This is a genomic window from Armatimonadota bacterium (assembly GCA_016125185.1).
GTDB lineage: Bacteria > Armatimonadota > Fimbriimonadia > Fimbriimonadales > Fimbriimonadaceae > Fimbriimonas.
This window is the reverse complement of the sequence record WGMG01000007.1, coordinates 57672-115342: the sequence shown is the minus strand read 5'-3', so window position 1 is coordinate 115342 and position 57671 is coordinate 57672. Positions and strand designations below refer to the sequence as shown.

52 protein-coding genes and 1 tRNA gene (1 of these 53 only partly in view) are annotated in these 57671 nt (G+C 57.4%); 25 read left to right on the top strand and 28 right to left on the bottom strand.

All coding sequences use genetic code 11. The features are described 5' to 3' along the window. Positions 1-40: 40 nt before the first annotated feature. Complete coding sequence (locus GC165_18065; GenBank protein ID MBI1334777.1) at positions 41-574, top strand: polyketide cyclase; 534 nt, start codon at positions 41-43, stop codon at positions 572-574. 18 nt (positions 575-592) lie between these two features. Beyond that, positions 593-1126 (top strand): DUF1697 domain-containing protein, encoded by a 534-nt coding sequence (locus tag GC165_18060; GenBank protein MBI1334776.1) that lies wholly within the window; start codon positions 593-595, stop codon positions 1124-1126. 338 nt (positions 1127-1464) lie between these two features. Here the strand turns inward: GC165_18060 and GC165_18055 are convergent, their stop codons facing one another. Next, positions 1465-2736, bottom strand: a complete 1272-nt coding sequence (locus tag GC165_18055; protein ID MBI1334775.1) for an aminotransferase class V-fold PLP-dependent enzyme — start codon at positions 2734-2736, stop codon at positions 1465-1467. A gap of 111 nt (positions 2737-2847) precedes the next feature. Here GC165_18055 and GC165_18050 point away from each other — a divergent pair, with 111 nt between their 5' ends. Then, on the top strand, positions 2848-3729 hold the full coding sequence (locus GC165_18050; GenBank protein ID MBI1334774.1) for a hypothetical protein: 882 nt from the start codon (positions 2848-2850) through the stop codon (positions 3727-3729). A gap of 11 nt (positions 3730-3740) precedes the next feature. Here the strand turns inward: GC165_18050 and GC165_18045 are convergent, their stop codons facing one another. Beyond that, positions 3741-6323 (bottom strand): peptidase, encoded by a 2583-nt coding sequence (locus GC165_18045; protein ID MBI1334773.1) that lies wholly within the window; start codon positions 6321-6323, stop codon positions 3741-3743. Between the two features lie 42 nt (positions 6324-6365). On the opposite strand from GC165_18045, the gene GC165_18040 reads away from it, so the two are divergent. Continuing rightward, on the top strand, positions 6366-6656 hold the full coding sequence (locus GC165_18040; protein ID MBI1334772.1) for a hypothetical protein: 291 nt from the start codon (positions 6366-6368) through the stop codon (positions 6654-6656). Here GC165_18040 and GC165_18035 read toward each other — a convergent pair. The 8 genes from GC165_18035 to GC165_18000 all read right to left on the bottom strand — a co-directional run bounded on the left by GC165_18035 (position 6653) and on the right by GC165_18000 (position 12893). Next, positions 6653-7123, bottom strand: coding sequence for a GNAT family N-acetyltransferase (locus tag GC165_18035; GenBank protein ID MBI1334771.1), 471 nt, complete (start codon positions 7121-7123; stop codon positions 6653-6655). The genes GC165_18040 and GC165_18035 overlap by 4 nt on opposite strands. A gap of 1 nt (position 7124) precedes the next feature. Next, positions 7125-7424, bottom strand: coding sequence for a hypothetical protein (locus GC165_18030; protein ID MBI1334770.1), 300 nt, complete (start codon positions 7422-7424; stop codon positions 7125-7127). Further along, on the bottom strand, positions 7425-7922 hold the full coding sequence (locus tag GC165_18025) for a phage tail protein (GenBank protein MBI1334769.1): 498 nt from the start codon (positions 7920-7922) through the stop codon (positions 7425-7427). A gap of 7 nt (positions 7923-7929) precedes the next feature. Next, positions 7930-8442, bottom strand: a complete 513-nt coding sequence (locus GC165_18020) for a phage tail protein (protein MBI1334768.1) — start codon at positions 8440-8442, stop codon at positions 7930-7932. Positions 8443-8459: 17 nt separating this feature from the next. Beyond that, the gene (locus GC165_18015; GenBank protein ID MBI1334767.1) at positions 8460-8966 is read right to left on the bottom strand and encodes a phage tail protein; all 507 of its coding nucleotides are present in this window, start codon (positions 8964-8966) and stop codon (positions 8460-8462) included. A gap of 156 nt (positions 8967-9122) precedes the next feature. Then, complete coding sequence (locus GC165_18010; protein MBI1334766.1) at positions 9123-10148, bottom strand: GHMP kinase; 1026 nt, start codon at positions 10146-10148, stop codon at positions 9123-9125. A 1-nt stretch (position 10149) separates the two neighbouring features. Beyond that, positions 10150-11496, bottom strand: coding sequence for a hypothetical protein (locus GC165_18005; GenBank protein MBI1334765.1), 1347 nt, complete (start codon positions 11494-11496; stop codon positions 10150-10152). Continuing rightward, complete coding sequence (locus GC165_18000) at positions 11496-12893, bottom strand: hypothetical protein (protein MBI1334764.1); 1398 nt, start codon at positions 12891-12893, stop codon at positions 11496-11498. The genes GC165_18005 and GC165_18000 overlap by 1 nt, the downstream gene beginning before the upstream one ends. 263 nt (positions 12894-13156) lie before the next feature. On the opposite strand from GC165_18000, the gene GC165_17995 reads away from it, so the two are divergent. Together GC165_17995 and nadB are read left to right on the top strand one after the other, a co-directional pair. Next, positions 13157-15397, top strand: coding sequence for a cellulase family glycosylhydrolase (locus tag GC165_17995; protein MBI1334763.1), 2241 nt, complete (start codon positions 13157-13159; stop codon positions 15395-15397). A gap of 10 nt (positions 15398-15407) precedes the next feature. Further along, positions 15408-16940: an L-aspartate oxidase gene (gene nadB, locus GC165_17990; GenBank protein MBI1334762.1), complete on the top strand. Its 1533-nt coding sequence runs from the start codon at positions 15408-15410 to the stop codon at positions 16938-16940. Here nadB and GC165_17985 read toward each other — a convergent pair. The 7 genes from GC165_17985 to xylB all read right to left on the bottom strand — a co-directional run bounded on the left by GC165_17985 (position 16900) and on the right by xylB (position 29554). Further along, positions 16900-18690, bottom strand: coding sequence for a hypothetical protein (locus GC165_17985; GenBank protein MBI1334761.1), 1791 nt, complete (start codon positions 18688-18690; stop codon positions 16900-16902). The genes nadB and GC165_17985 overlap by 41 nt on opposite strands. Continuing rightward, on the bottom strand, positions 18653-20746 hold the full coding sequence (locus tag GC165_17980) for a hypothetical protein (GenBank protein ID MBI1334760.1): 2094 nt from the start codon (positions 20744-20746) through the stop codon (positions 18653-18655). Before GC165_17980 ends, GC165_17985 begins: the two co-directional genes overlap by 38 nt. A 71-nt stretch (positions 20747-20817) precedes the next feature. After that, a complete protein-coding gene (locus GC165_17975; protein MBI1334759.1) occupies positions 20818-23628 on the bottom strand; it encodes a hypothetical protein in 2811 nt (936 codons plus the stop codon). 66 nt (positions 23629-23694) lie between these two features. Next, positions 23695-25641 carry a hypothetical protein gene (locus GC165_17970; GenBank protein MBI1334758.1) on the bottom strand — a complete coding sequence of 649 codons (1947 nt, stop codon included), beginning with the start codon at positions 25639-25641 and terminating at the stop codon, positions 23695-23697. A 203-nt stretch (positions 25642-25844) separates the two neighbouring features. Further along, positions 25845-26399: a dephospho-CoA kinase gene (gene coaE / locus GC165_17965; GenBank protein ID MBI1334757.1), complete on the bottom strand. Its 555-nt coding sequence runs from the start codon at positions 26397-26399 to the stop codon at positions 25845-25847. Between the two features lie 39 nt (positions 26400-26438). After that, complete coding sequence (gene rpsA, locus GC165_17960; protein MBI1334756.1) at positions 26439-28043, bottom strand: 30S ribosomal protein S1; 1605 nt, start codon at positions 28041-28043, stop codon at positions 26439-26441. A 71-nt stretch (positions 28044-28114) separates the two neighbouring features. Beyond that, positions 28115-29554 carry a xylulokinase gene (gene xylB / locus GC165_17955; protein ID MBI1334755.1) on the bottom strand — a complete coding sequence of 480 codons (1440 nt, stop codon included), beginning with the start codon at positions 29552-29554 and terminating at the stop codon, positions 28115-28117. Between xylB and GC165_17950 the strand changes: the two genes are divergently transcribed. From GC165_17950 to GC165_17930, 5 genes are read left to right on the top strand one after another with little or no spacing between them, the layout of a single operon-like run. Further along, the gene (locus tag GC165_17950) at positions 29390-30538 is read left to right on the top strand and encodes a hypothetical protein (protein ID MBI1334754.1); all 1149 of its coding nucleotides are present in this window, start codon (positions 29390-29392) and stop codon (positions 30536-30538) included. The genes xylB and GC165_17950 overlap by 165 nt on opposite strands. A gap of 16 nt (positions 30539-30554) precedes the next feature. Then, a complete protein-coding gene (locus tag GC165_17945) occupies positions 30555-30908 on the top strand; it encodes a hypothetical protein (GenBank protein ID MBI1334753.1) in 354 nt (117 codons plus the stop codon). Then, complete coding sequence (locus GC165_17940) at positions 30893-31756, top strand: hypothetical protein (protein MBI1334752.1); 864 nt, start codon at positions 30893-30895, stop codon at positions 31754-31756. Before GC165_17945 ends, GC165_17940 begins: the two co-directional genes overlap by 16 nt. Then, complete coding sequence (locus GC165_17935; GenBank protein ID MBI1334751.1) at positions 31756-32874, top strand: ATP-grasp domain-containing protein; 1119 nt, start codon at positions 31756-31758, stop codon at positions 32872-32874. The genes GC165_17940 and GC165_17935 overlap by 1 nt, the downstream gene beginning before the upstream one ends. Continuing rightward, positions 32571-33986: a phosphopentomutase gene (locus GC165_17930; GenBank protein ID MBI1334750.1), complete on the top strand. Its 1416-nt coding sequence runs from the start codon at positions 32571-32573 to the stop codon at positions 33984-33986. Before GC165_17935 ends, GC165_17930 begins: the two co-directional genes overlap by 304 nt. On the opposite strand, the gene GC165_17925 is transcribed toward GC165_17930, so the two are convergent. Beyond that, on the bottom strand, positions 33983-34759 hold the full coding sequence (locus tag GC165_17925; GenBank protein MBI1334749.1) for a hypothetical protein: 777 nt from the start codon (positions 34757-34759) through the stop codon (positions 33983-33985). The two genes, GC165_17930 and GC165_17925, sit on opposite strands and share 4 nt — an antisense overlap. A 145-nt stretch (positions 34760-34904) precedes the next feature. Here GC165_17925 and GC165_17920 point away from each other — a divergent pair, with 145 nt between their 5' ends. Next, the gene (locus GC165_17920; protein ID MBI1334748.1) at positions 34905-36074 is read left to right on the top strand and encodes a hypothetical protein; all 1170 of its coding nucleotides are present in this window, start codon (positions 34905-34907) and stop codon (positions 36072-36074) included. Here GC165_17920 and GC165_17915 read toward each other — a convergent pair. Further along, positions 36020-37537, bottom strand: a complete 1518-nt coding sequence (locus tag GC165_17915) for a hypothetical protein (GenBank protein MBI1334747.1) — start codon at positions 37535-37537, stop codon at positions 36020-36022. The two genes, GC165_17920 and GC165_17915, sit on opposite strands and share 55 nt — an antisense overlap. Next, positions 37534-38811, bottom strand: coding sequence for a hypothetical protein (locus tag GC165_17910; GenBank protein ID MBI1334746.1), 1278 nt, complete (start codon positions 38809-38811; stop codon positions 37534-37536). Before GC165_17910 ends, GC165_17915 begins: the two co-directional genes overlap by 4 nt. 77 nt (positions 38812-38888) lie before the next feature. Between GC165_17910 and GC165_17905 the strand changes: the two genes are divergently transcribed. The 8 genes from GC165_17905 to GC165_17870 are packed head-to-tail and all read left to right on the top strand — an operon-like array spanning position 38889 to position 45713. After that, positions 38889-39833, top strand: a complete 945-nt coding sequence (locus tag GC165_17905; protein MBI1334745.1) for an NAD-dependent epimerase/dehydratase family protein — start codon at positions 38889-38891, stop codon at positions 39831-39833. 3 nt (positions 39834-39836) lie between these two features. Continuing rightward, positions 39837-40616 (top strand): NAD-dependent epimerase/dehydratase family protein, encoded by a 780-nt coding sequence (locus GC165_17900; GenBank protein MBI1334744.1) that lies wholly within the window; start codon positions 39837-39839, stop codon positions 40614-40616. Next, entirely contained in the window at positions 40613-41836 is a 1224-nt protein-coding gene (locus tag GC165_17895; GenBank protein MBI1334743.1) for a glycosyltransferase, read from the top strand. Before GC165_17900 ends, GC165_17895 begins: the two co-directional genes overlap by 4 nt. A 54-nt stretch (positions 41837-41890) precedes the next feature. Beyond that, on the top strand, positions 41891-42826 hold the full coding sequence (locus GC165_17890) for an NAD-dependent epimerase/dehydratase family protein (GenBank protein MBI1334742.1): 936 nt from the start codon (positions 41891-41893) through the stop codon (positions 42824-42826). Continuing rightward, entirely contained in the window at positions 42827-43819 is a 993-nt protein-coding gene (locus GC165_17885; GenBank protein MBI1334741.1) for a kinase, read from the top strand. A 2-nt stretch (positions 43820-43821) separates the two neighbouring features. Further along, positions 43822-44541: an NTP transferase domain-containing protein gene (locus GC165_17880; GenBank protein ID MBI1334740.1), complete on the top strand. Its 720-nt coding sequence runs from the start codon at positions 43822-43824 to the stop codon at positions 44539-44541. Continuing rightward, positions 44542-45084, top strand: coding sequence for an HAD-IIIA family hydrolase (locus tag GC165_17875; GenBank protein MBI1334739.1), 543 nt, complete (start codon positions 44542-44544; stop codon positions 45082-45084). A gap of 8 nt (positions 45085-45092) precedes the next feature. After that, positions 45093-45713: an SIS domain-containing protein gene (locus tag GC165_17870; protein ID MBI1334738.1), complete on the top strand. Its 621-nt coding sequence runs from the start codon at positions 45093-45095 to the stop codon at positions 45711-45713. Here GC165_17870 and GC165_17865 read toward each other — a convergent pair. The 4 genes from GC165_17865 to GC165_17850 are packed head-to-tail and all read right to left on the bottom strand — an operon-like array spanning position 45710 to position 48895. Beyond that, positions 45710-46387: a hypothetical protein gene (locus tag GC165_17865; protein ID MBI1334737.1), complete on the bottom strand. Its 678-nt coding sequence runs from the start codon at positions 46385-46387 to the stop codon at positions 45710-45712. The genes GC165_17870 and GC165_17865 overlap by 4 nt on opposite strands. Beyond that, a complete protein-coding gene (locus GC165_17860; protein MBI1334736.1) occupies positions 46384-47394 on the bottom strand; it encodes an ATP-grasp domain-containing protein in 1011 nt (336 codons plus the stop codon). Before GC165_17860 ends, GC165_17865 begins: the two co-directional genes overlap by 4 nt. Then, a complete protein-coding gene (locus GC165_17855) occupies positions 47391-48281 on the bottom strand; it encodes an NAD-dependent epimerase/dehydratase family protein (protein MBI1334735.1) in 891 nt (296 codons plus the stop codon). The genes GC165_17860 and GC165_17855 overlap by 4 nt, the downstream gene beginning before the upstream one ends. Next, positions 48278-48895, bottom strand: a complete 618-nt coding sequence (locus GC165_17850) for a hypothetical protein (protein ID MBI1334734.1) — start codon at positions 48893-48895, stop codon at positions 48278-48280. Before GC165_17850 ends, GC165_17855 begins: the two co-directional genes overlap by 4 nt. Positions 48896-49028: 133 nt before the next feature. On the opposite strand from GC165_17850, the gene GC165_17845 reads away from it, so the two are divergent. The 4 genes from GC165_17845 (at position 49029) to lhgO (ending at position 54160) form a co-directional block, all read left to right on the top strand. Then, a complete protein-coding gene (locus tag GC165_17845; GenBank protein ID MBI1334733.1) occupies positions 49029-50207 on the top strand; it encodes an aminotransferase class I/II-fold pyridoxal phosphate-dependent enzyme in 1179 nt (392 codons plus the stop codon). An 8-nt stretch (positions 50208-50215) separates the two neighbouring features. Then, positions 50216-51307 (top strand): UDP-N-acetylglucosamine 2-epimerase (non-hydrolyzing), encoded by a 1092-nt coding sequence (locus tag GC165_17840; protein ID MBI1334732.1) that lies wholly within the window; start codon positions 50216-50218, stop codon positions 51305-51307. Between the two features lie 142 nt (positions 51308-51449). Continuing rightward, positions 51450-52955, top strand: coding sequence for an NAD-dependent epimerase/dehydratase family protein (locus GC165_17835; GenBank protein ID MBI1334731.1), 1506 nt, complete (start codon positions 51450-51452; stop codon positions 52953-52955). Beyond that, on the top strand, positions 52955-54160 hold the full coding sequence (gene lhgO, locus GC165_17830; GenBank protein MBI1334730.1) for an L-2-hydroxyglutarate oxidase: 1206 nt from the start codon (positions 52955-52957) through the stop codon (positions 54158-54160). Before GC165_17835 ends, lhgO begins: the two co-directional genes overlap by 1 nt. Here lhgO and GC165_17825 read toward each other — a convergent pair. The 4 genes from GC165_17825 to GC165_17810 all read right to left on the bottom strand — a co-directional run bounded on the left by GC165_17825 (position 54146) and on the right by GC165_17810 (position 57418). Then, positions 54146-54760 carry an HAD-IA family hydrolase gene (locus GC165_17825; GenBank protein ID MBI1334729.1) on the bottom strand — a complete coding sequence of 205 codons (615 nt, stop codon included), beginning with the start codon at positions 54758-54760 and terminating at the stop codon, positions 54146-54148. The genes lhgO and GC165_17825 overlap by 15 nt on opposite strands. Before the next feature lie 13 nt (positions 54761-54773). Next, positions 54774-54850: transfer RNA gene (locus GC165_17820), tRNA-Pro, on the bottom strand. A gap of 56 nt (positions 54851-54906) precedes the next feature. Further along, entirely contained in the window at positions 54907-56589 is a 1683-nt protein-coding gene (locus GC165_17815) for a hypothetical protein (protein ID MBI1334728.1), read from the bottom strand. An 88-nt stretch (positions 56590-56677) separates the two neighbouring features. Then, positions 56678-57418: a hypothetical protein gene (locus GC165_17810; GenBank protein ID MBI1334727.1), complete on the bottom strand. Its 741-nt coding sequence runs from the start codon at positions 57416-57418 to the stop codon at positions 56678-56680. Between the two features lie 7 nt (positions 57419-57425). On the opposite strand from GC165_17810, the gene GC165_17805 reads away from it, so the two are divergent. After that, a protein-coding gene (locus GC165_17805; GenBank protein MBI1334726.1) for an MFS transporter crosses the window boundary here: on the top strand, positions 57426-57671 show its 5' end (the start). The gene runs 921 nt beyond the window's last position; the window shows 246 of its 1167 coding nt (coding positions 1-246); its start codon is at positions 57426-57428; the stop codon falls past the right edge of the window.

The following is a 57671-nucleotide window of genomic DNA, read 5'->3' as shown; positions in this document are numbered from 1 at the left end:
TCACGGGCGATTTAGGGTCGGTAGGTGCAATGGAGTCAAGATGATTTCAACACCGATCGAGACGACAGCCAGCAACGACTACCACTTCGTGACCCGCTGGCGCTTTGAAGCCACGCGCGAAGAGATTTATGAGATTCTGGGCGACCCGCTGGGCTTGCCGCGCTGGTGGTCAGAGGTTTACCTGAAGGTCGAAGAGGTTCAGCCAGGCGATGAGGACGGGTTGGGGCGGGTGATCGCGCTCCACACCAAGGGCTGGCTTCCTTACACCTTGAAGTGGCAGTTCCGAGTCACGCATGCAGCGCGTCCAAGTGGCTTTTCGTTGGTGGCCACGGGTGATTTTGTGGGCACCGGCGAGTGGACGTTCATTCAAGACGGTGACGAAGTGGAGGTCGTTTATGACTGGCGGATCCGGGCAGAAAAACCGTTCATCCGGCGGTTGTCTTGGTTGTTGAAGCCGGTATTTTCGGCCAATCACCACTGGGCGATGAACAAGGGCGAGGCGGCCTTGCGACGAGAGTTGGTGCGCATTCGTGACATGAAGCGCCATGCGGATAGCATCTTCGTCGGACGCTGAACGAGATATGCTGGGCGGGTGACGTATTTCGCGTTTCTTCGCGCCATCAACGTTTCGGGAACCCGGAAGATCGGGATGGCCGACCTTCGGCAGTGGATGACGGACCTGGGGTACGGCGAAGCCAAGACACTGTTGCAGACGGGGAATCTCGTTTTTGATGGCGGGAGTCGGTCGCCGCGTGAGACCGAGGTCTTTCTGCGCGACGAGTGTGAGAAGCGGCTTGGGTTGAGCACGGAGTTCTTCGTCCGGACAGCGGACGAGTTGTCGGCGATCATCGCGGGGAATCCGTTCCGACGCGAGGCGGCGGATGATCCGAGCCACTTGCTGGTTTTGTTTGGCGGCGGGACGGCGACGCCCGAGCAGGAGGATTCACTGCGGGCGCGGATCAAGGGACGTGAGTACTTTCAGAGTTCGGGTTGCGATTACTATTTCGTGTATCCAGACGGGATTGGGGAGTCGAAATTGACGATCAAGATCATCGAGCGGGAGCTTGGGGTATCAGTGACGGGTCGGAATTGGAATACGGTTTTGAAGCTGGGCGCGATGATTTGAGGGTAGCTGGTTAGCTTCACTATGCTCGGCTACACCCGTAAATCCCAGCTTCGCCCTCCTCCGTCCTCGTCCATAGGACTTCGGCGGACAAGCAGGCGTCTTTAGCAGTGCCACGACTTTACTTGGTGGGCAAGATGCCCACCTTCCAAGTTCGTTGACCTCATTTGTTCGCATTGTGACGCGGATTTTCCCCTCCCGTCTCCTGACAAGTCAGGAGACACCCATCCACGTTGAAACTGCCTTTGTGGCAGTTCCAACTGCGGACCCTCCAGATTTCCTACGGATAATCTGGAGAGGGACCTTTTGGCTGGTCAATATCAGGGAATACCACGCAGTGACTACGCGATTCCTTTTGTGGCGGCCAGGACCATTGCGTCGGCGAAGCGGTCGATTTCTTCGATGGTCGAGTACACGTTGGGGGATACGCGGATTCCGTCGATGAAGTCGTTGACGATCGCGGTGACGAAGATGCCGTGTTTGGTGAGGAGCCATCCGGCGAGGTCGCCGGTTTTCACACCTTGGATTCCGACGGTGGTCAGCGCGCAGGACTGTTTGGGGTCGAGGTTGGTGTAGAAGTGGACGTTTTTGAAGTCCTGAAGGCGGTCGGTCCAGCGATGTCGCAAGTAGCGAAGGCGGGCTTCTTTGCGCTTCATCCCAATCATTTCGTGGAATGTGAGGGCCTCGCCGATGGCGTTATGGTTTGCCGCGGGGTGGGTGCCGATTTCTTCGAACTTGCGAATGTCGCTATCCTGGGTTTTGCCGGCGGCCATCAGCGGCCACACGTCGGGGATGCGGTTCTTGCGCACGTATAGGAAGCCGGTCCCGATGGGTGCCATTAGCCATTTGTGAAGCGACGTGCCGTAGAAGTCGCAATCGAGGTCCTTGTTGTCGAATTCGAACTGCACGAATGCGTGAGCGCCGTCTACAACGACGGGGATTCCGTGCGACTTGGCGAGTTTGACGATCTCGCGGATCGGGAAGATTTGGCCGTTCATGAAGGAGACTTGGGAGATCACCATCATGCGGGTTTTGTCGGTGATGCCGTTTCGGATGGGGGCAATGAGGTCCTCGGCGGTTTTGGCGGGAGTTGGGACCTTGACCTGCACCATTTTGACGCCGTCGCGACGCTCGCGCTGTTGGATGGTGGTGATCATGCGCGGGTAGTCGATGATGGTTGTTAGCACCTCGTCGCCGGCCTGGAGTCCCAGGCCGAGGATGAGGATTTCGAGCGACTCGCTAGCGTTGCGAGTGATGGCCATCTCTTCGGGATCGCAGGCGAACACACGGGCGAGACGCTGACGAACAGATTCGATTTCCGGCTCCAGCACACGCCACATGTAGTTGCTGGGGGCCTGGTTCGAGAACTCCAACTGACGGCGGAGGGTTTCTTGCACGATGCGAGGCGAAGGCGAACAACCACCGTTATTGAAGTTGGCGGTGTTGCGGTCGAGGGTGAACGCCTCCTGGATTTGAGCCCAGAAATCCTCGTCTTGGGCATCGGTGTTGCTCCCGTACTTGGCGACCACATTGGCGACGAGATCGAGGGTGTGATCTTTGAAGGCGGCGGCGGCAAATGCGCCCACGAAGAGGTCGCGACGAGAGAGCGGCATACCCGCCAGTATAAAGGGAATGTGAAGAAACGGGAAGGGTGGTAGAAATCCCTAACTATGAAACTTTGGACCGCCATTCGTCCGTACAAGTAGTCCGGCCCTTTGGATTCCATGACTCGCCCCGACCTCGTTTCTCTGCTGAGGCATCTCGTCGATAAGGTTTGCCAGCCCTACATCGACTTGCCGAACACTCAAGCCGTCCTCTCGATCGGTTCGGTTTCGTACGAAATCGTCGACGAGTATTCGGACGTAGACATTGCCATCTACTACGACAAGCTTCCCAGCAACCGCCAGCTTGCGGAGGCGATGCGGAAAAATGGTGCGGACCAATTGAACTGGTGCCTGGGCGATCGGAACGAAGGGAGCCTGATTGAGTCGTACGACGTCTTTGGGGTTGAGTGCCAGTTTGCGCACACGACCATCGACGCCATGGACAAGCACATGAATTCAGTGCTGGTGGACCTCGATGTCACAAGCCCGTTTCAGAAAGCTCTTTCTGGGGTCCTGGCGGGACGGGCGATCCATGGTCAGTACCTGATCGACCATTTTAAGGCTCGAGCGTCGAAATATCCCGACGCTTTGCAGGTGGCGATGGTCGATAAGTATTTCACGATTCAGCCGTGGTGGGCGATCGAGGCGCGGCTGGCGGTGCGGGACGCCGAGTTGTGGCGAGCCCAGGCGCTGGTGGAGGGTGCCCAGAATCTGATTGGAACGCTTGCGGGAGTGAATCGGTTGTACTTCTCGACCTTCCAATTCAAACGAATGAGCGACTTTCTTTCGCAGATGCAAGAGAAGCCAGCGAACCTTGCGGACCGGCTGACGTTGGTCTTCGAAGGCGGCCAAGGGGCCGCCGCCGAGCTTCGCGATTTGACAGCTGAAACGCTTGCGATCGTCGAGCGGGTTGTACCGACGGCGAACACGGCATCCGTTCGGCGCGCGCTTGCTCGGAAAGAGAAGCGATGGAGCGCAGATGAACTGTCCAAACACCTATGAGAATTGACCCACTATCCGGTTGGAGCGGCGCGAAAGATGCCGTTCATCAGGAGCTTGAACGTGCCATGCGACTGCGCCCGGAACAGGATTTCTGGCCCGAAGAGGACTACTCGACCTTCGCCAACCGGAACATCGGCAATGCCGACGGAGCGGTAGAGGTGCTCTTGCCCCCACGCCCAGCCCGAACGAAGCGGCTCCTGGAAATCGTAGGTGCCGACCGCTTTGGCGTTGCCTTCAACTTTGAAGGATGGCGAGTGGTCGAAGAAGACGTCGACATGCTCCTCCAGGCCGCGCGTGAGTTCGCCGGGCTCAAGCTTCATGGTGAGGATGGAGCCGGGGATGTAGAAGTCGGTGTTGGCGAGGGACTTGCCGCTTTTGTCGACGAGAGCGGACTTCACGGGTAGCTTCAAGCGGTCGGCGAGGTTGAGACCCGAGTCGCCGATACAGAGAATGTGACCGCCTTTTTCGACGAATTCCTTTAGCCGATTTTCGGTCGTCTCGGAGAAGCCTCCCATTCGCATTCGGTATCGGAAGGGGATCGTGTCATCGTCGGCTAGGCGGTCGTTATTGCCGCCGCCACGTCCGCCGTCGCGGGGGACGGCTCCGTCGGGGAGGATCAGCACGTCGAATTGGTCGCGAAGGCTTCCGAAGTCGAGGTCCGGTGGGTAAACCACTGTGAAGTCGAAGCCAAACTTCTCCAGCACATAACGGGTCCAACCGGATTCGATGGAGCCGCCATAGCGATCCCAAAGGCCAACTCTCGGCTTACGCTTCACTTGGAAATCGCCCTCAGACGGGTAGGTAGAGACCTTCAAGTTGGGAATACCTTTCAGCAGATCGTTGAGTTGGTTCGATGTTCCGTCGACTCGGATTCTTGTGCTGGACTCCTTGACGGTCAGACCAGCCTTCCAGGCGCGGTTGGCGACGGTGAACGCGTCGTTTTGAGTGAGATCGACCTGAATTTGGGTTGTACCGGTGGTGACGGAAGCGTCGTTACCGAGGTGCCCAAGTTCGACCTTTTCGGTGTCGAACCTGGCGGGAACCGGAACTCGGTCAAACTTGACGCCCATCTGGAAGGCGAGGGTGTAGCCCGCGTTGTCGTAGGGCGGAATGGGAGGGCCGCCAGGATATTGGAAGTCGTTCGGGTGGTCTTGCGGCTCAAACATATCGAGGATATGGGGCCGAAACGCCTGGTCGCATCGAATGACGAAAGAGCCTTTGGCCCACGGCCCGGCGAAATCCTTCAGGCGGTCGACTTCAATGCCGCACTGCATCAGCTTCTCGACGAACTTGGTGGCGGTGGCAAAGTCACGTTGACCGCTGGGAATGACGTAGTAGCGGGCGTCGCGAAGTTCTGGCTTGGTAAGGGCTTCTTGGCCGTACTTGGCGATGCGCGACGGGTAGCGGGACCAAGTGTCTTTCGAGCCGCGGTCGATGGAGTTTCGTCCGGCTTTGTAGAAGTCGAACAGGACACGTTCGCGGTAGCGGGAGGCGTAGTCGAGGATGGCGTAATTGCCGGAGATTTCGTACTCCAGCGAATCGCGGAAGTGCCACATCTTGCCGCCCTCGACAGGGAGGGGAACGTCGGTGCTGGGAATCTGGAATTTCTCGACGAAGGGCAGGGGTGCGGGATTGGGACTGCCCCAGGTTTCGGTGAGGATTCCGACCATATTGTGGAAATAGGTGGTGGTGCGGAGGCCGCCGTTCCACCATGTGGAGTACAGCGTGGAGTTGCGCATGGCGGTGCCGGGCTTGCCTTCGGCGATGAGTCGCTGGTGGAGATGAGTGCCTACGAGGTCGGTCGCGATTTCGACCATCGGGTCCATGTTGTAGTTGAACGGATTTCGGAACGGCGGGCAGAACATGATGGTGCCGGACGGCGCGCTCTGGTGGTGGTTGTAGACGATTTGGGGATACCACTCGGAGTAGAGGACGCGGTTCATGTTGCGCGTTTCGGCGATGTTGTTGGCGTAGAAATCGCGATTGTTGTCGTGGCCGCAGTACTTCTCGTAAAGCTCGGGAAGGCCAGCCAGGCTTCGGGTCTTGGGGTCCGACTTTCGCATGTACCAGTTGGAGACGAGGTCTTGGCCGTCGGGGTTGGCGTGGACCAGGAGGATGACGCAGTCCTTCAGAATCCGCTTGGTTTCGGGATCGTTTTGGCTGGTCAGGCGATAGGCCATCTCGATGAGGTGCTGGGTTTCGAGGGTCTCGGTGGCGTGGAGTCCGCCGTCAATCCAGACCACGGCCTTCTGGTTTTTGGCGAAGTCGCGGGCTTCGTCGTCGTTTTTGAAGTCGCGTGCGCGGGCGAGGCGCTCATTACCTTTGCGAATGTCTTCCAGGTGGCGTCGGTTGCTCGGGTCGGTGATGATGCACATGAGCTGGTCGCGGCCTTCTTCGGTCTTGCCGATGGAGACGACGGAGAGGCGGTCGGATTTCTTGGCGAGGAGCTTCCAGTAGTTGGTAAGTTGCGAGTAGTTGGCGAGGTAGTAGTCCTCGCAGACGTCGTGGCCCAGGAAGTCCTTTGGGGTTGGGATCGTGTCGGCCCAAGCCGTTGAGAAGCAAGCAAGGAGTAAGAGTCCGCACACCCGTCGCATGTCGGAACTTTACCCCCACTCTACGAAAGTACACTGCCGAGTATGAAGCAGTGGGTTGTTCATGCCTGGGACGGGACGGACGAGGGCGCGTTGGCGCGGCGGTTGGCGATCCGCGACAATCACCTGGCTGGGGCGCGCGGCTTGAAGGCGACGGGAAACTTCGTGCTCGGCGGCGCGATGCTCGACGACGACGGGAACATGATCGGAAGCACGATGATCGTGCAGTTCGAGACGGTCGAGGAACGGGATGCGTGGATCGCACGAGAGCCGTACATTCAGGACGGCGTTTGGGTGGATTGGAAAATCTATCCGTTCCGAGTTGCGGACGTTTAGGGCGTCCAGCGCATGCGCTGGTAGATGTCCTTTTCGTCGTAGGTGACGAAGCCGAGGCGCTCGTAGAGGTGGAGAGCGGGGTTGAACTTCTCGACGGTGAGCGTCAGCGGCTTTTGACTGTTTTGGGCTAGGTCTTGGAGTCTTTTCATGCGGTCGGTGCCGATACCTTGACTGCGGAACTCGGGTATGAGAGCGATGTCGATGAGGTGGAGCGTTTCGTCGTCGATGGTGGCTTGGTAGCCAATGGGCTTACCTTCGAATTCGAAGATTTCATAAACGGCATCGGGGTAGACGCGACCGTAGTGGGTTCTCATCGCCACGTACTGTTGGGCCAGTAAGGTCTCTAGAGGCTCACCTTGTAGGCCGGCCATCTTGAATTCGGGAGCGCGGATCGTGAAGAACAGACCTCGTAGAAAGGCTTCGTCCTCGGCCGTGGCCGGTCGGGCTTGGATATCCGATGGACTCATACTAGTTAAAGATCGACTGGTATTGCCGAATATCGCCCGACTCGGCGATGGGGACAATGAAGATCGTGAGATCGCCCAGCGAATCGTGGCGGAGGAGATAGGTGCCTTGGTCGAGTGCGAGTGCCTTCGGCCCCTCGAATAGGAGCGAAAACGGCTCGGTTCGGCCCGGGTGCGGATTGCCCGTTTTGGTCGCTTCGGTGAGGGTAAGCGACGAATGGTTACCTTCGCGGTCGATATAGGGCACATAAAACTCCGAGCCCACTAGGGGCTCGAAGTCGTTGATGGTCAGCGGTTTTTCCACTTAGTTGCGGCTTGGGAAGATCCCCTGCAGCGCAATGCAGTAGTTCATCGCGAGGGTCGGCATCATATTGTTATGAGGCTGACTTCCGCCGACGGGCGATAGCACAGGGGCCGAAGAACTCGGTCCCGCCGAGTTGTAGAGCAACTCGGTGCCCGTGTTGGCGTAGACATTCCCGCTCGGCGTTGTCGAACTAGCGGCTTGGTCACTCGCACCGATGGTATGAGTGTGGTTCGGTAGTTCGGTAAGGGTCAAGGTGTGGTTCACCTCGCCTCCTACCTGGCCCTGGGCAAAGTTTGCACTGAACGAGATAAGGCATCGATCCTTCGCATTTGGCAGCGAGAACGTGGTCGTACCGTTACCGCCATAGGTGGTGCCGAGCAATGAGAACAATGCTTGGTTCTGATTGATGGGTAAGATTTGCCCTTCGCACGCCGCCCACCCTTTTGGTGGGAAGTTGAATCCGAAGAGTCGAATTTCTCCAATAAATGGTTCTGCCATGATTTTGTTAACTCCTCGATGGGAAAATGCCGACAAGGGCAATGATGTAATTGATGGTGAGATAAGGCTGCATGTTGTTATGCGGCTGACCTCCGCCATCGGCAATGACTGAGCTCATTTCCATGGTCGCGTTTGGAGTGGGGCCGTAGGCGTTGGCGTTTTCCTTCGATGGATAGTTACCAACGGGTGTAGGCGCGGCACCAGCCGAAGCCGAGAAGGCCGCCATCGGGTGGTTGTGCATCGGCATCGTGGCCACCTGTAGAAGAACGTTATTCTCGCCGCCGACCTGGCCTAGAGAATAGTTCGACAGGCCGGGGCCCTGACCGGAACTGATGGCGACGTTGCCTTGCAGGTTGGGCAACGCGAACGTTGATGTACCATTGCCTCCGTAGGTTGTTCCTAGCAGCGAGAAAAGGGCGGTGTTCTGAGCGATGGGAAGGATTTGCCCCTGGCAAAGCGCCCATCCGACGGGAGCGAAATTGAAGCCGACGGGCCTGATTTCACCGATAAATGGATCCATAGTTTTGACTCCTGAGCCTAGTTGCGGCTTGGGTAGATGCCCTCCAGAGCAATGACGAAATTGAGCGTCAAGTACGGCTGCATGTTGTCGTGGGGCTGGTTGCCGCCAGTCTGGCTGACCGAAGTCGCCAGCATTGTGGAATCGGTGGTAGCCGAGTAGCCACGTCCCAATCGCCGAGAGCCGGGCCTCGAGAGGAAAGCTCCGGACGGATTAGCAAGAGGCGCTGCGTCATCCGATACGTGCAGCATATGGGCGTGCTGGGGGATTTGAGTCGTTATCAAGGTAACGCTTTCCGTGCCAAATACCGCTCCGATCGGATTGGTTCCCATATGAATCGGCACTCGACCACGCAAGTCGGGCAAACCAAAGGTGCTTTGTCCGTCTCCGCCATAGGTAGTGCCGATGAGTGAAAACAACGCGTCATTTTGACTAATTGCCATGAGTTGACCGTTACAAAAAGCCCATCCGAGAGGGGCGAAATTGTACGGCACAAGTTTGATTTCTCCAAGAAATGGTTCGGCCATAACTTCTCCGATGAAGGAATTTTTTCAAGAGCGGGCATCGTATGGCGCAGCGAACAAAACCCCAAAAGCAGTTCCTGGCTAAGCCCTCTCTTTGCCATTATAGAACTCCACCATTCGCAATTCAATAGGATGATGATTAATCTTTAATAAAATAGTTTACTGAGCAACGGCAACCCAACGTCGAAGTCCGGTTTGATTGAGTCTGGTTGGGAGGACGCGAACCTCGGGATTTTGGGTTAGGATGGTGGCGACCATTTGTCGTTGAATGACGGGATCGGCAGTCGAGAGAATGGTCACGGTTCCGCCATCGCCACCGGCTCCGTTGACTTTGGCCCCAATGGCTTCAAATTCCGTTGCAATTTCGATGAGTTCGGAGGCGGTTTGGCCGACGAGGTCGGGATGAAGTTCTCGCTGAGTTGAAAGATTGGCATTCATGGCTCTGCCAAAGGCGGTGATATCCTCTGCGTAAAGGGCATTTTTCCCTTCGTCGGCAATCTCGCGAAGCCGTTGCAGGCGGGCGTCCTGAGTTCCCTGCTCGCAGGCTCGGATGACCTGCTCGTGGGTTTGGCTTGAATCGTGGCCACGTCCCAGGAAGAAGGTGACGAGTCGCGATTCGAGCTCCCAAAGAAGGCGATCGGACGGACAAACCGGCGACACATTTGAAACCGGATAGCCGATGACCTCGATGAAGTTCAGACCGCCGAAGCTGGAGGCAATTTGGTCTTGGACGCCGGACTGACGTTTGAGGGTGGTGACTTCGACATCGTGAGCTTTGCGCGCAATCTCGAATGGGCTCATCTGGCCTGGGGTCAGGAGGTCTAGAGCACCGATGAGAGCGACCAATACGGCGGCCGACGTGCCCATGCTGGCACCGGGTGGAATCTCGCTGAACACCGAAATCTCAAGGGCGACCTCAGCAGGCAACGGCATCGAACCGACGGCGGCTTCGATCATGGAATATCCCTTTCCTTCACCGAGAACGAATTTTTCGCCGAAGTTCTCGGCGAAGATCGTGATCGGCTCTTGGTCGCCCTCGTCGTGGACGCGAATGATGCACTCCACCCCTGGGTCGACGGCAATATTGGTGACGGCACCCTTTTCGGCGAACCACGTGTCGGTCCAGCCGCCCAGATCGCAGATGCGAACCGGCGCATAGGAGCGAATGATCTTTTGGACGGCCATGTCAGTGGGTCGGCGTCGCCTTCAATGCGACCAGAACCCGGTTGACAAGGACGTCTTCGGGTTTGCCGATGTCCTTCAGATATTGGCTGAGGAACTTGATTTGGCTAGCTTGGGGTACTGGGCGGATCGTGCGCTTACGGGTCTGGAGGTCCTTCTCAAGGAGCAGGAGCGACATCTTGAACGAGTTGACGGCCAAGTCGCGGAATAGCGATTGGGCTTGAGCGATCTTCGGCTCTCGCTGGATGAGCGGCGTGTTGGCGAGGAAGAAGGAGTATTGGATTTCCCACGGTTCACCGACAACGATCGGACTTCGGTTCTGCTCGGCCAACTTGCGCGTGAGCATGAAGAGTTCGTGGCCCATGTACGGGCCATCTTCTTCGAGGTACTTGCAGAAGTAATCGGCGCGGATGGTCTCGCGCATGGGCCCGCTCTTGGTGAGGCTCGGGTCGCGGGTCCAGCCCAGCCAGTACCAGGGCAGGCGAATCTGCTTCATCTGGTCATGGAGCGTGGTGTCCATCCGCTTCGCCTGGGCGATGTCTTCGGGGACGCCAAGGGTTTTGTAGTCGGACTCGTGGTAGACGCGGCCAAACTCGGCGACCTGCCAGAACGGATTTCCTGTCGGAAAGTCCCTGACTTGGTGTCCGGTTCGCATTTCGTGCTGGAGCACGAGGAGAGAGCGATATTTGTCGAGGGCAAGGGTCGTGAACGGATCCCTTGTTTTGGCGATGGACACGACTTTTTGATCGAGAGCCCTGAGGGTGTCTTCGCTTGGGTTGGCGATGTAGGCTCTCGCCTCGTCGCGAATTTCATCTGTGTCGAAGACGGGAACGTCGGGGAACCAGTCGGCGATGCTGGCATGATCGAGCCCGTGGGCCTGGTCTTCGCTCAGGCGGTCCATTTGAATTCCTATGGGCAGGCTAGGCAGGTCGATCGCGAGTATCGCAGCTTGCATGGCCTGGGCGGCGGCGAGGGTTTTGATGGGTTTGAAAAGCGCGGGATACCTTTTTGAGAGTTCGATGAGGAACTGTTCGTCCCGTCGCTGAGGATTGCTGCCGGGCAAGAGGACCGCGCCCGGCTGAAGTGGCCGTCGCTCGAGACCGTCGGATTTGGAATCCAGGCGACCAGATAGGACGGCCAGGACGCTTGCCGCCGTCGTGCCGGTTTGGTGCCGAGCGATGCGGCGACTGATGTCCGCTTTGGAGAATCCGGTCAGTTCGATCCCGTCGGGCGAGTGACACGACGCGCAACTTTGCCCCTTGGAGTCTTTGATTAGCCAAGCATCCAACTGGTCGGGAGATAGTTGTGGCCGCAACATCGTTGCGGCCACCCAAGCGATCAGGATTGGCACTAGCGCGCGAGTCCGACGGCGTAGAGCGTCGCGTTGGCGATCGCATAAACGCGGCCATCGGGTCCTATGGCCGTTGGCGTGTAGGCTTCACCGATTCCGTCCGTTAGGCGGATCGACTGCGACAACGTATTCGTGTGCAGATCCCAACGATAGAGCACGCCGTCCTCGGAGCTGACGAGGATACTGGCCCGGGGAACATCGACCGCAGCCGAGTTCACGCACCATTCGCGAACGGCGTTCGGATGGTCGCTGAGGAACTCTTGGTCGGGCGTCGGCCCCAACTGCGAAATGACAACCTTCATCGTCGGCATGTTGGCCACCACGTCGGTTTCGAGATCGTTGGGATCGACGATCGCGACCTTATTGGCACCATCGCCTCCGCCGGCCACGTAGTTGTTGTACTTGCACATGAGGAGGTAGGAAGAATGGCCCGTGTACCCATTCACGATGTAACTCGGCACGACGGTCGGCGTATCATCCCAGCCAAAGGCACCAGGAATCTTGGTCTGCTGGAGATCTCCAGAATAGTGGAGCAAGATGCCTCGAAGGTGGTTCGAGCCAAATGGATTTTCGAGGACGCCCTGATAGACGTCACCGTCCGGCCCGATCAACGGCGATGCCGTTCCTTCGCCGTCGATAGCGGCGTCGTTTCCGTTTCGGGGATCGAGAAGTCGAACCCGAGCCTGAGGCTGAAGAGTCACGGGGCTGAGCTTGACCAGCGTTCCCCGCGAGAAGCTACCCGCGTAGGTCGTCACGTAGAGAGCGCTCCCCCGCGAATCGATAGCGGGCGCACAGTTCTGCTTGATCTGATTGACGGCGCTGTCGTTGCTGAGCGTCGCCGCCGAGACCCAAGAGCCCACGCCAGCGGGCGTAACCTTAGCCAGGCCGCTTGTGAGGTTGGCGGGGTTGGCGCCGTACACGATGAATCCGAAGTAGATGCTGCCGTCTGGGCCGGCGGTGAGCGGCGTACAAATCTTGACGTTGGATTGGAACGCCGACGGATTGTTATTGTAGACGGAGTTGCCGTAGAAGGCGTAGACCACGGGCGACGCCGTTGTGCTGGCGGTCGCTCGGAAAGCGATTCGCCCTCCGCCCATCGGGTAGGCGACCATCGGATCGGCCCGAGTTCCGCGCGTATAGACGAGAGTCGGGCTGCAACTCGGAATCCATCCTTGCGACGGAACCGAGTAGTCGGTGGATTCGGTCCACGCAGCGGCTCCGGTCAGGCCCCGGAATGCCCGGATTGTGAAGCCATCGGTGAGGTTCTGCTTCACCGACGTGATGACGACGTTTCCAGACGTGACGCACGTTTCGCCGTAGTGAGTTAAAAGGTCGTTGCCGTTGTACCTCGGATTCAGATCGACCGGAGTCGTCCACTTGAATCCGTCGAGATTCATTGACGAAACGGTGGACATCCCCGTATGAGCGGAGTCACCCCCGTGTCCCGCCCAATTTTGACCACCTCTTGCGATAAGTTGCCCTGAAGTACCATAGAGCGCCAGCGACAATGCAGCACTAAGTAACATAACCCGATTCTAGAGGGTTTGGTCGAAAAAAGCAATTTGGTTCTTACACAGTTTTAGGCGACTTGCGAGTTTTTTACCGATCGCTAGGAAATCCGGTTTTGACCCGGGAACCTTGGGTCTATAGTTAGATTGTCATGGTCATTGTGGGACTGTTTGGACTGTGGGCGACGGCGATGTCGCCGATCATCACGCCTTACCAGAGCCGCGAGGCGCTATCGGCCAAGGCGATCCACGCATCGGATAGAAAAACCTCTGAATTCGAACCGGTGGTGATGGACCTCGACCTCCACGGAACCTACGACAACCCCTTCGATCCCACCGATGTTTCGGTGAAAGTCAAGGCGACCGACGCCGAGGGCAAGTCAATGTCTGTCTCAGGCTACTTCGACATGGACTGCGAGCGCCGCGATGAGGCGGGGCATGAAGTTGTGAAGAAGCAGGGCACCGGGCGATGGCGAGCTAAGCTTTCTTTTTTGGCCGAAGGGCGTTACGAGGTTTCGGCTTCGATTCATGACCGGACCGGGACTGCCGAAACGAAGCCGATTGAAATTGAGGTTGAGAAGCCGACAAAGTCGGGCTTCGCTTCGGTTTCCACTGTTGACAAGCGATACTTTGTGACGACGGGCGGTAAGAGCTTCTATCCGCTTGGCGCCAACGTGTGCTGGGGTGGCGACGGAGGGACTTTCAACTTCGACAAATGGATTCCGAAGTATGCGGAGCAGGGGTGCAACTACTTCCGCATTTGGCTGAGCCCGCATTGGACCACGTTTGGCGTCGAGCAACCAGGGCTAGCCAAGGACGGAAAAGGTTTGGGCCAATTTTCGCTGGAAAACCTTTGGAAGATCGACCATGTGCTTGCTCTAGCTCGGAAGTACGACATGAAGGTGAAGCTGTGTATCGACTCGTACAACATGCTTCGCGATAGGGACGGGTATCCGAGCTGGGAGGATGGTGTTTTCAACATTGCGAACGGCGGCGTGCTTCACTCACCGGCCGAGTTTTGGCAAAGCCCAGAGATGGACCGATTCTACGTGCAAAAGCTGCAGTACCTGGTGGCTCGCTATGCCGCCGACCCGACAGTTTTCTCGTGGGAGTTGTGGAATGAGATTGACATCAGCCGCGATATGCCATTGGATTTGGCGAAGGACTGGCACCAGCGGATGGCGCGGGAACTTCATAAGATCGACCCGTACCACCACCTTGTGACGACGAGTTTTGGGAATTCGATGGGAGTTAAGGATATCGACCTGTTGAGCGATATCGACTATATCCAGACCCACAACTACAATTCGCCGGACGTGGTGAGCCAAGTGGCGATTCAGCAATCGAGGAAGGGCAATTGGGGCAAGCCCCATTACGTCGGGGAGATTGGGGCGGATTCGGGCGGACCACGGATCGACGACGACCCGGAGGGGCTTCAGATTCATGATCCGCTTTGGATTTCGGTTTGCATGGGGTCCAGCGGAGCGGCGCAGCCGTGGTGGTGGGACAACCTGATCGAGCCGAAAGATCTGTATCCGCTGTTTGGCTCGGTGGCGAAATTCATCAAGGGGATTGAATGGGACAAGGAGGCGTTCCGCCAAACCCAGCCGAACTTTTATTGGAAGGTACGCCCAAACCCTTTGCCGCGCAAGGACGTGATGATTCAAGGTGGGCCGATGAATTGGGAACCAAGCCCTTACAACAAGCCGCGCGTAGTGCGAATTTCGCCAACGGAGGTTGCGGGACAGATGCCGGTTTCGGCGCTCCTGCATGGGACAGGTAACCACGCGGACTGCCATAACCCGATCACTTTTGCCTGCGACCTCGACCGCGAGACGACCTTCGACGTCATTGTGACCAGCGTTTCCGGCTATGGGGGGGCGAAGCTGAAGATCGACCTAGACGGTTCGACTTACCTCACTCGGGACTTTGCCGATCCGGACGGGAGCGCGAAAGGTGACACTCTGCACCAGTACGACGGTCTGTACACCGTCACGATTCCGGCGGGCAAGCACAATGTGGTGGTGGACAACCAGGGCCAGGATTGGCTGACCGCCAACTATCGCTTCCGGGCATTAAATCCGAATCCGGTTCCGCCGCTGGCGAGTTGGGCGGCGGTTGGAAACGACGTGATTCTTGCCTGGGCTCGGGTTGAGGATCGGACTTGGACGAAGGTCTGCGTTCAGAAGGAGAAGGTCGCGCCCGCGCCGCCATCGATTATGACGCTGGACGGATTGGCGAGCGGGGACTGGAAAGTGACCCTTTGGGACACCTGGAAAGGTGAGCCGATCAGCCAGATTGACACCAAGGTTGGACTGAACGGAAAGCTCAAAGTTGAATTGCCAACGATTGAAACCGATCTGGCGGTGAAAGCTGTCAAGATGAAGTCGTAGGAACGATTAAGTGGCAACAACTGAAAAGTTCGACTTCGTAGTCATCGGGAGCGGCTTGGCCGGCCTCAGCTTCGCTCTTTCGGTGGCCGAACACGGCTCCGTCTGCATCCTGACCAAAGCCGAAATCTCCGACTCCAATACCCAGTGGGCACAAGGTGGAATTGCAGCGGCGGTCGGCGAGTCCGACACGTGGTCTCTGCATGAGCAGGATACGATGATCGCGGGCGGCAACGTCAACGATCACGACGCGGTTCGTTACCTTGTGCAAAACGCTCCGGCGGCTATCGATTGGCTGGTGAGCTTGGGGGCGCGGTTTGATCGGGAACATGGAGAGTTGTCCTTGGGACGAGAGGGCGGGCATAGCACGCACCGAATCGTCAAGCATGCGGACAAGACCGGCTGGGAGGTCGAGCGGACGATGGTTTCGGCCATCCGCAAGCACAAGAACATCCATGTTTACGAGAAGTCGTTTGTGACGGCTTTGCTGGTCGAGGATGGCGTCTGTCGCGGCTGCCAAGCCAATGTGAATGGCCTTGGCGAGCGTGTGTTTGCCGCGAAGGCAGTGATGCTGGCGACCGGCGGCTGTGGGCGCATGTACCTCCACACGACGAATCCACGAGTTGCTACTGGGGACGGAATCGGATTGGCTTCGGCCGTGGGCGCCGAGATTCGGGATATGGAGTTTATGCAGTTCCACCCGACAACGCTATACCACCCTCAGATGCGGAGCTTCCTGATCACGGAGGCCGTGCGGGGGGCTGGAGGCACGCTTCGCAACCACCATGGTCGGCGGTTTATGTACGACTATGACCCGCGCTTGGAGTTGGCTCCCCGCGACGTGGTCGCGCGGGCCATCGACGCGGAGATGAAGAAGCGGAACACGTGGTGCGTTTACCTTGACACCACACACCTCGAATCTGAGCTTTTGGAGCAGGAGTTCCCCACGATTTTCGAGAAGTTGAAGACGATTGGAATCGAGATGGACCGCGACTGGATTCCGGTCGTTCCGGCCCAGCACTACTCGTGCGGGGGTGTGTGTACCGACATCCATGGCCAGACGACGATCCCCGGACTGTATGCGGCCGGCGAGGTCTCGAGGACGGGCGTTCACGGGGCGAACCGACTGGCGAGCAATTCGCTATTGGAGGCGATGGTGTTTGCCAAGGCGGCGTCTGAGTCGGCGGTGAACAGCACGATGGAGATCGCTTCGGACCTTCCGACGATTCCGGTGAAGTGCATTTCGGAAGCCGATTCGATTCGAATTCGGACGACCCTGCAGCACCAGATGATGAAAGGGGCGGGCATTGTGCGGACGACCGAGGGGCTTCAGCAAACGCTTTCGGTAGTGGCGGACCTGATGCAGGAATACGATGCCTGTCATGAAGCGCCATTCTCTGCACACCCGCTAGAGACGAAGAGCTTGTTGATCGCTTCGCGCTACGTGGCAGAGCAGGCCCTGGCCCGCAAGACGAATATTGGATTGCACTACAACTTGGACCTGCCTACAGAATCGGTTCCGAGTACTCCGGTGGAAGCGCGGTAAGCGGGAAAGGGTCGGCCCAGTCGGGCACGAAGAGGTTTGCCGAGCATTGGCCTGGGCGTTCTGGTTCGTATCGGATTTCGCTGTAGCCGATTCTTTGCGAGAAGAAAAGGCTCTGGAGGTTGTGCCGGCCGGTGGCGCGGAGCGCGTAGGCGCTTTCGAGCGAGATCGTGCCAACGATTTTGTCGACAGCAGTCCAACAGAATTCGTAGGCGGTCGGCTGCTTCTGCAGCCACATCGGCGCATCGCCATAGCATCGAACCTGGGACATCCAGTTGGAGACAACCGGCGATTGTGGGCTGGTGAAGTTGAGGGAGAAGAGGGCTTTGCGGATTCCCAGGAGCGGCTCGTGGAGCTTTGGCTCGGCATCGATGAGCGCCATGCGCTTCTTCCACGAGTTGAGGCCGCGACGAGTGCTGAGGGCAGCCTGGAACATAGCGGCTCGCCAACGCATCTTTGGGGTCGAGCTGAAGCTGCCGGCGATGGCGGCGATGGCTTCGATGCGGGCAGTCTGCTCCGGGTCCACGCCAAGGGAGCCAATGTAGGGGTCCATCCGCCAGAAAATGCTGATGAGTTGCGGATCGTCGCCCATGGTCTCCAGGGTGCCAAGGCGGACGGACTGCCCAAGAAGGCTGTGGACGGCGGCTTGGAGCATTCCGGTTCCGTCCTGCTTGTAGAACACGCTCTGCTTTGTGTTCGGCTCGGTTTCTAGGCCCGAGAAGTCGTAGTATTGGGCGAGAAGTTGTCGAGCCCTCTCGCTGACTTCGCGATTACGCCCGGAGAGCGTGTTGGCGAGGGCGAGATCGACGATGGAGAGCGGCTTTTGCCAACTGACATCGTAGGTTTGGGGAATGGGCTCACCAATGCTGAGCCCCCGACCAGCGGGTATGCGCTTGATCGGGAAACGGACGACGAGGCTCGGGTCCTTGGTGAAGACGATCGGGCCGTCTTCGGTCAGAAAGCCGTCGGTCTGGGTATCGGTCTGGATGCGCAGGGGGTAGCCGCCCAACTGACTGAGGTAGAAGAGGTTGGGGACGACGGTGTGCTTGCGCGGAAGCTGCCAAGTGGCCACGATGCCTTCGGCATCGTCTTCCAGAACGGGGTCGGGTACGTCGGCGATCGGTGCGTACCAGAGGTCGGCGTTGGTGGCGCACCGCTCGGAGAGTTTACCGAGGCCCTTGGCCGTGCTGGAGCGGAACGGGTCGAGTCCCATGGGTAGGGCAAAGCGGACCCAGCCTTTGAAGGACTTATCTGAATGGAGGGTCCAGTTTCCGAGATCACCCGTGATCTCCATGGGCGTGGTGCCCTCGGGGAAGCCGAAGACGATCGGCGGTTGACGGTCCTGAAACGATAGGCAGATCCAATCGGATTTTGGCGTTGGAATGCCATTTTGGACGCTTCCCTCTTTCCAGGATAGGAACGGGCTTGCCGTCGATTTGAGTTGGAGTTCAATACCGGCAGGAAAATACATGCTGAAGCCGGTATCCCAGAGGTCGAACCGGAGTTTGGACGGTCGACCCGGCCCGCCATCGGTCATGACTACTTCGCGCCATGAGTTGGTGGCGACGGGGTTCCAGATTTTGAGTGGCGTGGAGAAGCGGAATTCGTCGCTACCCGAGTAGCTGGACTTGAATCCGTTAGCGGTGAAGGTGAAGCCGGGGACTGAGGGCGACTTGGTGTAGCCGAATCGTCCAAAGCCGCCTTGGGCGAGGGCGCTAGTTTGCAGACATACCAAGAACCACGAAACCAACACGTTTCGTTTGTTGCGAGAACATGAAGCCGAACTCCGGCTTGTTCGTACTAAGGCGATAAGCCAGCACAACGTCATAGTCAATGTAAGAACTGCCACTGTAGCGATTTAGTGTGTACTGATATCCGACTCTCCACAGGTCGGCGATGCGATAGGACGCGTCGGCAAAAAAACTGAGTCGGTCGAGTCCCAAACTTTGAGCGGCAAAGATGCTCGAATAGAACTTCCGATCGTAGTAATTTAGCTGGCTGCTGAGCCGGTGAAGTCCGATCGCTCTCTCCGTGACTCCGTCCCGAGCGTAGTCGTAGGTGAGGACCGAAGTGAACCGGGTGCCGAACGACTTGGCGTATGAGACGTTCGCGGTGGTGGCAAACGGCGTCGCAACGTTTGTACCAGAATACTGACTAAACGTCAAGCCAGCGGTTACGGTGGCGTGCGAACGGTCGACGAAAAACGGGTGAGATAAGAAGCGGAGACGGGCGCCGACGCCGTTTCCACTCCCGGTAACCGACTGCGAGTAGGTAGCGTTCAGGCCGTAGAAAAGGTTCCAAGGCAGCTTGCCCATTTTGACCGGATCCTTTTCGAGGACGAGGTAATAGTCTTGGCGGTCATTGTCGTGAGTGCCGTCGAGCGAACGCTGGGCGGTGCCGGTCACCGACGTTTGCAAGCCGGGCTGGTAGTGGCTGTAGGTACCGGTCGAAATGAGGCTCTTGGCGCGGGGAGAGTCGATGGCGAACGAGGCAGTCGTATTGTCGTCGAATTTGAGGAATTGGCGGACGCCAAGGTCGAAATCGTCGCGGCCGATGCCCGAGTACTGGAAGTTACCGTCGCCGTTGGCTCGGTTCCAGGTTTGCTCGTAGGTGAAGAAAACCCCTCGGTTGGCAGTGAAGCTACGTCCGTAGGATTGCCCTGTGGTGAACCTGATGGCGCGAGACTGCTGGCGCTCGAGCGAGAAGTAGTATGGGTAGTTGACCGCTATCTGGTTGTTGTTGAACGAGACGAACTGCTCGGTAGGGAACTCGTCGCGCATGCCCAGTGTGTCGAGGCGGTAGAGCGGTTGCGAGAAGACCTTCGATTCGCCGACGTAAAAGGTGGCATGCTGAAATTGGATTTCGCGTCGGCTGACGACGGTCATTCGCTTGGCGGTGATGCGGACGGTTTCGTAGTCTTCGTCGCGTTCGAGTTTGACCTCGTCTTCTTTAACCGGGATAATACCAATGCGAATTTTGTTGAAGTCGAAGACATCGTCGGGGACCTTTTCTTTGGGAAGCTCGATTCCGTTCCTCGTTACTACGACGGTAGCGATTCGGCGGCTCTTGGTCGACGGCTCGTATTTGTCGTCGAGCGGAATGTATCTCTCGAAGAAGAACTGATGCAGACCGTATCGAATTCGATCTATTGGAAAGTAGTCGACTTCGGTGATTCCGTATCCGGTTTGGGTTCTTAAATCGAGGAACAGTTCTGAGAAATTGATCGTCTTCTTGCCAAACTTGAGGCTTGCGTTTTTCGCCCGGACGACTTGAGCATCATAGATGTACTGGAGGTCGTCGGCAACGAGGAGTCGGTCTCGGAATTCGAACCGGACACCATGATTTTTTCCAGAGGCGGTGACGATCCGCTTCGCGTAGGTGTATTCCAGCGATCCACTAGAGGATATGTCGATGTAGTCGTTGGCGGAGGAAAGCTTTGAGCGATCGGAAACCAGTTCGACCTCGAGAGTCGAAGGGCTCGACTGGTTCTGGACTAGTGAGGCGGTGATTTTTGCTGTTCCGGGGATGTTGCCCGCTACAAGGACAGCGCGGGCGATGCCGCTAGTGGTTTGGACGATGTTCTGGCGGAAACTGCCGAGCGTGGAACTGACGAGGACTTGGGTCCCATCAGGGACGTTGCTGCCGTCGGAATTCCGAACGATGAGCGTGACGGCGATGGAGCTTCGTCCATCGGCGACTGCTTCGGTTGGGAATGCTTGGAGCTGGATGCTGATTGTTCCAGCGAGGGCCGTTTTTGCTCCTGCTAGGGCAAGGGCTAGAATCAACCCCCGCGACGCCTGCCTTGCCATCTAGAATATTTTATAGTCAAAAACAAAAAAGCCTGCGAGGATTCGCAGGCTTTTTTGAACTTAGTTCGCGGTTAGCGAACGATGACGATCGGAGTGATCTTTCGAACTCGCTCGCCATCGGCGCCTTCGGCGACGATTTCAGCTCGGTAGGTTCCCGGAGCGACGGCTCGGTTAGCCTTATCGCGGAGGTTCCAAACCACCTCGTTGTTTCCAGCTTGGTCGGCTCGACCAGACGAGAGGATCGCGACTTCCTTACCGGTTGCACCGAGGATTCGGACCGTCGTCGTGGCGTCAGAGCTGAGAGCATAGCTGACTCGAAGCGAACCGCTTGCTGCGCGGCTATCGCCAGTTACTACAACCGAACCGATGATCGCCTTCGAAACCGTTCCCGGTTCGATCTGAATCTTGAAGGCTCGGGTCGAGTTGGAAGTAGCCTGGAAGGTGTAACCGGAAACCTTTCGAAGGTCTCTGGTCTGACCGTTGGATACGTCGACCAATCGAACTCGGACATTCTTCGGAATCGTCGAGAGATTCGGCCAAGTCAGCGTCATCGTCTGCGGCTGAGTCGGATCAGCGAACGTCGATGTATCGACGGTCAGGTCAAATTCCTGCTTGCCGTTGACTTCGCTTAGAGATTGCGCCAGCTTCGTCGCCTGACCATTGATGGTCTTATTGACCGAGAGGCTGACCGCACCCTTGATCGGGGCCATCGGCGGCTCGTTGACTCGCAGAAGTTTGGCGTTGTCGGAACTGCTGGCGATGCCAACAAAGTTCTGATCGTCAACCGTGCTCTTACCGCGAACGGCGAGTTGGAGACGCCACTGCTTTGCGGTCTGCTGCCAGGTACCGGAGTTATCAGCTTCGCTTCGGACGCCAACCTTGTAGATCGGCGGGAATCGAAGGAACACGTCATCCGAAGCGTAGACGTAAACCCAGTAGCCTTTCTGCGGGGTTACCGTGTCCGTCGTCTTTTGGATGTAGCCGTAGTTCTGCGTGCCGGTATCCCAGTAAGCGAACGCACCGCTAATAATGCCCTGCTGAACGAGCTGAGCGTAGGTGTATGCCTGATTGGGGTTCGAGTTGCTGACACCAACGATTTCACCCAACTGGAACGAAACATGATATGGATTTCCGATCAGGTTCCAACCCGGCTTGAGGTCGACCAACGGAGCACCGCCGCTTCCATCGAACGTTGGTTGGTAGTCAGTCGGAGCCGTCGGATTGCCACCGAGAGCAAAACTCGTCGTGCCCAGCTTCGAAACGATCCAAGCGCCGCGGCCTCTCTCAGGACCGGTCGAGACAATGTAGCCCTTTTGGACCGGATCGTAAAAGAATGCCTGATAGTCGGCGTCCGGAGTCAGACCAAGAATTGCTTCCCAAGTCGGGGTCTCGAAAGTCCACGGTGAGGTGATCAAGTTGGCATCGTTCTCAAGGGTGAGCTTGGGTTGCGAAACGACCGTGATCGTACCAGTGACCGTCTTCTGAGGTCCAGGCGTCGGTGTGATACGGACTTGGTACGTCAAGTCGCCAGCCGCATAGTCATTTGCCTGAACGGTGAAGTCGACGAAGCCTTGGTTTCGTGCATCAATTCGATTGATCGTCTTGGTTGCACCACCAACCGCCGTCAGGCCATCGGGCAGAAGCAACTGGACTTGAACGTCTTGAAGCGGAATTTCCTGGTCGATCGTCGAGAAGCCTCGATTGTTGTCAACCCAGACTCGGATCGTGAACGGATTCTGCGCAAACTGGTTTGCGTCCGTGCTGGACAGGTTCACGACCTTCGGCGTGTCGACAACTACAGAGTAGGGCTTGCCATACAAGGAGTCGCCCCACGTCGAGCGGTAGAACGCGTTGATCGTTCGGCTGGAGCCGCCAGCAACAAGCTGGTTGTTCCAGAACTGAATGTAACCATCGTCACCAGCGAACAGAACGTCCGAAACCGGCTCTTGGAAGATGCGGTTCGGGAAGTCCGTCGGCTGAAGGAGCGGCGGCCAGCCAAGAAGGAAGAACGACTGACCGAGGACGAAGCTATCGGTAGGCGTCTGGCTCGCAGTTGGGGTGCTTGGGTCGGTCGTCGCATCGTCGGCTGTGTTCACAACCTGCAACCCGACGTCGTTCTGCTGATCCCAATTGAAGAACACCGATCCAGGGTAGCCGGACGGATCCGTCGTTCGGGTCCATCGGTGCTCTGTACGCGGCGGCTTGATGCCTGGTACCGTTACGTATGTACCGAGGCCCGGGGAGAGGCTTGGGCCTGTGCCACGGCTGTCAAGTGCGGTCTCGCTCAACAGGGCCACAGTTTGCCCGAATCCGAGAGCGATGTTGTGGCTAACCGTATCAATATTGGTTAAAGTCCACTGCAATCTGGCAGAATCGGCCACTATATCGCATCGAAGATCAATCTGTACATTTCCGTTCGTCGTCCGACCGTAGAAATAGGTATCCGATGCACCAGTGAACGACGTTTGGAAGGCGTTCGCGCCGAAGAGCGACGGCGTATCGTCTTCGCGGATGATGGCATAGCCCGACGAACCAACGACGCCGAAGTGCCAGCCCCAAGTGAATCCCATGTCGTCATCAAGCGAGGTTTGGATCGTTCCAGTCGTGCCAGCGCCAAATCCGATTCGCCCTGCGACATTGCCGGTGATTGCCGTCGAAAAACATCCCGGAGGGGTTGCCGTGACTGCACTGTAACCATAGGTGCCGCTGACGCCCATAAATGCGCCAAAGAGAGGGGTCTCGATGAACTGGACAAGGTAATCGGTTGATACGCGAGGCGACGGCCCGACGCACAGATCTCCCCAGTCAGCATGCGCCGAGGCAGCAAACACTGAAAAAAGCGCAATGGCTAGCAGATTTTTATTGATACGAAACTTGCTCATAGTAAGGCTTAGTTCGATTGATAGTCACTCCCCGCAGAAGGTTCCTTCTGCGGGGATATTTGTTACTTAGAGGGGCGGAGGAGGAGGGCTTCCCGGTCGGTTCAGCTGGTTGGCACTACTAAAGATGTAGCGATCCTGCGTGAACGCATCCTTAACGGGACCCGGGTTGTCGAGAACGTTCCTCGCACCAACTCGCCAGTAGATCACGCTAGCCGTTCGAACCGAAGAAGGCAACGACGTATCATTCGTCAGATCAATCGCAGACGAAGCCAACGTTCCAGTATCTCTCTTTTGGAAGAGCACCTTCTTATAGGTTGTAGCAGCCGTAAAGTTCAGCGTACTGGAGATTTGGAGTTCGTATTCGAACGTCTGGTCGTACGCCGGATTTGCCACGGAGTTGAACGTGAACTGCTGCTGAGTCGCCATCGTCGAGTTCGTCGCCGGAGCGATCAGTCCCGGAGGATTGATCGGCGTTGCGAAACCAATCGTCGGGGTTCGATCACTCAGGAAGTAGCACAGGGTGCTACCCGACGTTGTGGACGTACTCGTCGTACCGGTCGTCGAGGTAGTGCTTGTCGTACTCGTACTCGTCGTGCCAGTCGTCAAACTCGTGGTACTCGTCGTCGAAGTCGTACTCGTGGTACTCGTCGTCGACGTGCTCGTCGTGGCTGTCGTACCAGTCGAAGCCGTTGAGGTCGTTCCACCCGTCAGACCAAGGTCGGTCGAGGAAAGAGCGAAGACCAACTGGACTTCGTATTGGTAGGGTCGACCAGCAACCACACCTGCGATCGTCGTTTCACTCGTCGTGGAGTTACCATTACAGACCGTGAAGTTATTGGAAGGAAGAACCGTCCAGGTCACGTCGCGAGTCTGAGTGTCGTCCAAGACGAACGTGTTGACTCCAGCAACCGATCGAACTGCCGTATCCTGCAGATCGTTTCGGAAGATTTGCCAAGACTGACGAACCGAATTGCCCTTTGCATAGCCATTTGGCTTCCAAGAGATTCGGACAGAAGCACCGTTCGTCGGATCGGCATATGCTTCGGCAATCGGAGCAGCGATGGCATCGTTTCCGCCATGACCGCCGACCAAGAAGGCCACCAGACCGAGAACCAGAAGAGTCGTTACGAATCCGCTCGTATTCGATTTAGCCTTGGGCTTCACGACGACGGCGCCGCCGGAACCGGTCAGCTTCGGAGCAAGTTCCGGAACATCGAAGATCGCGCGGACCTTGTCACCTGGCTGAATGCCGAGTTCTTGTCGCGTCACCTTGAAGGTTGACTTGTCTGGCTGCACTTCGACAATTTCGCCGCTGCCGACTTGTTGTCGACCTCGGGTCACGATGACGTGCATACCCATCGTAAAGCCAGTTCGCGAACCGTTATTGATGAGCGCGGTCGTCGTTCCCGTATTGAGAACCGTACCGGTCGGCAAGGTTTGCTGCGCGATCTGGTTTGCGGCCAAGCTTGCGGCTTGACTCAGCGCATCATTGATGAGCACATCATCGGACGTGTCGCTCGATCGAACGATCGACGAAGCAGCAACTGCAGCTCCGTTCACGGGAAGTCCAGATGCAACGTCGTAGCAGATCACGCGGACTGCTGCGCGACCTTGCTTGCCTGCACCCGTCTTATCGATGCGATACTCTGCGATCTCACCGGTAACAATCGTTTGCACTTTGAGTTCGGCAGCGACGCGGAGGACATTCTGAATGTCCGGGAGCGGCTGAGTCAGACCCAGTCCCTCCACCGTGCGCTGCACAGACTCTGACGTTTCAAGGCTGTACTTACCCGTTAGCGAAAGGCTGCTGGTAAGCGCCTTTGCCGCTGACGCGCCAAAGGTTGTACCGGAAGCCTTCTTGTTGACGAAATCGACGACCGCCCAGCCTGGCAGACTTCTCAACTGGGCATAACCCTTCGTTGCAAGTCCCAGCACCATGTATGGCAATACAAGAGCTGCGACCAGCACATTGCTGATGATCTTTCCAGGCAAAGTTGCGATGAACCGTCTCACTGTGACGTCTCCTCCATAGCTGACTCGAATCTGCGGGCCCTCACCACGACAGATAGAACAACATTATATGCCGAAAATTTTACTTTCGAATGTGTTCTTTCCTTGAGCGAGATACCCATTTCCCTCATTTTGTATTCCTGTCACCTTTACAGGCAAAAACCTTCCCTTACACGACAGGTCGCTGGATTATATCATGAAAACCCTCAGGAAACTACAAGGGGTAAACCCCATCTTTTCGCTTCTTGCAGCAAACTTGCCCGGGTTTCAGGTTCACCGGTCTCGGTAGAGATGACCGCGTCAGCAAAAGCAAGGGCCACTTTTGAGTCTAACTGCCACGAAAACTGAGGGTAATCAGCTTGTTCGCCATAGCGATCCCTAAGTCGCTTCGACTGCGTTTCGTGAGTACAGAATGCGACCCAAATTGCATCAAACGCGACGTGGAGGCAGGCTTCGAAAAGGAGCGGAACCTCAATGACCGTGGCAGTGCTCGCCGCCAGTTCTTCGGCAATGGCCGGGTGCATGATCCGGTTGACGGCGCGACGATTCTTGTCGCTTGCAGCGATGAAATCGCGCAAAAAGACAGGTGAGATGGGTTCTTCGGACCCAGCCAGACTCATCAAGCGAGCCTGGATATTAGAATTCCATAAGATATCGCGGGCGATGGCATCCGCATTAATGACCGATGCCCCGCATTCGCGGAGCATCGTAAGAAGTGTCGACTTTCCCGACGCAATGCCGCCGGTTAGAGCGATTTTCATCCTGCCCTATAGCTTGGCAAGGACAACGGGCAAAAAACCCTACTCTTCGTCGGAATTTTTGAGAAGGCCCTTCAGCATGCCAAGGCGCTCGCCGATGGTTGCACCACCGGTCGCAGTACCGCGACGCGCTTCGTCGGCTTCGTCGTCTCGGCGTCGTCGACCACCCTTGCCACCTGGGCCGCTTCGCGGCTTGCGGTATTCCTCTTCCATCGAGAAGGAGCCGGGCGGGCGCGATTCGCCACCACTGAGAGCGCGCATGGAGAGCACCATTCGGCGCTCGTCGGCTCGGAGGTCGATGACTTGAATCTCGACTTCCTGGCCCTCTTCCACGACCTCTTGCGGCTTCTTGATCCGTCGGTAGCTCATTTCGCTAAGTGGAAGGAACGCTTCGGCTCCCTCATCCAACTTCACGAAGGCACCAGCTGGGACCAGACGACCGATCTTGACCATCATCTTCTGACCGATCTTGTAGTTCTGCTTGATCAGATTCCACGGATCAGGCAGGACCTGTCGGTGACCGAGAGAAATCTTGCCGGCGTTCTGGTCCAATCGAAGAACCATGACCGGGATTTCTTGACCCTCCTTGAAGATTTCCTTCGGATGGCTGATGCGAGCCCAACTCATCTCGGAAATGTGGAGGAGACCGTCGACGCCGCCGAGGTCGATGAACGCACCATAGTCGGTGAGTCGTCGAACCGTACCGGTGATGGTGTCGCCAACCTTGATGTTCTTGAAAATTTCGTCCTTCGCCGCGTTTCGGTTCTCTTCCTCAGCCTGTCGGTTGGAAAGAACCACCTTTTTGCGGTCTCGCTCAAGCTCGATAACCTTCAGCGAAAGCGTCTGGCCAACGAACTTGTCGATGTTTCGGAGCTTGCCGTTACCGACGTGGGTTGCCGGAACGAATCCGCGAACGCCTACGTCGACCACCAGGCCACCCTTGACCCGGTCCACGACCATCGCATTGATGGGAGAGCCCTCTTCGAAAGCGCGGATGATTCGATCCCACTGCTCTTCGAACTCGGCTCGCTTTCGCGAAACCGTCGGATTACCTTCGGAGCCGGTCGGGTTCAGAACCACGACCTGAAGCTTGTCGCCCGGATTGACGAATCCGATGGCGCTTGCAGGACTCTGATCGCTCAACTCGCTGAGCGGAATGACGCCTTCGGCTTTCGTACCGAGGTCAACAAAAACGCGGTCGTGCTCGACCTGAATAACGGTTGCTTCGAGACGATCACCCTTGCTAAGCCGCTTGTAGGTTACATCGGTGTTCGCATCTGCCTCACCACCCTCGAGCGCGTTCATGTACTGCTCGAAGAGGTCGCCATCGTCGGCCGTCGATACGCCTTCGCTGGTTGCAGCTTCTTCCGTTGCAGCCGCAGGCTCAACAGGAGCCGCTTCTACGGCGGGGGCGGCAGGAGCTTCTTCGGCTACCGGAGTCGGTTCGGCAGGAGCAGGCTCCTCAGCCGGCGCAGCCGCTTCGGGCTGGGCAGTCTCTTCGGCAGCGGCTACAGGCTCGCTGGTCATCTCGGCGGTTTCGGGAGCCGTCGGCTCCTCGGTCTGGGCGTCGGACACCACGGCCGGACTCTCCTCCGGCTGTTGAGCCTCGTTTTCGCTCACAGGTGTCTGGGTTTCGTCAATCGTCATAAAGTTCTCGGATCAAGGCGCGATGGTGCGCGAACTAAGACTTTACCTCATGTCAAGTCTAGAAATGTTTGCTAGTTACGATTCCAAAGCGCGATTTGGTTGTAAAGTTCCCTGTACTTTTTATGGTAGCTCACGTAAGAACGTTCTGACGGAAAAACTGTGTCTTTTATTTTGACGGTCGCCTTGCACGCTTCGGACGTCGAGCCCCAAACGCCAATGCCAACACCCGCCAAAATTGCTGCACCAAAGGCCGGCCCCTCGTCGATTTCGAGCCGATTGCACGGAGTCTGGAACGCATCGGCGATCATTTGAACCCAAAAGTCGCTCTTGCTTCCACCCGAGGTGACATTGATGGACGCCGCTTCGGCTCCTAAACTCTTGAGAAGTTCGAAGCCATCGAGCAAGCCGAATGTGACGCCTTCGAAGACGGCGCGGCAGATGTCGGCTTTGTTGGTCGCCAGGGTCATTCCGGCCAGAACTCCCTTGGCGTGGGGGTCGTTGTGGGGACATCGCTCACCCGCCAAATACGGCAAAAATGTCGTGCCGTTGGACCCAACCGGGGCGGTCGCAGCTAGAGCAGCGATAGCATCGTAAGACTCACCCGGGCAGAAAACGTCGCGGAACCAGCGCAGGGCTCCGCCACAACTGAGCATGACGCCCATCGCATGCCAAGATCGGTTGGCGTGACAGAATGTGTGGGCGGCACCGCGAGGATCGTAGGACGGCCCCGGTATGGACGTGAAGACGACGCCGCTGGTGCCCAGGCTCACCGAAATCGTTCCGACATCGACAGCCCCAGTGCCAACGGCGGCGGCAGCTTGATCGCCTCCGCCACCGACCACAGGAATCCCGGCGGCAAGGGATTCCCCCTCATTGGTCGTTCCCGTGACTTCGTCGGATTCGTAGACCTTGGGAAAGATTGAGGGGTCGAGTTTGAGGCTCTGCATCATGGCTTCGGACCACGCTCGGTTTGGGACGTCGAGGATGCCGGTGCCGCTTGCATCGCTGACCTCGGTTGCCTTGACGCCAGTCAGCTTAAACCGGATGTAGTCCTTGGGGAGAAGGACTGATCGGAGGCGGGCAAAGTTTTGGGGCTCGTGGTTGCGAAGCCACAGGATCTTGGGGAGCTGAAATCCGGTTAGAGCCGGGTTGCAGGTGATGCGCATCAGTTCGTCATGCCCGATGGACGATTCGATCTCTTCGCACTCGGCGACTGTCCGCTGGTCGTTCCAAAGTAGGGCGGGACGGATGACCTTATCGTTTTCGTCGAGGAAGACTGAACCGTGCATTTGCCCGGTTACGCCGATGGCGTCGGGGTTCCTTTCACCGATCTCGGCCAAGCACTTTTGTACGCCAGCCCACCAATCTTCAGGGTTCTGTTCGGTCCACATCGGCTGGGGCGTGGCCAGTGGGTACTCCGCTCCCGCCTGCTTCAGCAGGGTTCCCTTTTCGTCGATAAGCACCACTTTGCAACCCGACGTTCCGATGTCGATTCCGAGCAATCTCGCCACGGTATCAGCATAGCAAGAATCCAGAGCCGCGCGAAAGATACACTGTCTGCCGTGCGCAGAGCCGTTATCGATGTCGGATCAAATTCCGTGCTTCTTCTTGTTTCGGAGGATCGCGACGGCGTCTGGGTTCCGATTCATGAAAACACGTCGGTGACGGCCTTGGGTGAAGGGACCAAGCAGACAGGTTTGCTCTCGGAGGCGGCGATGGAACGGACGCTCGCGGCGGTGCATTGGTTTTCGAACGAAGCAAAGGGACTGGGGGTCGAGGAGGTCGTCTTTGGAGCAACGATGGCGGCGCGGATTGCGACGAATCGCGACGACTTTCTTGCTCGGGCGGCTCGCCAAGGCACGCCGATGATGATTTTGTCTGGTGAGCAAGAGGCCCAACTTGGCTTTGAGGCAGTCGTGAACGATCCAGCTTTTCGCGATCAGGATCGAATTTCGATCGTCGATCCCGGCGGCCACAGCACCGAACTCGTGACGGCGGACCGAGTGGGGAGCGAGTGGAACGTCGAGTTTCGACGCAGTTATCCGGTTGGCAGCTTGGCGCTCAAGTCGACGATTTTCCCGAACGAGCGAAGCGGCGGGCTGGAAATGCTGAAAGGAGCGGCAGCTTTAGACGAGGAGATCGGCCTTTGCTACCGACCGAACGCCTGCGGGACGGTAGTGGTGCTTGGCGCGGCGGGGACGAACCTGGTTTCACTTCGGGAAAAGCTGTCCGAATGGAGACCCGATATCGTTCACGGGGCGATTCTTACTTACGAAGAGATCAGCCGGGCGGTCGGAAATTTGATGCCGATGAGCGATGGAGAGCGTGCAGATCTGGTCGGAATGGAAAAGGGGCGGGAGAAGACCATCCACCTAGGAGCCCTGATCCTGGAGCGATTTCTTTTCGCTCTTCGAGCCGAGTTTTGCTACGTCAGTGTGCGGGGCTGGCGGCACGCACTACTAGAAAATCCACGACTAGAATCGATTTCGAGTTAACCGCTATAACCTTTTCATGAAGCTGACGGGCCCAAGGAGGGTTGTGGCGGGTGCGGTCATGACCGGCTTTCTCGGGCTGATCGGGTATGTCGGCCATGGTCGAGTTCACATTGGAGGCATGCACTCGAATAAACTTCCGGCCGCATCGGGTCCGGCTGCCCAGAATTCGCCGGACGACACGCCGATTCACATTAACTCGGCAACGGCGCACGACTTCGAGAGGTTGCCAGGTATCGGCCCTTCGCTGTCTCAGCGGATTGTGGATTACCGGAACACGAACGGACCGTTCCAATCGGTCGATGACCTACGGAACGTCAAGGGCATTGGGCCGAAGCTTTTCGGCAAAATAAGTTCGTGGCTAGCCCTTTGAATCGCATTGTCGCCGTTCCGAATTGGTCCTTTTGCGATGGTGAGTTGGCCGAGCAAGCTCAACGGCTTTTGTCGGACCGTGGCTTGACGGTGCACTACTGCCAAGGGGACGCGGACCATCATCGGACAGTTACGGCCTTTTCCGGCGATCAGCCGGACGTCCTTTCAGCGGCCACCGGGCTTGGGCGATTGATTCTTCCTCATATCGATTTGCATGTTCGGTCGGGGGTTCATCCGCGAGTCGGGGCCCTAGACGTCATGCCTTTCGTTCTGCTCGATGGCGACGAATCGATGTTGATTACGGACTGCCGCGGGTGGGCGCAGGCATTCTCCGACGAGTTCGAGGTTCCGGTTCATTTGTACGAGAAGACGGCATTGCCGGGTCGCGAGCATCGGCTTCCTTACCTGCGGGGGCAGGTCGCTGGACCACCGATTGAACTCAACCGACCGGTTCATCCCAAATGGGGTGCTTCCGTCGTTGGCGTGCGAAACTTTCTGCTTGCCGCGAATATCGACGTTGCGACAACTGACCTCGGTCTCGTTCGGCGGGCGGCGAGGCGAATCCGCGACGAGCGAGACGCGGGAGTTGACGCGCTACGTGGGGTGCGAGCGTTGGGATTTGAACTTCGGTCGCGGGGCATGACGCAACTGAGCCTGAATCTGACGGAGCCGGACCAGACCTCATTCGACGAGGTGTATGCCTATTGTCTGGCGGCGTTGGACGACTTCGGAGCGACGATTGTGGGCACGGAATTGATCGGCGTGATCCGGGAGCGCGACCTGCCCGGAGCGAAGCGATTGCAGATCGATCCACGTCAAGTCGTGAGGGAATCTGCCACCATTAGATAGTGGCGAAGTATCGACTTGGGATTCTTGGTGGCGGTCAATTGGCGCGCATGTCGGTCATGGCGGCGCAGAGAATGGGCGTTTCGGTCGTCTCGCTGGACGAGGACCCGGAGTCGCCTGCGGCGCAAGTTGGACCAGCGATTACCGGTTCGATTCACGACGCAGACGCCATCGCACGACTCATGACCGAGTGCGAGTTCGTCACCTTCGAAAACGAATTCATTCGGGCCGACACACTTCGGTCGGCTTGCGAAAAGGTGGGATACGAGCCCGACCGTGTCGTGCCGGGCATCGACACGTTGGCAACCATCCAAGATAAGCTCCATCAGCGGGAGGCTTACGAGCGAGCCGGAGTGCCCTCACCACGAGCGGTTTCGGCCGATCTCGCCGAGATGATCGAGTTTCCGTGCGTGCTGAAGGCTCGCTTTGGCGGATACGACGGCAAAGGGACGCGCTATGCAAAGACCGAAGAGGATTATCAGGCGCTGGAGCCGTTTTGGTCGGATGGAGGGTGGTTGGCCGAAGAGCTTGTGGAGTTCGGCGAAGAGATGGCCGTGATGGTGGTCGCGACCCGTGAAGGCGAAACCGGCACCTTCCCCGCCGTCTACACGCGGCAGAAGAATTACGTTTGCGACCTTGTGTACCCATGCACCGATCCAGAGATTTCGGCAGAAGCTCAGCGCGTGGCGACCGAAGCGGTGAAGGCGGTCGCCGGTGTCGGGCTGTTCGGAGTCGAACTCTTCCTTGAAGCCAATAATCGCATTAGCGTCAACGAAATTGCTCCTCGGCCCCACAACACAGGGCATTATTCGCTGGACTGGGGTGGGATGTCGCAGTTCGAAGCCCACGTTCAGGTTGTGCTGGGCAGCTTTTCGGGCGTTCGATCAGGGGTCCCCGCTTGCATGGCGAACGTTCTGGGCATCGACGATGCCAAAGATTTGAAGCGAGCCATCGACGCGGTGTGCCGGGAGCACCCCGAAGCACGGTTCCACTGGTACGGCAAAAAGCAGGCAAAGGCGGGCCGCAAGATGGGTCACATCAACGTGTGTGGAAGCGGCGACATCATCGACTATGCGGAGCGGGCCCGAGAGACCTTTTTGACCACCTGGAGCCAGTCGTGAAGAGAGCTATTGTCATCGTCCTCGATGGATGCGGCGCGGGAGCCGCGCCCGACGCCGAAAAGTTTGGCGACAGCCAGCGAGACAACACGCTGAAGAACGTTTGGGATCATGTCGGTGGGATCGACGCCCCGAACCTGATCGCGTGCGGTTTCTTCACCGGAGCTGGGAATCCGGCGACGCCAGGTCGAGACGGGTTGGACGTGCGGTACGGGCGGCTATTGCCGGAATCACAAGGTAAGGATTCGGTGACGGGCCACTGGGAGATGATGGGAATCGTCACTCATAAAGCTTTCCCGACCTATCCGAACGGTTTTCCCGACGACCTCGTCGAACAATTTGAGTCGCGGATTGGACGAAAAGTGCTGGGTAACAAAGCGGCCAGCGGGACCGTGATCATTTCGGAACTCGGTGCGGAGCATCTGGCGACTGGCTCGCCGATCCTGTACACCAGCGCGGACAGTGTTTTCCAGATTGCCTGCCATGAACAGGTTGTTCCGATCAAACAGCTTTATGACTTTTGCCGCATCGCCCGCGAAATCTGCGTCGAACCCAATAACGTTCAGCGCGTGATCGCTCGGCCATTTATCGGTTCGGCAGAAGCAGGATTTACGCGCACCGAGCGGCGCAAGGACTTCCCTGTCGTCCCGCCCCATAACTTGGTGGACGACGTCAGCAACGTCTTTGGGATCGGAGTCGTGCCGGAACTCTTCGATGGCCGCGGATTTCGACCGGTCAAGCGCACTCAGTCCAACCCCGAGCACGCCGAGATGCTGAAGCGGGCGCTAGCATCCGACGCGCGATTTATTTTTGCGAACTTCGAAGACACCGACATGCTCTTCGGCCACCGCAACAACCCGGACGGGTTTGCGCACTGCTTGGAGGAATTCGACAAGACGCTCGGCGGCGTTCTCGATCAAATGTCAGGCGATGATTTGTTGATTCTTACCGCCGACCATGGCAACGATCCAACGAGCCCATCGACCGATCATTCGCGGGAATACAGTCCGCTGAGCGTGGTGGCGAAAGGACCGACGTCCGTTCATGAAGTCCAGGGCAAGACCCTCGGCTACATCGGCGAGACGGTTGCGAACTGGCTGTCGATCAAGTCTTAGAGGACGAAGTTGAGTGTCCACGTGGCAAGGTCGCCGCGGATCAGTCCTGCGGTTAGATATGCCTTCTTGGAGCCGACGTGGAATTCGGTCGCGAATCCGAAATTCCAGTTGAACGTGTCGTACTCGCCGAAGAAGCGGGACCGATCGCCGATCATTCGCGAGTAGGACCCGAATGGCCCACGATATCGTGTAGTGCCGTATCCGGCAGTGAAATAGCTGTTGTCCGGCAAAGCCTTGGTGCCCACGACGAAGAAAGATTCGCTATTTTTGGCGTCCTCGACCGGGAGATTGTCGCCCGCGGCCTGGCCACGGTCGGTGATGTTGTGGACACCGAGGCTCCAAGTCGCGCCCTTCCAGTCGTTTGCGAAGGTGAATTGCAGATGCTGGACCGAGTCGCCCGCCGGGCTCATCACGAGGTGGGACAGCGTGACGTTGCCCCACGGCGTCTTGACCGCCCCGACCACCTGGCCGGTGCCGTCGCTCTTTTGGTTGTTCGCGCCGAACTGTGTGTTCACCCATCGAAACGACCGGTCGAAGCTTCGCGAGGCCCCACCTAGCACAAGCTGACCGGGTTTGAGGGTGTAGGCGATAGGCGTAGAGAGCGTCAGCGCGCCGTGAATATCGACTACGCCGTCGCGGAGGACGGGAAAGCCATTGCCACTCAGGCCCGCCATGTCGCGGAACTGGGGAAAGGTGCGGGGTCCGCCGATGGACTGCGCGAATACGACAACAGGACAACAAGCCACTGCGGCGAGGCACGCCTTACGAACCATTTGGACTCCCGATCACGTAAAATGACGATACCCGGAGAGACCTTTGACTGTTGACCAAGCGGCGCCGAAAAGCCTACGACTCTCTACCGTGCTGGCCAACTGTCTCCTCGTATTTACCATCTTCCCATACATTGCGCCGGTGCCGATGAAATCCGACGTGCAGGTCATGGCGACGGTGTGCGCCGTGCTCTTTCTCGCCGTTCGGTGCTACTTCGACCGGGAACAGCTTCGAATCACGTGGTCCGAGTTCGGCATCTTCTTCATCGCGATGCTGTACCTCTGCTACGCCAACCCGGAGGCGTGGAAGGATTGGAGCGACGTGGTGCGCAAGACGGCGGCGATGATCCTGGGCTTTTTTGTGTATTTGGCGGCAAAGCTGGGCTACAAGGATTTTTCGTCACGCGTCGTGATGTGGGCGGCTGTCGTGCACCTTTTGGCTGCGCTCGCGCAGGCATTCGCGCCTTCGTTGCATGAGGCGGTCGTGGCTCCGCTGATGAGCCAGGTTCGCGGCGCAGAAGACCGTGGCGTCGGCGGAGCTTGTAGCGAGCCAAGCTTTTTGGCGAACATTGGCGTGCTTTTGCCGATCCTAGCGTGGATCATCGGGAGCAACGGCAACGTGCCAATGACGAAGAGCAAATGGCGGATTCTCTGGTTCATCGTGCTGGGGTTGGTCGCCCTATCGCAGGCCGCGACGGCCACGATCTACGGAATCGTGACACTAGTGGTTTACAGCATTTCGAAGGGCTTTAAGTCAGGCTTGATCGCGGTTTCGGCAACGGCGGTTTGCTGTTTCGCGTTGGTGGCGGCGGGTCCGTCGCTCCCAAAATCGCGCGCTACCGAACTTGCGCAGGTCGTGATTGCCAATCCGAGGCTGATCATCGAGGATCCGTCGGCGAGCATGCGCTTGGTGGGTCACTACCTCTCAGGTCCGTCCCTGCTAGAGAAACCCTTTGGGAATGGGGAGGTAAAGCTCGACACCGACTACTTCTGGTTCCTGTGGAATAAGTACGACCTCGATTCTTGGTATGAGATCGATGTCTCGCGGATGTCGGGTCAATACTATGCGCTGGGCTATGGCCTGACGGATTTTGGCGCGAGTTGCTTCCGCATGGGGTGGTTCTTCATCGCCATCCTGGTTTATTGGCTCAGCCAATATCGCGGTACGCGCTACTCGGCGACAGTCATCGCCTTCGTGGCATTAGGCGTGCTGAGTTCGATTCCGATCGTCTTTCCGGCCTATTGGCTGTTGTTGGGATGCGTTCAGGCCGAGCGCGAGCGGCGCGAAAACCTGGCCAACATTCCCCAAACTCTTTGATGCTCGGGACTGCCCATGAGGTGGCCCACGCCGAAGAACGCGAGCAGGCAGACGGCGAGCGACAGCGGCAGAACGATGAGCGAAGTGAGCTTGCTCTGCATCGGTACAGCGGTACGAATGGCAAATCCCAGTAGGACAAGAATGCCGGTCGTGGCGGCCAGACGCCCGACGAATCGACCAACCTTTGGCCATTCGAAATGGCCATGATCCTTGGCGAAGAGGACGGTGATGGCGAGGGTGGCGTGAAGCGTCCACGCGGAGACGAACGACATTCCGAACCCATTAAGGCCGTACTTCGGTGTCAGGACGGAGCAGAAGGTCAGATACATCACGAAGTTGAGCGTGCTGAGGCCGGCGGCTTCGATCATGCGCTTGTCGGCCAGGAAAACACGCACCATCAGCATGCTGAGGACCATGAAGATCGAGCCGGGAATGTTGAACATTAGCAAACCGGCAAGGTGCTGAGAGTCATCGGGGCCGAATTGGCCGCGCTGGAGAAGCAGGGTGATGACCGGCAGGCGGAAGATGAAAATCCAAAGAGCGACAGGCACCAGGAGGGTGAGCGCGTAACGAAAGAGTGTCTGTGCGCGAACCGAGAATCGCTCGCGGTTAGCTTCGGCGCTATGGGTGGCGAGCTCGGGAATGAGGACGCCGAACGGACCGAGCGCTACGATGACGGCCAACGTCGAAATGATGCGCGTCGAGTATCCGAGGATCGACAGAACGCCTTCGCCCGCTTTCGGGCCCAGGTAGGCATCGATGACGGGAAACGAATAGAGGCTCATGACGGCGAGAGCCGTAAACGGAATTCGCTTCAAGAATGCTCGGAACATCGAGAAGTCGAACTGGCGGACGAGGTACTCGCGCTGACGGAAAATGCGAAGCGGAATCACGAGCAGGTACCCGATCAGCGTTGCTCCCGCGATGGCGGGTCCGCCCAGTCGCTGGCCAAGGAAGAACACCGAGCACGACGTGAGCAGGTAGGCAGGCAGGTAGGCCAGGACCGGGAATACGAAGGAACGATTCGCATTGAACAGCGCGTCGGAGAGGGCGGTGATGAAGAAGACCGCGCACGAACACCACGATAGGGTTGCGGCCCATACAGCTTCGGGGCGGTACGTGCCAAACTGCGACGTGTGGATCAGCGGCCAGACATGGGCTGTAAGTCCGACGGTGAGCGTCACGAGCGAGAGGCCGAGGCACCCCACGAGTAGGCCCATCATCTTCGGCTTCAACGATTCGTCGTGTACCGCTTCGTGCACGATGTGGGGAACAACCGCGTAGACGAACACCGCGCCGATAAGGTTATTGATGGTGAGCGGAACGTTCGCACCAGCCAGGTAGGCGTCCATGCGGGCACCGGCACCGAAGGCCCGGGCGATCAGAAGTTGGTTGAAGAAGCTAACGAGATAGACAAAAATGGAGCCCAGCGAAACCTGGATCGAGGCGCGTTGGAGGCTCATGCCGATTGCGACTTGCGGAAGCGGGCGAACCCGACGATCATGGAGATCGTGAAGACGACGCCCATCGCGGCCAGAACGGGAATTCGATACCGCTTGTTAACCGGCTTGCGCTCGATATAGGGCGGATCGAGCACGCTCCAGCGAACCTTGCTTACCTCGGCTTCGATCTTGGCTTGTTCGTACTGAGCGCGTAGGTTCGTGACCACCTTGCGGAGGGTGAGAACTTCGGTGACTTCTCGGCCAAGTTTAAGCCCTTCTTCGGGAGCGACTTTCGCGAGTTCGCGGGCTTGGGCGGTTTGGTATTCAAGGAGAATTCGCTTCGATTCCAGCGTCGCCAGAGTAGGATCGAGGTTCTTGTTGACCGACGTCAGATACTTCTTCACGTCGTTCTGATACTGTTCCTTGGTCTGCTCTTCGATGCGCTTGAGACGCACGACCTCGGGATTCTCCTCGGCCATCGTCGTTCGCGCTACGCGGAGCCGATATTCGACCTCGCTTAGCTTTTTCTGCCAGGCCACGGCAGGCGGAATGGCGGACGGAACGGACGTATCAGCGGCGGCAGTTTCGAGCTGGTCCCGAAGCGCCTTTAGCTGCGTCTTGACTCCGCCCAACTGCATTTCAAGCTTTTGATAAGCTTCGAGATAGGCGACGATAGACTGCGGGTCGGTTGGGTCCGACGCTGTCTTCATTGTCTTCTGCAGAGCGAGAAGTTTGTCTTCCTCAGATGCCAGATCCTTTTCTTTCTTCTTCAGTTCCTTCCCAAGTTCGACGGCTTGGCGGGTGCCAACGCTGAAATTGAACTGCTCGTCGAGTTCACCGAGTTTGTCGATGGTGAATTGGAGAAGATCGAGAATCTTCTTTTGGTCGGTCGAGTCGTAGGAGATCACCAGTTGGTTGGTCTGGCTTTCGTCGGTGACCTGGAATTCGTATTCGAATTTATGCCAATCGAGGCCGAACTTGTCGATGATGGCGCGGGTCTCGCGGTCGGACATCACCACGCCCTTGATCGTTCTCAGGGGAGTCGCGGCACTGGCATTCAGCACGGCCAACTGGCTCAGCGAGGCGCTGACGTTGGGTGTGATGACGAGAATCGAGGTGGTCCCCCGGTATTTGGTCGCGGCAAAGTATTCCTTCGCCGCCGCTCCGACTCCGGCCAACAGGGTGAGCAGGCAAATAGAGCGCCAGTACCGTTTGAACACGGCAAGAAGTTCGTCGACGGTGATACTTTTGCGCTCCACGGTGTCGTCGGTAACTCCCTCTAGAAGGCGAAGGATACCCGAAGGAGCCTGGTAAACTAACCAGGTTCATTTGAATTCGCCAGTCTGGGCTGAATTCACCCTGAGTCAGCAAGATGGATTTGGCAGGTAAGAAAATCGTCATTACCGGGGCAACCGGTTTCCTCGGCACCCACCTTCAAGAGAGTCTGACGAGCAAGAGGCTAACGTTCACTCCGCTTGGGAGCCAGGACTACGATCTGACGGTCCAAACGCAGGTGGAGAGCCTATTTCGAGACCACAAGCCAGAGGTGCTTTTCCACTTCGCCGGTTATTCGGGCGGCATCAAAACCAACAAGGAACGACCGGCCGAGTTCTACCAGCGAAATATTTTGATGAACACGCTGACCCTGGACGCGGCGCACCGGAACGGGGTGGAGAAAATGATCTGCGTGATGGGCGGCTGCTCTTACCCCGCGACCGCGCCGAACCCGATCCCCGAGACCGAGATGTGGAATGGCTATCCGCAATTTGAGAGCGCGCCGTACTCCACTGCCAAGAAAATGCTCCTGGTGGCGAGCGAAGCTTATCGCCGCCAATACGGATTCAACAGCATTGTGATGATTCCGGGCAATGTGTACGGGCCTTACGACAATTTCAACCTAAACGACTCTCATGTGATCCCGGCGTTGGTTCGCAAAATCTATGAGGCAACCCGGGACCAGACGCCGTCGCTGACGATGTGGGGCACGGGAGCGCCGGTACGCGACTTCATCTACGCCCGCGACGCGGTCGACGGGGTGGTGAAGGCCGCCGAGGACTACGATTCCAGCGAGCCGATCAATATTTCGTCGGGCAAGCCGGTGACAATCCGCGAATTGGTGGAGACGACAGTCGCATTGACAGGTTTTCAGGGTGAAGTGATCTGGGACACGGACAAGCCAGACGGCCAAATGTTCAAGGGCTTCGATGTGACCCGCATGCACGAATGGCTGGGTTACGACGCCCCGACGTCGCTCGCTGACGGTCTGAAGCTGACAGTGGATTGGCTGAAGGAAAACTACGCGACCGCGAGGCTGTAAGGGATGAAGATCGCGGTCGTCGGCGCAACCGGGTTCGTTGGCTCGGCCTTCGAAACCTTCCTAGCAACGAAGGGACACGACGTGACGGGCGTCGGCCGCGCGAACTACGACGAGGCGAAGGGGAGCGGCTATGACCTGGTCATCAACGCTTCGAACAATTCGAAGAAGTACATTTCTGACCGCGAGCCGCTGACCGATTTCGACCTGTCGGTAACCCAGCAGATGCGGGTTTTGGCGGATTTCCCTACTCCGGTTCATGTGCTTTTGTCCTCGGTCGATGTGTACGCGGACCTCGATTCCTTTGATCTCACGAAAGAGGACGTTGCTGCCGATCCGGCTCGCACGTCGCACTATGGTTTTCACAAGTATCTGGCCGAGCAGTGCGTCCGGCACTATGCACCCAACTGGCTCATCGTCCGGCTGGCGGGGATGGTCGGGCCCGGTCTGAAGAAGAATCCGGTCTTCGACATCGTCAACAGTCAGCCACTTCGGATTCACCCGGACAGCGAGTACCAGTTTATGCACACCGCCGAGGTGGCGCGGATTGCTTGGACGCTCATCGAATCGGGTCAGCGACGCGAGGTCTTCAACCTATGCGGGGATGGCTTGATTTCTCCCCGGCAAATCGCTGCATTGGCGGGCTGTAAAATGAACCTGAGCGAGCTTCCGGCCAATGCCGCGCCGCGGAACGTTCGAATTTCCAACGCGAAAGTCGCCACTCTATCCACGCTTCCAACCTCGGAGGACGCGATAAAGCGGTATCTTAGCGAGATTCGGCCATGAAGGTTCTGATTCTGACCCCTTTCTATGCTCCCGAAGATTTCGGCGCGGGTGTGAGCATCACCGAAATGGCGACGACGCTGGCGGCGCGGGGCCACCAGGTGCAGGTTTTGACGCTGATGCCCAACTATCCGAAGGGCGAAGTGTTTGAGGGCTACCGCGGAAAGGAGTCGATGACCGAGGTGATGGACGGGGTTACCGTGGAGCGCCAGTTGGTCGTCCCCGCCGCCCGCGATGGAAGCTTGCTGAAGAAAGGAATGGCGGCTTTCAAGGTTCAGGGAGCTTTCCTCAAAGCTAAGCCGCGATTGGTGAAGCCGGACGTGATTTTGACCGTCTCGCCGCCACCATTTGCGGGCATCGCCGCGCAAAAGCTGGCCAAGGAATGGGGAGTTCCGTATGTGGTTCGGGTCTGCGACATCGCATCGCACGCTCTGGCCGCAGCGAAGGCTTCGAAGAATCCGCTTTCGATTTTGGTTCGCAACCTGGAGGCGAAGATGATTCGCGGGGCGGCGGCATTGAATGTCGTTTCGCCCTCGTTTGTGCCGGAACTGAAGGCGATCGGGGCGAAAGATGCGCCCATTGAAACGATTTACGACTGGGCAGACGGAAGCGCGATTCGACCGTTGCCCGGCACCGACACCTTTCGCGCGGTGTGGGACCTCGATGGAAAGTTTGTGCTGATGTACTCCGGCAGCCTCGGATATACGTCGGACCTGATTCCAGTGCTGGAGGCCATCGCGCGAATGGAATATAAGAATCGCTTGGCCCTGATGGTGCTGGGAGCGGGTCCGAAGCTCGCCGAGGTGAAACAGAAGGCGGCCGAGTTGGGCCTGGAGAACGTTCGGTTCCGGGATTTGGTGCCAAGGAGCGACTTGAATCGCTCGCTTTGCGCCGCGCACATGCACATCGCAACGTTGACTCCAGAAGGGGCGAAGTCCTCGACCCAAGGCAAGATGCGGACCATCACGGCCGCCGGGCGAGGCGTCATCGGCGTGATGCCCACCGACTGTGGCGAAGCCAAGGTCATCACTGAAGGCCAGTTTGGCGTGGTGATCGACAATAAGGACGTCGACGGGTTGGCTCGCCAACTCGACGATTTCTGTCTCGACCCCGAGTTGGCGGCGCGGCTGGGCATTCGGGCGCGCACGTTCTTTGAAGCGAATTTTGAGCTTCAGCACTGCGTCGGGCAGATCGAGAGCCAGCTTCAAAGCTTGGTCGGTTAAGGGTCCCGACGCCATTCTGTCCCGGAGAACGGGGGCAGGTATCCTTACCAGTAAGTGAAGAAGGTTTTGATTCCTGGGGGCGCAGGATACATCGGCTCCGTCCTCGTCGGTCGCTTGCTGAACGAAGGGCACCAAGTCACCGTCGTCGACAATCTCTACTACCAACAAAAGGGCCTGTTCGGCTACGCTTCCAACCCCAACTTCGACTTCGTTTTTGGCGATGCTCGCGACGAAGGGCTGATGAAGGCTCAGATCGGCAAGCACGATGTCATCATCAACCTCGCAGCGGTCGTCGGGATGACGGCTTGCAAGCGAGACCCGGAATACACGACAACCCTCAACTTTGGCGCGGCCAAGCTGATCGCCGACCTAGCGTCGAAGGATCAGATCGTTATCTACCCCTGCACCAACAGCGGCTACGGTACGCAGACAGGCGACCTCTATTGCGACGAAAACACTCCGCTAGAGCCGATTAGCCTTTATGGCGTGACCAAGGCCGATGGCGAAAAGGTGCTATTGGACAGCGGAAAGGCGATGTCTTTCCGACTAGCAACTGTCTTTGGTACTTCGCCTCGGATGCGAGTTGATTTGCTGGTCAACGACTTCACCTATAAGGCGGTCACCCAGGGCTTCATCGTCCTGTACGAAAAGCACTTCAAGCGCAACTACGTCAGCATCCAAGACGTGGCGTCTGCGATGATCTTCGCGATGAACAACTTCGACAAGATGCGCGGCGAGACCTACAACCTTGGTCTCAATGAAGCGAATCTGACGAAGGAGGAGTTGGCCCTGCAGATCAAGAAGCATGTTCCGAACTTCTATATCCACGAAGCGGAGGTTGGCACCGACCCAGACAAGCGCAACTATATCGTTTCGAACGACAAGCTGAAGGCGGCAGGGTTTGAAGCGCAGGTCTCGATCGACGAGGGCATCCGCCAACTCATCACGCTCTATAAGATGTTCGGACGCTCGGAGTACGGCAACGTCTAAATGGTCATCGCGCGCACTCCGATGCGGATTAGTTTTCTCGGGGGAGGTACCGACTATCCCGACTATTACCGCCGCAACGGAGGCATGACGCTCGCGACGAGCATCGACAAATACACCTTCATCACAGTCAAACACCTGCCGTGGTATTTCGACCACAAGATCAAGGTTCACTACTCCACTCTGGAGCGGTGCGACGACATCGACGACCTCAAGCACACGTCCGTGCGCGAATGCCTTCGCTACATGGACATGACGAAGGAGATCGAGATTCATTATGCCGGCGACCTGCCGGCGCGGACAGGGATGGGCTCTTCATCTTCGTTCACTGTTTGCCTGCTCCACGCTCTGCATGCATTGAAAGGCAAATTCGTGAGCAATGCCGAACTGGCGAGGTTGGCCGTCCACCTGGAGCAGAATGTGATGCGTGAGCGGGTCGGTTCCCAGGATCAATATTCAGCGGCCCTCGGTGGGTTGCGTCTTCTGAAGTTCAACCAAGACGACACCATCGAGCATCACCCGATCGTGATGGCACCCGGTCGTCTGGATGCCCTGCAAAGCCGCCTGATGCTGTTCTATACGGGCTTGACTCGTACAGCGCATGAGGTTTTGGACGAGCAGATGCAGAAGACGAAGGCGGGAGCGCTCGATTCCGACCTGCGAAAACTTGGAGAGCTCGTTCCCCAGGCCATCGACGTGCTGTGTTCGGACGCCTCACTCGACGGGTTTGGCGAGCTTCTCCATGAAGGTTGGGTGCTGAAGCGTGGGTTATCCAGCCAAATCGCCAACGACCAGATCGGCACGTGGTACGAAACCGCTCGACAGGCAGGCGCGGTTGGAGGAAAACTGCTCGGCGCGGGAGGCGGCGGATGCCTTCTGTTCTACGTTGCCCATGAAAAACAGGACGCAGTACGAAATGCACTGCCCGATCTTTGTGAAATTCCGTTCAAATTTGATCAAGTAGGTTCAACAATCGTCTATGCTGATCAAAACTGACCATGAACAATATCAACGATGCTATTGCTTTCGTACTGGTCGGAGGGTTTGGGACACGACTGCGGAGCGTCATCGGTGATGAGACGCCGAAACCGCTTGCGCTGATCGACGGGGAACCTTTCCTCAAACTCCTTTTGCACTGGCTGGAAAAGCAGGGCATTCGCCACGTGGTGCTCGGCACCGGCTACCTCGCCGAAAAGTTCGAGGAAGAGATTACTTCGTACGCTCCGACGGGCATGACAATCCAATTTTCCCGTGAGGAGAAACCGCTCGGAACCGGTGGTGCAATTCGCAACGCGGCGAACCTGCTTGGAAGCGATCCGTTTTTCGTGTTGAATGGCGACTCGATTGTGAACGCAAATCTATGTGGGCTGATGGCGTTTCACCATCAAAAGCAGGCTAAGGTGACCCTTTCGCTGGCACCCGTTCCCGACGCTTCGCGGTTCGGAACGGTTGTCAAAGACGAACTCGGGCGAATCGTTGCGTATAAGGAAAAGACGGGTGAGCCAATTCCGGGCGAGATCAACGCCGGCATCTACGTCGTCTCACAAGAGTTTCTGCGTGGACTGCCCGATCAGGAGGTTTTCTCCTTTGAGAAGGACGTTCTCTCCCATATCGACGAAAACCCGAGCTACGCCATGACCTTTAATTCCGAATTCATCGACATTGGTACGCCGGAGTCGTACTGCCAAGCCTCCGATTTCTTTAAGAGGTTTCTCTGAGTGCCGCGCCGGTTCATCCTCGCCGACCGTGACGGCACCCTTATCGTTGAAAAGAATTACCTGCACAACCCGAACGAGGTCGAATTGTTTCCTGGCACCGCTGCGGCGTTAGCCGAGGCCCGAAACCAAGGCTGGGGCATCGTTTGTGTCTCCAACCAGGCTGGAGTCGGACGCGGCTATTTCCCCGAAGACGACGTTTTGGCCGTGAACGCAAAGGTGGAAGAACTTTTGAACGCAGAAGCCGCTTCTATTGAAGCCTACTACTTTTGCCCCGACCACCCGGATACGCCTTCGACCCACCGCAAACCGGCGCCAGGAATGGCGCTCGATGCCGCGCGAGATTTCGACATCGACCTTTCGGCCAGCATTGTCATCGGCGACAAGCCGTGCGATATCGAACTGGGTCAAGCCGTCGGCGCGAAGACCGTCCTGGTGCGGACCGGCTACGGGCGGAAGCACGAGGCAGCGGGCGATTGTCAACCGGACTTCGTCATCGACAGCATCGCCAACCTATCTGCCATACTTAACCAGTTCCCCAGGTGAATTTTTAGATGCCGAGAGATTGGAATTCCTACGCCGCCGACCACCTCCGCGAGAGTATCCGAGTCAAAGAAGCAGTCATCGAGCGCTGTATCCCCGACCTGATGAAGGTCGCCCAAGTCACGACCGACTGCTTCGCTAACGGCAAAAAGGTTCTAATCTGTGGCAATGGCGGAAGTGCGGCCGATGCCCAACACCTGGCGGCCGAGTTCATTTCGACGCTTTCCACTAAGTTTCCGCGCAAGGCCCTGCCCGCCATCGCACTAACGACCGACTCCTCGACGATGACGGCGCGTGCCAACGACTACGGCTTCGACGAGGTCTTTTCTCGGCAGGTTGAGGCGTTCGGCACGCCGGGCGACATCCTCATATCGATCAGCACGAGCGGCGGTTCCAAAAACTGTCTGCGGGCGATGGAGGAAGCCAAACTTCACGGCATGATCAACGTGGCGTTAGTTGGCGGAACGGGCGGCAAGATGGCGGAAGTCGCCGACTACGCGATCGTGGTCCCCAGTGACCAGACCATGCACGTGCAGGAGTCGCACCTCGCGCTGTACCACATCTACTGCTATGTGGTCGAGCGCCAGCTCAACCCGGAGCAGGCAGAAGCCGAACTGCTCCAGTCCCGCTAACGCTTGGTCGGATCGACCAGTCTCTGAATTACGTCTAAATTCCAACCCGCTTCGCGGAGTCGATTGGCAACGGTTGCAATGTCGTACTGAGCAACGCGGAAGGTCCAAGAACCGGTTGTGGTGTCCAGCACCATGAACTGCGCTCCAGCGGGTCCCGAACGAGGGAACCCAGCCGACCCGCAGTTAACAATTACCCCGCTTGGGCCAGGGCAGACGAAAGCGTGATGACAATGCCCCACAACCAGGGTCGAATCGTCGGTCGGCATCGCGCGTTGAAGGTGATCGGAATCGGGATACAGATAAGTCTGCACATCCCACGGCGAGGCGTGAGTCAGGTTGATCTTTCGCCCATCTAGATCCAATGACAAGGATTTTGGGAGGGTCCGTAACCATTCCAGATTGCCCGGCTCTAGTTCCGACTTGGTCCAGCTCGCACGATAGATATCATCGCGCTCGGCTTTGTATTCAAGTTCGTCCAGGGCAAAAAGATCGTGATTTCCGATCACCGTCGGTGTGCCCGACTCTCGAATCCATTCGATGACTTCGTTTGGACGGTCGCCATATCCCACGAGATCTCCCGCACAGAACCTCGCCTCGCAGTCCGCCGAAGCCGAAACCATCGCATGGAGGGCTTCGATGTTGCCATGCACGTCGGAAAAGAACGCGACTTTCATGGCTTATTGAACCGGAGCAGGCCCTCCTTGACCTCGGATGGATAGAGGAATTCGTCGAACGCTCGGACTCCAAAGGTGCTGTACCGGATGGGTGGAACCTCGACAGGCCGCCCGGCGAGGATCGATTGGATGAGCAGATGGGGCTCGTTGAACCCGGCGAGGGCGCGGAACGGTGCGCTTCCGCTAAAGCGAGGGTTGATCTCGAAGAGCGACGGACCGTTGGGGGTTATTCGCCCTTGCACGTTGATAGAGCCTCGTGCTCCGATGGCTTTGGCGACATCGAGAGCGATCTGCTGAATTTCTGGATACTCTTCGATGTCCACCCGCCCGGTCGCTCCGCCGATAAGGTTGCGACGGGCGGCAAACGTGCCGATCAGATTGCCATCGAAGTCCATCAGGGCGCTGGCGGTGAACTCGTCGTCCATGTCTCCGATGAGCTGTTGGAGGACCATCGAGACTCCCTTGGCCTCCATGGAATGCCGTAATCGCAGGAATTGCTCTTCGCTTCGAATCGTGTAAACATCGCGGGAGCCACCGCCTGATCGCGGCTTATAAATGGACGGGAGGCCAACTTTGCCCAGGCTCGCGGGGACGATTTCGAGGGTTGTGAATGGAGTGCGAATACCTGCTTTGGAGAGGAATTCGTAAGTTCGATACTTGTCATCGCCGATCTCGACCACCTCGGGGGGGTTGGCCAGGAGGTAGCAATCACGCTTGCGAAACTCTTCGTGATGCTTTGACAGCACTACGAGCTCCGGTTCTGAGCCAGGAATAAGGAACTGGATTTTGCCGTGCTCAACGGCTCGGAGGACACAGGTGAGATAGCCTTCGTCGTAGGCCTTCGGTAACAAGACGCCGCAGTGATTTTCGTAGAGGGCGGCGGCGTACTCGTTCATATTCGCCGCCCAGATTTCGTAAAGGTCTGGGTGGTGGCGGAGGCACCGAACAAGGCCAGCGCCGACTCCCAAGGGCCCTGTGCCAGTGACCATGACTCTGGTTCGGCTCACGAGTTTGACTCCTCGCTGAACCTCTTCAGACCAGTGCAGAGGTCCATTGGGGTGTAGGCAAATAAGGCCTTCAGGTCAGACACATCAAGGACGAATCGGTCCGAGTCCGATCCATCGTCCGGTTCAAAAACGATCGGCGTCGAGTTGCCGAACGTATCGTTGACCGCCTTAGCGAGGTTGAGCATGCTTGTCTCGATGCCGCTCCCCAAGTTAATAGGTCCAGGCGACTTTGCGTCGGTCAGCAGACATTGAACGTGAGCCCACGAAGCGTCCCAAACGGAAATGAAGTCTTGCGATCTCGATCCGGTTCCGCGAACGGCTAGCGGTTCACCTTTTCGGGCCCGGTCGATGAAAATCGGTAGGACAGATCGGGGCGGCATCGTCGGTCCATATGGCGAAGACAGCCGCAAAATCCACGGATTCAGTTTTGGGGCTACGTCATCGGCGGTCAAGAGTTGTTCGCCCAAAAGCTTGGAGGTCCAGTACGGTCTGGCCGGACGAATTTCATCGTTCACATTGACCGGCAGATTCTCGGCTGGGCGGCGGTAGAGCCCGGCTGAGGATGTATAGACGAACCTTGATATCCCTTGGCCTAGGGCAAAATCGACGAGCCGACGAAGGCCAAGGACATTCACATCGAGGCACGTCTGCCAGGCTTCGGCGGACGATCGCATGTCTAACGAACCGCCGATGGCGGCGATCCCATCGATCCCTCCCACCGACGCCTTCCAATCGATCGTGGCCAGATCACCCAGCACCCACTCATCGGCGGGAGAGGTATCTGGACAAGTCCGGGACATGGCCACCACGCGATGGCCAAGCGCTTTGAGGTCGCGAACCACCTGGCCACCGACAAGGCCCGAGGCACCGGTCACTAGGAAGGTCATGCACGCTCCGACGGAGTGTAGACCCCACTCCGCTTGAAAACCATGCCGAGGGTCATGAAAATAATCTTTAGGTCGAGCCCGAAGGAACGGATTTCGACGTACTCAATGTCGTAGTCGCGACGCTTTTCCCAAGGAATGTCGTTGCGGCCGTGGACGATGGCCCAGCCAGTGATGCCAGGCATGGCGTCGAAGCGCTTTAGGTCCTGCGGCCGGTAGAGATCGACCACGTTGAGAGGATCGGGGCGCGGACCGACAAAGCTCATGTCACCACGGAGGACATTGAAAAACTGGGGCAGTTCGTCGAGGCTTAGCTGGCGCAAGAGACGCCCAACTTTTGTAACTCGGGGGTCGTCTTTCGTGCTCAGAGTCGACCCGTCTGGATTGCGAAGATCGGGCGCGTTGCAAATCATCGTGCGGAACTTGAGTTGGGTGAAAGGAACCTGAAAACGGCCATTCCTTTTGGCCCGATACAACACGGGACCCGGCGACGACAGCTTCACCGCGAGCGCTACTACTAGCATGGGAATAGCGAAGATGACGATTCCCACCAGCGCGAAGATACAGTCGAAAATCCTTTTCGAAATATCGTAGAAAGTGACTCTGTGGGAAGCCATGTCGAGAGGAATCGCGCCTCTTGCGCGACCATCCCCATGATACTCCAAGCCCTCGGGCACCCTGACGGACTGGGACCAAGCACAAGCCGGTGGTAGAATTCAATCGGGCTTCCGCGGCTCTCCCGGTTTGAAAATGATTCAAGAAAGCTTCGTTGCACCTTCGAAATTCATTCCCTTTTCGCCCCCGCTCATCGAAGAAGACGACATTGCTGAAGTCGTCGATACGCTGAAGTCCGACTGGATCACCACCGGCCCCAAAACTCGCGAATTTGAGCGACGATTTCGGGAAGAATTCGGATGCCCGGCCGCCTTGGCGGTCAGTTCCTGCACAGCGGCTCTCCACCTTGCACTCGTCGTCAGCGGTGTTGGTCCGGGCGACGAAGTGATTACTGTCTCACATACGTTTTGCTCAACGGTAAACGTGATCGAGCATACGGGTGCGACGCCGATTTTGGTCGATGTCGAGCCGGACACGCTCAACATGGACCCCGAGAAGCTTCGCGCCGCGATCACCCCCAAGACCAAGGCGATTATTCCGGTTCATTACGCGGGTCACCCCGCCGACATGGACGCCATTAATGCCATCGCCCGCGAACATGGCTTGGTCGTGATCGAGGATGCGGCACACCCAATTTCGGGAACCTATAAGGGCCGTTACATTGGGAGCAGTGAGAACCTCACCGCCTTCAGTTTTTACGCCACCAAGAACCTGACGACCGCCGAGGGCGGCATGCTGACGGGCACGCCGGAATTCATCGAAAAAGCGCGCATCGCCCACCTGCACGGCATGACCAAGGACGCCCTCAAGCGCTACGAGAAGGGCGGTTCGTGGAAGTACGAAGTCGTCATGCCTGGATTCAAGTACAACATGACGGACTTGCAAGCTTCGCTTGGCCTGCGGCAGCTCGACAAGCTGGCTCGGTTCCAAAAGCGACGCCGCGAGATTGTAGATCGATACAACCGCGCATTCCACAGCTTGTCGCAGGTCGAAATTCCGACCGAGCGGACCGATGTCACCTCATCTTGGCACCTGTACGTGCTTCGGCTGAATCTCGATAAGCTGTCCATCGACCGAGACCAGTTCATCGAAGAACTGAAGGCGCGCAACATCGGCACGTCGGTGCACTACATTTCAGTGCATTTGCACCCCTATTACCGCGACAAATATGGATTCAAACCCGAGGACCTGCCGGTCACGCAGGCCAATTTCGAGCGGATCATCAGTCTGCCGCTAAGCGCAAAGATTTCCGACGCCGAGGTCGATTTCGTCATCTCCGCCATCCAGGATATCCTTGCCCGATATAGCCACTAGGCCGACCTATGAAAACCGTTGCCGTCATCGTTGGAACGCGCCCGGACTGCATCAAATCGATGCCGGTCGTCCAGGCTCTACGCCGCTCAAATCAACTGAAGACGGTTCTCATCTCGACGGGTCAACACCGCGAGATGCTCGACCAGGTTTTTCAGACCTTCGGAATCTCGCCTGACATTGACCTAGGGCTCATGAAGCATGGCCAAAGCCTGGCCGAAATGACTTCGCGAATGATCACGGCGCTGGACGGCGCTTTCGAGCAAACCAAGCCTGATTTTGTCGTTGCTCAAGGCGACACGACCACTACATTTGTGGCTAGCCTGGTCGCGTTCTATCGCAAGATTGCGTTTGGGCACGTGGAAGCCGGCCTCCGTACCTACGATATTTACAACCCCTTTCCAGAAGAATTCAACCGTCAGGCCACGCGGCTAGTGGCCACCCAGCACTACGCGCCAACGGAGCTTTCGGCCAGCAATCTGCGGAAGGAGGGCGTCTCTGAAAGCAGCATTTTCGTCACCGGAAACACGGGAATCGATGCGGTACTTCAGGTCGCCAAGCTGGTTCCCCAGACTTGGTATCCCGACTTCGATGGTCGCTTGATCTTGATGACCATGCATCGCCGCGAGAATTGGGGCGAGCCAATGGCTGGGGTCGCCAAGGCCGCTCGACAGTTGATCGACGAGCATGAAGATGCCCGATTGGTCGTAGCCATGCACCGGAATCCAGACGTCCGCAAGACGCTTTCCGAAGCCCTTGAAGGGCACTCGCGCATCGACCTGATCGAACCGCCGCAATACGAGCAATTTGTGAAGCTGATGGAGCGGTCGTTCTTCATCCTAACCGATTCGGGCGGGGTGCAGGAAGAAGCGCCAAGCTTTGGCAAACCTCTTCTGGTTCTGAGGGACACGACCGAGCGACCGGAAGGGGTCGACGCAGGTTGTGCTCGGCTCATCGGAGCATCCCCGGCCAATGTGCTCGAATTTGGACGCCAACTCTTCGATGATAAGGCGTTTTATGATTCGATGGCAAAAGCCGCGAATCCCTATGGGGATGGAAAGGCGTCCGAGGTTATCGCCCGCGCCATCGAAAACTACCTTTGATGCAAAGGTCCCAGTAATTTTGAACCGGCGAGATGGCGGTCGGCAGAAAAGCCCCATCCTGGTAAAATTACGTTTCAGAGCAATTCTGGGTTTGCTTGGTTTAGGACTAAACATGAAGTTGAATAAGGAAGCTCTCCTGCGTATGATCGCAGATGCAGTCATGTTGAACTGCGCAGCGTTGCTCGGTTTGCTCATTAGCTATGGCGCTCAGAAGACTTCGGGCTATCGGCCCGAGCCGTTTGGGACGTTCGTGCTCATGAATCTGGCGTCGATCGTTCTGCTCAACATTATCAGTCTTCCGACGTTTTATCTTTTTGGCTTCTACACCCGAAGCCGAGCCTATCAAGGACGCTATAAGGCACTGGTCGTTTGCCAAGCCGTGGGCGTTTCATACCTCGCTTTTACCGCGTGCTGTTTCCTGTTCCAGTCGGCCTTTCCTTTCCCCCGTGTCGGTTTACTCATCGGTGCCGGTTTGACGGCCCTGTTTTTGGCCGGGGCCAGAATCTGGATGGCGGCTTGGCGAGGCTTTAGTCAGGTGGAGCCATCGTTCCGTGGCACTCACTTCGACATCGTCCACAAGCCAAAAAACGTCGTAGTGATCGGCGGCGCCGGTTATATCGGATCGGGTCTGCTCGCCAAGCTCCTCGACCGAGGCTACCGAGTTCGGTTGGTTGACAGCTTCATGTTCGGCGAAGAGCCGATTGCTCACTTGCTCGGCCATCGCAATCTCGAAGTCGTCCGGGCCGACTTCCGCCAGATCGACAAAATCGTCGAAGCCATGTATGGCATGGATGCGGTGATTCATATTGGCGCCATCGTCGGCGACCCGGCTTGCGCGCTCGACGAGGACTTCACAATCGAGGTCAACCTGATGGCAACCCGTATGATCGCGGAATGCGCCAAGGGGTTTGGCATCCAGAAATTCATTTTTGCCAGCACCTGCTCGGTGTATGGCGCAAGCGACGAAGTGCTGAACGAGAAGTCGGCCTTGAACCCGGTGTCGCTCTACGCCCGAAGCAAGATCGCGTGCGAAAAGATTCTGCTTCAGATGGCCGACGATCGATTCCGGCCAACCATTCTTCGATTTGGTACCGTTTATGGCCTTAGTGGGCGCACGCGGTTCGACCTTGTCGTGAACCTGCTTACGGCCAAAGCGATCGTTGATGGCAAGATCACGGTGTTCGGTGACGACCAGTGGCGGCCGTTCGTTCATGTCGATGACGCCTCACTCGCCATTGCGCTGGCCCTCGACTCGACACTCGATGTCGTCGGCGGAGAAGTTTTCAATGTGGGCAGTGATTCAGGCAATATGACGCTAGGCGACGTTGGTCGCATGATTCAGCGCATGGTGCCCACCGCGGAACTGCTGATATCCAATTCAGACGGCGACCGCCGGAACTACCGCGTCGACTTTTCCAAGATTCGAAATCGCCTGGGCTATAAGCCGGAATGGACGGTGCAGATGGGCATCCGCCAGGTCATCGAGGCCTTCGAGAAAGGCAAGGTCACCGACTACACCGCCACCCAGTACAGCAATGTGAAGTTCCTCAGCGAGGAAGCTTTGCACCACGGCCTCCAGACGGATTCACGCCGGATGCGGGCTCTTGTCGAGGAATCCTACGAGCAGGCGGTCGTCCACCACCGCTAATGCCGTTCACGGTCGGGATCATCGGAGGTGGAATCGTTGGGCTTTCGGTAGCCTACAAACTGTCGCTGAAGTTTCCCGATTGTTGCGTCATTATTCTTGAAAAGGAATCTCGCCTGGCCGAGCATCAAACAGGTCGTAACTCGGGTGTCATCCATTCGGGGATTTACTACAAGCCGGGATCGATCAAGGCCATGACCTGTCGCGAAGGAAAGCGACAGCTCGAAGCCTTCTGCGAGGAACACGAGGTTAAATTTGAGCGCTGCGGCAAGGTCATCGTCGCAACCGATCAGACCGAAATTCCCGCGTTGGAGAAAATTCTCGACCGGGGAACCCAGAACGGCGTCCAATGCCGCCGCATCGCCGTCGAAGAATTAAAGGAGTTAGAGCCGCATGTAAACGGCGTTGACGCGCTCCATGTACCGGAAACCGGCATCGTGGACTATCTTGGCTTCTGTGAAGCCTTACGGTGCCAACTTGTGGAGCGAGGCAACATCGTGTCGCTGAACTTCGAGGTGAGCCACATTGAGACGCGACACGGCCAGATTCTTGTTGGCGCCACCGACAACGAGCAGCCGGTCGACTTTCTGATCAACTGCGCAGGTCTCTATTCGGACCAGATCGCGATCCTCGCCGGGCATCGACCCAAGGTGCAAATCGTTCCCTTCCGCGGTGAGTATTTCGAGTTGACTCCAGAAGCAGAGCCCCTGTGTCGGAACCTGATCTACCCGGTCCCCGACCCCAATTTCCCCTTCCTGGGTGTCCACTTCACCCGCATGGTTTTGGGTGGCGTCGAGTGCGGACCCAACGCAGTGCTTGCCTTTGCTCGCGAGGGATATTCGAACGGCGAAATCAATGTTCGAGAACTGTTCGAATCGATCACTTATCCGGGTCTGCTGAAGCTGATGGCCAAGCATTGGCGCATGGGCCTCGGTGAGATGCACCGGTCCTTCAGCAAGCCCGCCTTTGTTCGGGCTCTACAAAAGCTGGTGCCCGAAATTCGAGAGGAGCACCTGCATGCGGCCCCGGCCGGCGTTCGCGCTCAGGCGATTTCGCGTGACGGTCGCCCGGTGGACGACTTCGTCTTTGAGGAAGACGCCCAGGCAATTCACGTCATCAATGCGGTTTCTCCGGCCGCGACAGCGAGCTTGGCCATTGCCGACGAAATCGTCGGCCTGTTTGAAAAACGAAACCTAGCGATCGCTTAGGTGGAGGATGCGCCGAATTTGATCGGCTTTCGGCTCGCCATCAGTGATGACGTGGGCCGTCCATCCGGCGGTTTGGGCCGCTTCGACGTTCACAGCGCTGTCATCGAGGAATACGATGTCGGCGGGGCTCCAGTCCAGATAGTCGCAGAACGCGGCGAAAATCTTGGGGTCTGGCTTGAAATAGCCCAAATGGAAGCTAGCGATGGGATATTTGATCCTTTCGATAGCGGGGTACTTTCCAGACTTCGTGAACCACTCCCAGTGAATCGGATTGTTGTTGCTGAGCGTGGCAGTATGAACCCCCGATGCGTTGAGCTGATCGACGATGGCGGCTACGCCTGGATACTCGGCTCCGATGATGCTCCGGTGGAGATGGCGAGCGGCGTCGATGCCTTCCAATCCGAATGCCTTGGAGACGGCTTCCAGATAGCGCCCCTCCGATATCTGGCCGCCCTCATAAGGAAGGTACTCGGGCAGGTCGTAAAGCTTTTTGCTGACGAGAGGGCTGGACTGATACGCAAGTCCACTGGCGGCCAAGGCGTCCATCCACTCCATGTGGGCGGTAGCCAGTACCTTTCCGATATCAAAAACTACCTTCATGGAGAGGGAATTTTGGTCGGGGCGACACGATTCGAACGTGCGACCTTTTCCACCCCATGGAAACGCGCTACCAAACTGCGCCACGCCCCGACAAGAATAAGAATGATACCCAAGGTCGGAGGCTTACTCCGACCTTGGAAGCGAAATTAGCCCTTGGCGGGCGGTGAAAGGACCGGGGTTCGGCCCGTCGTGTTGAAGTACTTGAACACGAGATTTGAGTCCGGCATCGAGCGACCTTCGAGGTTGCGAGGATCGAGATCTTGAGCCTTCTTCAGAGCGGCGCGGGCGTCCATTCGCTTGTAGCTAAGAGCCGCCGCGTAGGTGTACCAAGCCGCCGCGTAGTCCGGAGCCGCCTTAGTGGCCGCTTCGGCGTATCGGAGGGCTTCGTCGCCCTTCTTCTGGAAGAGGGCGCTGATGGCCACACCGGAGAGCGCCTGGGCGCTGTTGCCGCGGCACTGGAGAGCCAGATCGTACATGACACGAGCGTATTCGAGTTGGAAGTCTTGATCTCGCGAGCTGACACCGGTCATGAGCGAGAGCGAAATTGCTTCGTTACCTTGCTCGATGTACATGTCGTGGTCGGCAGCGTCGGCGGCCAGAGCCTTTTCGAAGTACTGGCGACCCTTTTCGATATTCTTCAGGTGGTTGCTGAGCGCAGCCGCGAAGTAGTAGGTTTCGGGTCGGCTGTCGTTCTCGCGAATCAGCGAAGAGGCCGCATCGGACAAGGCTCGCGGGTTATCGCGCTTGAGAGCGATGAACGCCTGCGCGGTTTTGAGTCCCAGACTGTCTGGAGTGTTCAGCAGCGCTTCTTTGATTCGGTCGTCGGCACCAGAGTCGTTGCCTCGTGCGGTTTCGACAATCGCGCTGAGGGCAAAACCATAAGCGTCGAATTCGCCGAACTTTTTGACGCTGCGAAGCAGGTCGTCGGCTTTCGAAATCTGATTCGTCATCAGGTAGGCAAAAGCCAGTCGATCGTTCAGGTCGTTGTTCTTGAAGTCGCCGCGCAGGACCGGTTCCAAAGCCTCGATAACCAAGGAATACCGGCGCGCACGGATGGCGGCATCGAGGTATTCAAGCGAGGTTTTGTCAGCCTTACTGTTGTCGACGATCTCGTTGAGGAGCGTCGTTCGGAGCGTCACAGCTTCACTGAGGCCATTCTTGATCGACTCTAAGACATCCTTTCGGTCATCGGCCGAGCGAGAAACCGCATTGAAAGCCTGCTTGACCTTGATCGAGATAATGACTTCTTTGGCCTCTCGATTGTTCTTATCGAGATCGAGAGCATCCTCGGCGAACTTCTGCGCCTTATCGAGAACGCCCTTGGCAAAGTTGGCGTGAGCCAGCAAAAGTCGAGCGCCAAGCGAATCCTTATCCGCCTTCTGGGCGATTCGACCTTCGCGGATGGCCTCGTCGTATTGACCGTTACTGAAGAATTCGTTGCCTTTCTTAATATGAGCTTCAGCACCAAGCGAAACCCCGTTGTCCACCTTCAGGGTCAGCACCTTTTCGGTGTTCTGGCCCTCGGTCGTAAACGCCTTAAATCGAATCTTGATTGGGCCGTCTTCTTCGGCCAACGTATCAAGTTTGAACTCGTAGGGCGTACTACCGTCGCTTTCGCGGAGGTCGTCGCCGACGTAGAATTCGACGGCTTGAATTGGGTGTTCGGTCTGAACAATCGCTCGAAATTGGACTTCGCCAGTCAGAGATTCGCCATTCTTTACCAGAACTCGGCCGCTCGGGTTGACCCGATACACGTCGATGCTAAGATTGTTCTGGTGGGCTGGTCCGTGCAAAGCCACCAATGCAGTGAAAAGAGATAGTGCGTTCATAGGCGCATCCGTTACCGCTTAGTATGACGGATTTAGCCTCATTCCGTTTCGAATTCGGCAATATACAACAGAATTCTAGTAATAAGGTTCAACTTCGGAAAGGGTTCTCTATATTCAAATCGTTGAGAATTCGGTGCCGATTCCAGTGGATGACCACTCGCGGAAAATAGCCGACGAAGTTGAAGATATCGCGGTAGAGATCGACCACCGATGCCCAACTCTCGTTCCGCTTTCGCCGCGACAGCATGGCGGCCAGGTCGTACACCAAATAGAACAACCCAAAGGCATTCCACAACAGCGCCTCAGTGCTTCGCTGACTCGACATCCCTTCCTCCACCATCACGCCTGCGATGAATACGCTCGAAGCAATGATCGATAAGGCGTATCCCCCGACAAAGCTGAAGTCACGCCCGCAGATGGCGGCGTAAATGCCGAAGCAAGCGATCCCTGCAAGGATGGACCACGCGGGAAAGGCGGCGGCAGTCCAAGCACGCGACGTGACAGCCACAGCCACCACCACGATAGGCAGACACCACGTCGTCAACTTCGGTTCCAGGTTGGTGCCCCGCAGGACCGTCCGAATTCCACTGACCAGGAGCAAGACGATCAGCATGAAGCCCGTGATCGGCCAAACCGGAAGATTCCGCGGCACTAAGAGGCCCACGCCGACGATCATTGCTACTGAGCCGATGAATTTGTAAAGAACATGACGGATATATTGAACCCGCCGGGCGTACGGCTCCTTGGTGAGGTTGCCGGGAATCTCTTCCGGTTCGGGAACATAGTTTGGAACGTACACGCCAACTGCCTTGCCGCCGCTTGGATACACTCGTTACATGCCCGCAAGCGCGATACCCCCGACCGTGAGAACGCTAGGATGGATCAGCTTTTGGGCGGACGTGTCTTCCGAGCTGGCGTATCCTATTTTGCCACGTTTCATCGTGGGAACCCTCAAAGCGCCGAGTTGGACCCTCGGTCTGATCGAGGGACTTGCCGGTTTGGTGATTGCGGTTCTTCGGCTTTGGTCAGGCATTCGAAGCGACCGCTTGGGACGCCGAACCCCGTACATCCGGTGGGGTTAC

Excerpts from the sequence above, each read along its gene's own strand:
- GC165_17850 (MBI1334734.1), bottom strand. The coding sequence starts at position 48,895 with ATGGCTTCCCACAGAGTCACTTTCTACGATATTTCGAAAAGGATTTTC.
- GC165_17835 (MBI1334731.1), top strand. The coding sequence starts at position 51,450 with ATGATCGCAGATGCAGTCATGTTGAACTGCGCAGCGTTGCTCGGTTTG.
- GC165_18010 (MBI1334766.1), bottom strand. The coding sequence starts at position 10,148 with ATGGCCGTCCAAAAGATCATTCGCTCCTATGCGCCGGTTCGCATCTGC.
- GC165_17885 (MBI1334741.1), top strand. The coding sequence starts at position 42,827 with ATGGTCATCGCGCGCACTCCGATGCGGATTAGTTTTCTCGGGGGAGGT.
- coaE (MBI1334757.1), bottom strand. The coding sequence starts at position 26,399 with ATGAAAATCGCTCTAACCGGCGGCATTGCGTCGGGAAAGTCGACACTT.
- GC165_17995 (MBI1334763.1), top strand. The coding sequence starts at position 13,157 with ATGGTCATTGTGGGACTGTTTGGACTGTGGGCGACGGCGATGTCGCCG.
- GC165_17905 (MBI1334745.1), top strand. The coding sequence starts at position 38,889 with ATGGATTTGGCAGGTAAGAAAATCGTCATTACCGGGGCAACCGGTTTC.
- GC165_17980 (MBI1334760.1), bottom strand. The coding sequence starts at position 20,746 with ATGGCAAGGCAGGCGTCGCGGGGGTTGATTCTAGCCCTTGCCCTAGCA.
- GC165_18050 (MBI1334774.1), top strand. The coding sequence starts at position 2,848 with ATGACTCGCCCCGACCTCGTTTCTCTGCTGAGGCATCTCGTCGATAAG.
- GC165_18020 (MBI1334768.1), bottom strand. The coding sequence starts at position 8,442 with ATGGATCCATTTATCGGTGAAATCAGGCCCGTCGGCTTCAATTTCGCT.
- GC165_17825 (MBI1334729.1), bottom strand. The coding sequence starts at position 54,760 with ATGAAGGTAGTTTTTGATATCGGAAAGGTACTGGCTACCGCCCACATG.
- GC165_17845 (MBI1334733.1), top strand. The coding sequence starts at position 49,029 with ATGATTCAAGAAAGCTTCGTTGCACCTTCGAAATTCATTCCCTTTTCG.
- GC165_18040 (MBI1334772.1), top strand. The coding sequence starts at position 6,366 with ATGAAGCAGTGGGTTGTTCATGCCTGGGACGGGACGGACGAGGGCGCG.
- rpsA (MBI1334756.1), bottom strand. The coding sequence starts at position 28,043 with ATGACGATTGACGAAACCCAGACACCTGTGAGCGAAAACGAGGCTCAA.
- GC165_18035 (MBI1334771.1), bottom strand. The coding sequence starts at position 7,123 with ATGAGTCCATCGGATATCCAAGCCCGACCGGCCACGGCCGAGGACGAA.
- GC165_17895 (MBI1334743.1), top strand. The coding sequence starts at position 40,613 with ATGAAGGTTCTGATTCTGACCCCTTTCTATGCTCCCGAAGATTTCGGC.
- GC165_18045 (MBI1334773.1), bottom strand. The coding sequence starts at position 6,323 with ATGCGACGGGTGTGCGGACTCTTACTCCTTGCTTGCTTCTCAACGGCT.
- GC165_18065 (MBI1334777.1), top strand. The coding sequence starts at position 41 with ATGATTTCAACACCGATCGAGACGACAGCCAGCAACGACTACCACTTC.
- lhgO (MBI1334730.1), top strand. The coding sequence starts at position 52,955 with ATGCCGTTCACGGTCGGGATCATCGGAGGTGGAATCGTTGGGCTTTCG.
- GC165_17925 (MBI1334749.1), bottom strand. The coding sequence starts at position 34,759 with ATGGTTCGTAAGGCGTGCCTCGCCGCAGTGGCTTGTTGTCCTGTTGTC.
- GC165_18015 (MBI1334767.1), bottom strand. The coding sequence starts at position 8,966 with ATGGCCGAACCATTTCTTGGAGAAATCAAACTTGTGCCGTACAATTTC.
- GC165_17915 (MBI1334747.1), bottom strand. The coding sequence starts at position 37,537 with ATGAGCCTCCAACGCGCCTCGATCCAGGTTTCGCTGGGCTCCATTTTT.
- GC165_17945 (MBI1334753.1), top strand. The coding sequence starts at position 30,555 with ATGAAGCTGACGGGCCCAAGGAGGGTTGTGGCGGGTGCGGTCATGACC.
- GC165_17920 (MBI1334748.1), top strand. The coding sequence starts at position 34,905 with ATGAAATCCGACGTGCAGGTCATGGCGACGGTGTGCGCCGTGCTCTTT.
- GC165_18000 (MBI1334764.1), bottom strand. The coding sequence starts at position 12,893 with ATGAATCTCGACGGATTCAAGTGGACGACTCCGGTCGATCTGAATCCG.
- GC165_18055 (MBI1334775.1), bottom strand. The coding sequence starts at position 2,736 with ATGCCGCTCTCTCGTCGCGACCTCTTCGTGGGCGCATTTGCCGCCGCC.
- GC165_17840 (MBI1334732.1), top strand. The coding sequence starts at position 50,216 with ATGAAAACCGTTGCCGTCATCGTTGGAACGCGCCCGGACTGCATCAAA.
- GC165_18025 (MBI1334769.1), bottom strand. The coding sequence starts at position 7,922 with ATGGCAGAACCATTTATTGGAGAAATTCGACTCTTCGGATTCAACTTC.
- GC165_17880 (MBI1334740.1), top strand. The coding sequence starts at position 43,822 with ATGAACAATATCAACGATGCTATTGCTTTCGTACTGGTCGGAGGGTTT.
- GC165_17865 (MBI1334737.1), bottom strand. The coding sequence starts at position 46,387 with ATGAAAGTCGCGTTCTTTTCCGACGTGCATGGCAACATCGAAGCCCTC.
- GC165_17815 (MBI1334728.1), bottom strand. The coding sequence starts at position 56,589 with ATGAACGCACTATCTCTTTTCACTGCATTGGTGGCTTTGCACGGACCA.
- GC165_17900 (MBI1334744.1), top strand. The coding sequence starts at position 39,837 with ATGAAGATCGCGGTCGTCGGCGCAACCGGGTTCGTTGGCTCGGCCTTC.
- GC165_17975 (MBI1334759.1), bottom strand. The coding sequence starts at position 23,628 with ATGAGCAAGTTTCGTATCAATAAAAATCTGCTAGCCATTGCGCTTTTT.
- GC165_17870 (MBI1334738.1), top strand. The coding sequence starts at position 45,093 with ATGCCGAGAGATTGGAATTCCTACGCCGCCGACCACCTCCGCGAGAGT.
- GC165_17855 (MBI1334735.1), bottom strand. The coding sequence starts at position 48,281 with ATGACCTTCCTAGTGACCGGTGCCTCGGGCCTTGTCGGTGGCCAGGTG.